The 46,610-nt window shown below is 40.3% G+C and carries 43 protein-coding genes, 1 pseudogene and 1 riboswitch (1 of these 45 cut by a window edge); of the genes and pseudogenes, 36 read left to right on the top strand and 8 right to left on the bottom strand.

The genetic code is table 11. From position 1 onward, the window contains the following. Window positions 1–55, top strand: a riboswitch (cyclic di-AMP (ydaO/yuaA leader) (it extends 91 nt beyond the left edge of the window). Between the two features lie 354 nt (window positions 56–409). From V7161_RS09440 to V7161_RS09450, 3 genes are all read left to right on the top strand, one after another. Continuing rightward, window positions 410–802, top strand: coding sequence for a hypothetical protein (locus tag V7161_RS09440; RefSeq protein ID WP_335444445.1), 393 nt, complete (start codon window positions 410–412; stop codon window positions 800–802). 197 nt (window positions 803–999) lie between these two features. Beyond that, a complete protein-coding gene (locus V7161_RS09445; protein WP_335444447.1) occupies window positions 1,000–1,656 on the top strand; it encodes a potassium channel family protein in 657 nt (218 codons plus the stop codon). A 74-nt stretch (window positions 1,657–1,730) separates the two neighbouring features. Continuing rightward, the gene (locus V7161_RS09450) at window positions 1,731–3,077 is read left to right on the top strand and encodes a TrkH family potassium uptake protein (RefSeq protein ID WP_335444450.1); all 1,347 of its coding nucleotides are present in this window, start codon (window positions 1,731–1,733) and stop codon (window positions 3,075–3,077) included. 69 nt (window positions 3,078–3,146) lie between these two features. Here V7161_RS09450 and V7161_RS09455 read toward each other — a convergent pair whose 3' ends face one another. Beyond that, window positions 3,147–4,394, bottom strand: a complete 1,248-nt coding sequence (locus V7161_RS09455) for a cation:proton antiporter (RefSeq protein WP_335444452.1) — start codon at window positions 4,392–4,394, stop codon at window positions 3,147–3,149. 231 nt (window positions 4,395–4,625) lie between these two features. Between V7161_RS09455 and V7161_RS09460 the strand changes: the two genes are divergently transcribed. Further along, window positions 4,626–5,219, top strand: a complete 594-nt coding sequence (locus tag V7161_RS09460; RefSeq protein ID WP_335444455.1) for an NADPH-dependent FMN reductase — start codon at window positions 4,626–4,628, stop codon at window positions 5,217–5,219. Window positions 5,220–5,261: 42 nt separating this feature from the next. Here V7161_RS09460 and V7161_RS09465 read toward each other — a convergent pair whose 3' ends face one another. The 3 genes from V7161_RS09465 to V7161_RS09475 form a co-directional block, all read right to left on the bottom strand. After that, window positions 5,262–6,317 (bottom strand): ABC transporter permease, encoded by a 1,056-nt coding sequence (locus V7161_RS09465; RefSeq protein ID WP_335444458.1) that lies wholly within the window; start codon window positions 6,315–6,317, stop codon window positions 5,262–5,264. Next, entirely contained in the window at window positions 6,314–7,039 is a 726-nt protein-coding gene (locus V7161_RS09470) for an ABC transporter ATP-binding protein (RefSeq protein ID WP_335444460.1), read from the bottom strand. Before V7161_RS09470 ends, V7161_RS09465 begins: the two co-directional genes overlap by 4 nt. A gap of 294 nt (window positions 7,040–7,333) precedes the next feature. Then, on the bottom strand, window positions 7,334–7,939 hold the full coding sequence (locus V7161_RS09475) for a TetR/AcrR family transcriptional regulator (RefSeq protein WP_335444463.1): 606 nt from the start codon (window positions 7,937–7,939) through the stop codon (window positions 7,334–7,336). 177 nt (window positions 7,940–8,116) lie between these two features. Here V7161_RS09475 and V7161_RS09480 point away from each other — a divergent pair, with 177 nt between their 5' ends. The 18 genes from V7161_RS09480 (at window position 8,117) to V7161_RS09560 (ending at window position 25,516) form a co-directional block, all read left to right on the top strand. Beyond that, window positions 8,117–9,295: a YhgE/Pip domain-containing protein gene (locus V7161_RS09480; protein ID WP_335444565.1), complete on the top strand. Its 1,179-nt coding sequence runs from the start codon at window positions 8,117–8,119 to the stop codon at window positions 9,293–9,295. 183 nt (window positions 9,296–9,478) lie between these two features. After that, window positions 9,479–10,129 carry a GntR family transcriptional regulator gene (locus V7161_RS09485; RefSeq protein WP_335444466.1) on the top strand — a complete coding sequence of 217 codons (651 nt, stop codon included), beginning with the start codon at window positions 9,479–9,481 and terminating at the stop codon, window positions 10,127–10,129. Window positions 10,130–10,142: 13 nt separating this feature from the next. Continuing rightward, window positions 10,143–11,447 carry an MFS transporter gene (locus tag V7161_RS09490; protein ID WP_335444468.1) on the top strand — a complete coding sequence of 435 codons (1,305 nt, stop codon included), beginning with the start codon at window positions 10,143–10,145 and terminating at the stop codon, window positions 11,445–11,447. Between the two features lie 102 nt (window positions 11,448–11,549). Then, a complete protein-coding gene (locus V7161_RS09495; RefSeq protein WP_335444471.1) occupies window positions 11,550–12,749 on the top strand; it encodes a CaiB/BaiF CoA transferase family protein in 1,200 nt (399 codons plus the stop codon). 30 nt (window positions 12,750–12,779) lie between these two features. Continuing rightward, entirely contained in the window at window positions 12,780–14,042 is a 1,263-nt protein-coding gene (locus V7161_RS09500; protein WP_335444474.1) for a 3-isopropylmalate dehydratase large subunit, read from the top strand. Next, window positions 14,043–14,540: a 3-isopropylmalate dehydratase gene (locus tag V7161_RS09505; RefSeq protein ID WP_335444477.1), complete on the top strand. Its 498-nt coding sequence runs from the start codon at window positions 14,043–14,045 to the stop codon at window positions 14,538–14,540. A 20-nt stretch (window positions 14,541–14,560) separates the two neighbouring features. Beyond that, window positions 14,561–15,466 (top strand): hydroxymethylglutaryl-CoA lyase, encoded by a 906-nt coding sequence (locus V7161_RS09510; RefSeq protein ID WP_335444480.1) that lies wholly within the window; start codon window positions 14,561–14,563, stop codon window positions 15,464–15,466. Between the two features lie 12 nt (window positions 15,467–15,478). Continuing rightward, window positions 15,479–16,234: a maleate cis-trans isomerase family protein gene (locus tag V7161_RS09515; RefSeq protein WP_335444482.1), complete on the top strand. Its 756-nt coding sequence runs from the start codon at window positions 15,479–15,481 to the stop codon at window positions 16,232–16,234. Window positions 16,235–16,323: 89 nt separating this feature from the next. Beyond that, the gene (locus tag V7161_RS09520; protein ID WP_335444484.1) at window positions 16,324–16,935 is read left to right on the top strand and encodes a flavin reductase family protein; all 612 of its coding nucleotides are present in this window, start codon (window positions 16,324–16,326) and stop codon (window positions 16,933–16,935) included. A gap of 105 nt (window positions 16,936–17,040) precedes the next feature. Beyond that, the gene (locus V7161_RS09525) at window positions 17,041–17,640 is read left to right on the top strand and encodes a putative ABC transporter permease (protein WP_335444486.1); all 600 of its coding nucleotides are present in this window, start codon (window positions 17,041–17,043) and stop codon (window positions 17,638–17,640) included. Between the two features lie 116 nt (window positions 17,641–17,756). Continuing rightward, window positions 17,757–18,455: a response regulator transcription factor gene (locus tag V7161_RS09530; RefSeq protein WP_335444488.1), complete on the top strand. Its 699-nt coding sequence runs from the start codon at window positions 17,757–17,759 to the stop codon at window positions 18,453–18,455. A 4-nt stretch (window positions 18,456–18,459) separates the two neighbouring features. Further along, entirely contained in the window at window positions 18,460–19,812 is a 1,353-nt protein-coding gene (locus V7161_RS09535; RefSeq protein ID WP_335444490.1) for a sensor histidine kinase, read from the top strand. Window positions 19,813–19,894: 82 nt separating this feature from the next. Further along, on the top strand, window positions 19,895–20,491 hold the full coding sequence (locus V7161_RS09540; RefSeq protein ID WP_335444492.1) for an undecaprenyl-diphosphatase: 597 nt from the start codon (window positions 19,895–19,897) through the stop codon (window positions 20,489–20,491). Between the two features lie 184 nt (window positions 20,492–20,675). Further along, the gene (locus V7161_RS09545; protein ID WP_335444495.1) at window positions 20,676–22,028 is read left to right on the top strand and encodes a cytochrome ubiquinol oxidase subunit I; all 1,353 of its coding nucleotides are present in this window, start codon (window positions 20,676–20,678) and stop codon (window positions 22,026–22,028) included. Beyond that, on the top strand, window positions 22,018–23,043 hold the full coding sequence (locus V7161_RS09550; protein ID WP_335444497.1) for a cytochrome d ubiquinol oxidase subunit II: 1,026 nt from the start codon (window positions 22,018–22,020) through the stop codon (window positions 23,041–23,043). Before V7161_RS09545 ends, V7161_RS09550 begins: the two co-directional genes overlap by 11 nt. Before the next feature lie 15 nt (window positions 23,044–23,058). Further along, a complete protein-coding gene (gene cydS, locus V7161_RS30395) occupies window positions 23,059–23,160 on the top strand; it encodes a cytochrome bd oxidase small subunit CydS (protein WP_420491600.1) in 102 nt (33 codons plus the stop codon). A 254-nt stretch (window positions 23,161–23,414) separates the two neighbouring features. After that, a complete protein-coding gene (locus V7161_RS09555) occupies window positions 23,415–24,614 on the top strand; it encodes a chromate transporter (protein ID WP_420491601.1) in 1,200 nt (399 codons plus the stop codon). 71 nt (window positions 24,615–24,685) lie between these two features. Next, window positions 24,686–25,516, top strand: coding sequence for a hypothetical protein (locus V7161_RS09560; RefSeq protein ID WP_335444502.1), 831 nt, complete (start codon window positions 24,686–24,688; stop codon window positions 25,514–25,516). 80 nt (window positions 25,517–25,596) lie between these two features. Here the strand turns inward: V7161_RS09560 and V7161_RS09565 are convergent, their stop codons facing one another. Further along, entirely contained in the window at window positions 25,597–26,208 is a 612-nt protein-coding gene (locus V7161_RS09565; protein WP_335444506.1) for a YdhK family protein, read from the bottom strand. A 268-nt stretch (window positions 26,209–26,476) separates the two neighbouring features. Between V7161_RS09565 and V7161_RS09570 the strand changes: the two are divergent. Then, a pseudogene (locus V7161_RS09570) lies at window positions 26,477–27,204 on the top strand (urease accessory protein UreH domain-containing protein). Between the two features lie 207 nt (window positions 27,205–27,411). On the opposite strand, the gene V7161_RS09575 reads toward V7161_RS09570, so the two are convergent. Continuing rightward, window positions 27,412–27,669 carry a hypothetical protein gene (locus V7161_RS09575; RefSeq protein WP_335444509.1) on the bottom strand — a complete coding sequence of 86 codons (258 nt, stop codon included), beginning with the start codon at window positions 27,667–27,669 and terminating at the stop codon, window positions 27,412–27,414. A gap of 459 nt (window positions 27,670–28,128) precedes the next feature. Here V7161_RS09575 and V7161_RS09580 point away from each other — a divergent pair, with 459 nt between their 5' ends. The 8 genes from V7161_RS09580 (at window position 28,129) to V7161_RS09615 (ending at window position 38,113) form a co-directional block, all read left to right on the top strand. After that, window positions 28,129–29,061: a cation diffusion facilitator family transporter gene (locus V7161_RS09580; RefSeq protein WP_335444511.1), complete on the top strand. Its 933-nt coding sequence runs from the start codon at window positions 28,129–28,131 to the stop codon at window positions 29,059–29,061. A gap of 215 nt (window positions 29,062–29,276) precedes the next feature. Continuing rightward, window positions 29,277–30,785 carry a polysaccharide deacetylase family protein gene (locus V7161_RS09585; protein WP_335444514.1) on the top strand — a complete coding sequence of 503 codons (1,509 nt, stop codon included), beginning with the start codon at window positions 29,277–29,279 and terminating at the stop codon, window positions 30,783–30,785. A 191-nt stretch (window positions 30,786–30,976) separates the two neighbouring features. Further along, entirely contained in the window at window positions 30,977–33,877 is a 2,901-nt protein-coding gene (locus V7161_RS09590; RefSeq protein WP_335444517.1) for a hypothetical protein, read from the top strand. A gap of 126 nt (window positions 33,878–34,003) precedes the next feature. After that, a complete protein-coding gene (locus tag V7161_RS09595) occupies window positions 34,004–34,525 on the top strand; it encodes a sigma-70 family RNA polymerase sigma factor (RefSeq protein WP_335444519.1) in 522 nt (173 codons plus the stop codon). After that, window positions 34,522–35,883 carry a DUF4179 domain-containing protein gene (locus V7161_RS09600; RefSeq protein ID WP_335444521.1) on the top strand — a complete coding sequence of 454 codons (1,362 nt, stop codon included), beginning with the start codon at window positions 34,522–34,524 and terminating at the stop codon, window positions 35,881–35,883. The genes V7161_RS09595 and V7161_RS09600 overlap by 4 nt, the downstream gene beginning before the upstream one ends. A 208-nt stretch (window positions 35,884–36,091) precedes the next feature. After that, on the top strand, window positions 36,092–36,355 hold the full coding sequence (locus V7161_RS09605) for a YhdT family protein (RefSeq protein ID WP_335444523.1): 264 nt from the start codon (window positions 36,092–36,094) through the stop codon (window positions 36,353–36,355). Continuing rightward, on the top strand, window positions 36,352–37,794 hold the full coding sequence (gene panF / locus V7161_RS09610; RefSeq protein ID WP_335444525.1) for a sodium/pantothenate symporter: 1,443 nt from the start codon (window positions 36,352–36,354) through the stop codon (window positions 37,792–37,794). The genes V7161_RS09605 and panF overlap by 4 nt, the downstream gene beginning before the upstream one ends. Before the next feature lie 79 nt (window positions 37,795–37,873). Then, on the top strand, window positions 37,874–38,113 hold the full coding sequence (locus V7161_RS09615) for a CsbA family protein (RefSeq protein ID WP_335444528.1): 240 nt from the start codon (window positions 37,874–37,876) through the stop codon (window positions 38,111–38,113). Between the two features lie 65 nt (window positions 38,114–38,178). Here V7161_RS09615 and V7161_RS09620 read toward each other — a convergent pair whose 3' ends face one another. After that, a complete protein-coding gene (locus V7161_RS09620; protein ID WP_335444531.1) occupies window positions 38,179–38,643 on the bottom strand; it encodes a DinB family protein in 465 nt (154 codons plus the stop codon). A gap of 146 nt (window positions 38,644–38,789) precedes the next feature. On the opposite strand from V7161_RS09620, the gene V7161_RS09625 reads away from it, so the two are divergent. Further along, window positions 38,790–38,984: a DUF1272 domain-containing protein gene (locus V7161_RS09625; protein ID WP_335444533.1), complete on the top strand. Its 195-nt coding sequence runs from the start codon at window positions 38,790–38,792 to the stop codon at window positions 38,982–38,984. A 46-nt stretch (window positions 38,985–39,030) separates the two neighbouring features. On the opposite strand, the gene V7161_RS09630 is transcribed toward V7161_RS09625, so the two are convergent. Next, window positions 39,031–39,573 (bottom strand): pyridoxamine 5'-phosphate oxidase family protein, encoded by a 543-nt coding sequence (locus V7161_RS09630; protein ID WP_335444536.1) that lies wholly within the window; start codon window positions 39,571–39,573, stop codon window positions 39,031–39,033. A gap of 100 nt (window positions 39,574–39,673) precedes the next feature. Here V7161_RS09630 and V7161_RS09635 point away from each other — a divergent pair, with 100 nt between their 5' ends. The 4 genes from V7161_RS09635 to V7161_RS09650 all read left to right on the top strand — a co-directional run bounded on the left by V7161_RS09635 (window position 39,674) and on the right by V7161_RS09650 (window position 46,555). Further along, window positions 39,674–41,110, top strand: coding sequence for a PLP-dependent aminotransferase family protein (locus tag V7161_RS09635; RefSeq protein ID WP_335444538.1), 1,437 nt, complete (start codon window positions 39,674–39,676; stop codon window positions 41,108–41,110). Between the two features lie 374 nt (window positions 41,111–41,484). Then, entirely contained in the window at window positions 41,485–43,170 is a 1,686-nt protein-coding gene (locus V7161_RS09640) for a serine hydrolase domain-containing protein (protein ID WP_335444541.1), read from the top strand. Window positions 43,171–43,186: 16 nt separating this feature from the next. After that, the gene (locus V7161_RS09645) at window positions 43,187–45,271 is read left to right on the top strand and encodes a glycoside hydrolase family 3 protein (protein ID WP_335444543.1); all 2,085 of its coding nucleotides are present in this window, start codon (window positions 43,187–43,189) and stop codon (window positions 45,269–45,271) included. A gap of 30 nt (window positions 45,272–45,301) precedes the next feature. Continuing rightward, window positions 45,302–46,555, top strand: coding sequence for an exo-beta-N-acetylmuramidase NamZ family protein (locus tag V7161_RS09650; RefSeq protein WP_335444546.1), 1,254 nt, complete (start codon window positions 45,302–45,304; stop codon window positions 46,553–46,555). The last annotated feature ends 55 nt before the right edge of the window (window positions 46,556–46,610 follow it).

Here is a 46,610-nt window from a genome sequence, read left to right on the forward strand (position 1 = left end):
ACTCTTTCGCCATCCTACCCGTCAGCTAACTTCGTCGGCTAAAGCGAAGGAGGTCTAAGACCACCTGTTTCAGGGGGCTTTTTTGTCACATAGCACAGTATGCAGCAAGAAAGCAGCCTGAATAATAAAGTAGGTCTTTTATTGTGCCTATTTTTTGAAGAAGCTGCTTGGAAGACAGAACACAAAGAGGGCTATAAAGCTTAGCTGGGTGTTAGGTAGACCATGTTTACTTTTTCTCTTATTACATTGATTATCAAAGGATTTTTTGCTGTCTAATTTATGGTTATTGCCGTAAACAGCTCTTTGTTTTCAATTATGGGAAAAGTAAACATAGGTCTATTTTTGTTTCAGATTCCATTCTGACGAGTTGCCTGCCTCATAAAAATAACTAAAATAGGGGAAAAAAGTAATGTTAAATGATTATATGATGAAAATGAATATTGTTTTACCCAAAACAACTATACATTTAGATAAAGAAGTTTATAAGGCTGGAAGCAATATTAACGGGACTATAGAGGTGAAGGGTAGTTTTTTTAAAAATAAAATAAAGAGATATGATATTGATTTAATCGGTAAGGATACAAAATCTAATCGAGAGGAAACGTTAAATAGTCATACGGTTTTATGCTCCCATGACTGTGTCCCTAATAAGACACAGACTATTCCTTTTTTATTTTATGTCCCGGAGGAAATTAGAAATAATCCAGACTCTTTTCGATATAGTCTTATAATTAGGATTGTTCTAGTAAGCTCTAAAAGTATTAAACTGAGTCATCCTGTACAAATTCAAAATGCGAATTAACCAAAAAGCTTAATTTAAGGAGTCATAAAACCACCTAAATTTTGGTGGTTTTTTTTGAGGAGATAATCAAAAAATTTTTCCAGAGGTTAATTTACTAACTTAAGTAAAACCTAATAAAAATATTATTTACATTAGGGAAGGAAAAAAGAGCATTGGATTTATAGCTTTCTAGCGAAGCTCTGTAGGAGGAATGAAAGATGCATAAACAATATGCTGTTATTGGGATGGGGAGATTTGGCTCTAGTGTTGCTGCCTCTCTTTTTAAAGAAGGTAATGAAGTGCTGGCTATTGATAAAAAAGAAGAGAACATCGAAAATATTCAAGATTCAGTGACACATGCAGTAATTGGTGATACTACTGATGAACAAACGCTAAAGGTGATTGGGATCAGAAATTTCGATACGGTGATTGTAGCAATTGGGGATGATATCCAAGCAAGTATATTAACTGTTCTTATACTGAAAGAATTGGGAGTAAAGTATGTAGTTGCTAAAGCAATCAATAAAAGTCATGGACAAGTTTTACATAAGGTTGGAGCCGACCGAGTCATTTATCCTGAAAAAGATATGGGTGAAAGGGTTGCGAACCAGTTAATGGCCTCCCCTAATGTACTGAATTTAATTGAACTTGCTGAAGATTACAGCATGGAAGAAATCAAAGTGCCTGCAAGCATGAAAGGACAAAATCTCCGTGATTTGAATTTGAGAGCCAATTATAATGTTACGGTAATAGCCATTAAAAATAACGATAAAATGGAAATTTTACCACACCCGGAACAGGCATTAAAATCTGATGATATCTTGATTGTTATTGGGGAAAATGAAGATTTACAAAAATTCTCCCAAATCGATTAACGCTGCTGCCCATTAACCTTATCTATTAAAGATTAGGGGCTGAACCTTTGGTCCTAGTAAGGGGAGAATATCTAGTGAGTGCAATAAGAAGAAAAGGTAATCTAATAAAATTGCATCCTGCGCAAATCCTTGTGATCGGATTTGCCAGTCTAATATTAATTGGCACACTTTTGATAATGCTGCCTATTTCAACAGTTGAAGAAGGACGCGGGCTCAATTTCATTGATGCCTTATTTGAGGCGACATCTGCGGTTTGCGTAACAGGACTTGCTGTTGTGGATACGGGGTCAACCTTTACCTTATTTGGGCAAATAGTCCTTTTGTTTTTAATTCAATTTGGCGGTTGGGGAATTATGACCCTAGCGATATTTATGTTTATAATTCTGGGTAAGAAAATTGGATTAAAGGAAAGACTGCTGCTGCAAGATTCGTTAAATGTTAATAATTTATCTGGAGTCGTTCACCTTGTATTACGCATCATCCGAATAACCTTGATTGTTGAAAGTGTTTGTGCAATCATTTTAGCGGTACGCTGGTCCTTTGATATGCCATTTGGGAAAGCCATCTATTACGGTATCTTTCATTCCATTTCTTCTTTTAATAATGCTGGTTTTGGACTAGAATCTGACAGCCTGAGTAAGTGGGTGGGTGATCCGATTATTAACATAGTGATTACATTTCTATTTATCACTGGCGGAATCGGATTTACCGTTATATTGGATATTTGGCAAAAAAAGTCCATAAGTAAGCTTTCACTTCATTCGAAAATAGCTTTGCTGGTAACCCTCATACTTAATATTGTCGGTACATTGATTATTTTGTTATCAGAATTTCATAATCCAGCTACGATTGGGAAGTTTGAGTTAGACGATAAATTATGGGCCTCTTATTTTCAAGGTGTTGTTCCTCGCACTGCCGGTTTTAATACGATTGATATTGGACATATGACACTATCTTCAAAGGTTTTTACAATGGTGTTAATGTTTATTGGCGCCTCGTCAGGCTCCACCGGGGGAGGAATAAAAGTAACGACCTTCGCTATTATCATCTTTGCATTTTGGACGGTCCTTACAAATAGAGATGATGTCAATATTTTTAGAAGAAGGATTTCATGGCATTTGGTGAATAAATCCTTATCCATAGGCGTTACTGCTATTATTTTTATCTTTACGATTTTCTTTTTGCTTACCTATACGGAAAAAGCTGAAATGAGTGCAATCCTTTTTGAAACGATTTCTGCATTCGGAACAGTGGGTCTATCAACAGGATTAACCGGAGATTTAACACCATTAGGGAGGGTTTTAATCACAATCATGATGTTTATTGGAAGGCTTGGACCGTTAACAATGGCATTTGCCCTTATGGTGAAAAAGAATGAGGCAAAAGTAAGATATGCAGAAGAAAAGATATTAATTGGATAGTTAATTTAAAAAAGGAATGACTCAAAAATATAAGGCAGAATTCACGATCAGTGATTCTGCCTTATATTTTTAAACACCCTTAACAGAATCTAACGTAATTCCTAACTTTTTCGCCACATATCCAGTCGTACTTGCTTGAATCAATATAGTAACCAATATCGCTATAAATGTTACAGCTGCAATTTGATTTGCATAATCCACTTTTGCTGCCATAATCATCCCAGATAGGGCTGCAGGAATTACACCCGTTTCCCGTACCCAGAACATAAACACAATTTCATTCCATTTCCATTTCGCTTTACGATCAGGCAATGTACAAACTAGGACAGCAAGAGGTCTTGCGATCAACATGAAAACCAAAACAACCAAAATTCCCTGGACCCAATACTGACCTAACGTCCTGAAATCCACCTGTGTCCCCAACAGCATAAAAATAAGCGTTCTCATAATAAGGGTAAGGGTTCCGGAAAATTCAAAAACGGTTGAATGCGTTTCTTCTGCAATGTGTAAACGAAAAATCTTAGAGTTTCCTATTATAAGTCCAGCTGTAAAAGTAGCCATAAAACCACTGGCATGAATAAACCCAGCAGCTAAATAAGAACTAATGGCTGCAAGCAAGCTGACCACTGTGCTATATTTTCTAAAAATGCCCCACCTGTGTTCTGAGGTTAACAGACTTGCGATAAAACCAATCACTGCCCCAGCTAATATCCCGCCGCCAGCTTCACGGATAAAACTCCAAATACTAGCAGATACAGATAGTTTTGTTTCACCCATTAAGACGCTGAGTAAGGTAAAAGTTAAGATGGAACCTGTCGCGTCGTTAAAGGCGGATTCACTTTCTACCGTCCGTCTTACTTTCTCTTGTATTGTAATTTGTTTAAATACTGGCATCAAGGTTGCAGGGTCGGTTGATGCAATAACTGATGCCAAAAGCAAGGCATACATAATAGGTATCTTTAAAAAATAGAAAGCAGTTACTGCCGTAACCGTTGCTGTAATAATGACACCTAATATAGATAAAAGAGAAATCGTAATCCAAACCTTCTTCAGAACAGAAAAGTGAATCGCTATTCCTCCTTCAAACAGAATCAAAATGGATCCTAAGACAATAATGAATTGATATGCTACTGAATCATTAGGTACTGTTATGAGATGGAAGACGGATGGGCCAATTAAAATCCCAACAATCATAAAAAGTGCTACATCGGGAATTTTAATTCGTTCAGCTAATTTCATCGCCAATAAACCGGACAGAAAAACCATGGTAAGCATATATAACTCCCGTTGGACAATATTCATTACGTTGGCTTCCACATGAACTTCTCCTTTTCGTAAATTAATCATTTATAATAGATTGCTCTTGATTGACCTAACATATTTACTGACATTCTTTGGAGCGAATCCCGAGTATTGTTATAAGATAAAAATAGTTGACAAAGTGTGAAATGTATTATATTATTATTTCGAATTAAAGATATTTAAATTTGAGATGAGATAAATTAAAATATCTTAGTTTGAGATTTTCACTTTTAGGTGGTGCTAATAATGGGATTATTAGATAAATTATTTGGAAAAACATCCGAGGAGGAAAAAACTGTGGAAAAATTAAACATTGGTATTATTTTAGGAAGCACTCGTCAAGGACGCGTAAGTCCACAAGTGGGAGAATGGGTTAAAGGAATTGCTGACAAACGCGGCGATGCTAATTACGAAATCGTCGATATCGCAGATTTCAATTTACCATTCTTAGGCACAACAGACGGTTCTGAACCAGGCATTGCTGCATGGAACCAAAAGCTTGCTGAACTTGATGGTTTTGTATTCATCGTTCAAGAATACAACCACAGCATCACAGGTGCATTAAAGAATGCCCTTGATTTTGCTCGTGAAGCTTGGAATAACAAAGCCGCAGGAATCGTCAGCTATGGATCAACTGGAGGAGCGCGTGCGGCTGAACACTTACGCGGCATCCTAGGAGAATTAAAAGTGGCTGATGTTCGTACACATCCAACATTGTCATTATTCACTGATTTCGTAAACGGAAGTGAATTCAAGCCAGCTGAATTACACCTTACAAATGTAACGGCTATGCTTGACGAAGTCGTTTCTTGGAGCGGCGCATTAAAAACAATCCGATAAAAAACTTGAGGGGATGATTATATTAATCATCCCCTCTCTTTATTATAATTTCCGGTATTTTTTCATAGATAAGATATTTAAAATGACAAAAATCAATGCGAAAATGACCAAAGCCAAAAGATCACCGCTGATTTCACTAAAACCCAATCCCTTATACATAACGCCCCTTAAAGCGTCCCCGGCATAAAACATGGGGAACAGCTTCGCAATTACCTGCAGCCAATCGGCCATTCCTTCAAGCGGGAATATCCCGGCAAAAAAGATTTGTGGAACGACCGCGACGGGGATAAACTGCATCATTTGAAATTCAGAAGCAGCAAAAGTTGATAAGAAGGTTCCTAATGAAAGAGCGACCAATGCTAACAGCAGATTAATCAGCAGGACATTCCAAATCGATCCGATCAGCACGATATCCAAAACATTTATCGCATAAAAAACGACGATACATGTTTGAATCACCGCAAACATGCCATAACCGGCTAGGTAGGCTGTAACAATTTCTCCCCTGCGAATTGGAGTCGACAATAGCCGTTCCAAGGTTCCGGTCGTCCGCTCGCGCAATAAACCAATTCCTGAAATGATGAATACAAAGAAGAAGACAAAGAATCCAACTAAAATCGGGCTTAGCACATCAAAAAAGACCGTATCTTTATTTCCATAAACGTAGTTTGTTTCAATCTTTTTGGGCATCATGCCTGCGAGTGCCGGATTTTGCTGTATCAGCTGGGACTCTGCAATGGCCACAACGGTTTGATTAACCTTTGCCTGCAAGCCTCTAGCTGACGTAGGATCATCATTTTGGAGTGTCAATTTTATTTGCCCGTCTTTCTGGACCAGCAGCCCGTTCAGATCATCATCCACCACTGTATTTTTTGTTACATTCTCAAATTCTTTTACCTTTATATCGGCATTCTTTAGAGCTTTTACAAGACTAGTATCCACACCCGATACGCCTAATTTCGGTTCAACTGTATTCCCATTAAATAAAAAGTACATCAAGGTCAAAATTAACAGCGGTGCAACAAACATTAAGGCTAACGTTCGTTTGTCACGAACCATTTGCTTTATAATTCTTTTGATTAGCGCCATCGTTCTCATGACTGCTTCACCCCGGCTTTCCGGAATACCTCATCGAAATCATCTGTACCGTATAATGCTTTTAACTCATTTGGGGTGCCGCTTGTTAAAATGCGGCCGTCGCGTACCATGGCGATATAATCACATTTAACCGCCTCATCCATCACGTGGGTGGTCACAATAATCGTTTTTTCATCTTCATTTTTTAAGCGTAATAGTTCATTCCAAATCGACAGCTTTAATTCGGGATCAATCCCTACAGTTGGTTCATCCAAGATTAAAATTTTCGGATCTTGGATGAGCGCTATCGCCAGGGAAAGCCGACGCTTCATCCCGCCAGAATAAGCCGCCACCCGTTTCTTGAGATCACCAGTCAGGTTGACTAAGTTCGCAGCATATGCAATTCGCTTCTTCTGCTCTTCTTTATTAAGCTTATATAAAGAAGCAAAAAATTTAAGATTTTCCTCCCCAGTAAGCTCTACATACAAGGCATCGGATTGAGCCATATAACCTATTTCCTGCAATAGGGCAAGATTTGGCATCCCTACATCTAATACATGAATCGAACCGGTATCTGCTTTTTCCATGCCAACGATCATTTTAACTAATGTGGTTTTCCCTGCCCCCGATGGACCGATTAGACCGTATAATTGCCCCTTTTCGATCGTCAAATTGACGTCATTTAAAACAGGCTTTTTTCCAAAGCTCTTGCTAACCTGCTCCACTTTAATGGTTGGATTCATCAAAAAACGCCTCCTAATCAAACACTGTAATGAACACCGTGTTGACCATCTATACCTTAATATTAAAATGCCATAGCAAGAATTACAATGAACAATAATGAGGAAAGTGTTCATTGTTACTGGCTTAGACTCCGAAAAATTGCTGTTTTCTTTGATTCGCTGATAAAAGGCATGGATTCGCCGATAAATCCAAATATTCGCCGATAAAACCCGGAAATTCGCTGATAAAACCTAAAAATTCGCCGATAAAATTTATTTTGGGGTTTAAACCCAACAAATCTTAAGAAAATTACCTTATTTTTTTAGCCCTGCCACATGTCCCGGCCCATAAAGGGTCATTTTTGTTAAAATTAAGGTCATTTCCCGCGGTGATTTTTCCATTCCGCTTTGCAGCCAATGCTGAATGACCCCAAGGTGGGCGGAACTGACATAGGAAATCAAATAATCTACTGGAACGAGCATTTCTTCGACTTTTAAATCTTCCGCTATTTTTTGAAAAAAGGTTTTTTTGATTAATTCCTTCATTTTCCCTTGAAAGGAGGCATCCCCCTTAGGGCCTAAAATGACCTTCATGAAACTCGCATTTTCTTGGAAGTATTCAAAAAGCTTCAAAATGATGGGAAATGGTTCGTCTTGACTGGTAAAGCTTACCGCCTCTTTCGGCTTGATATTATTTACTAGCTGCCTAATTCCTGAAATAATCTCTTCTTCACTTTGTTCTAAGAGATCGTACTTATCCCGGTAATGCAAATAAAAGGTGCCACGGTTAATACTCGCTTTTTCCGTTAAATCGCGTACCGTTATTCCTTCAAAGCCCTTTTCCTCCATCAACTCGGTGAGAGCATCCCGGATCATTCGTTTGGTGCGGATGACCCGTCTATCTGCTGCTTTATCGGACATTTTTTAGCCCTCCAAAAGATTTATTTTTGAAAAAATCAACATTCTAGTCATTTCTGTTAATTACTCGACATTGCGTCAAATATTGTTTATTGCTATACCCGATAGACCCATTATAATTAACAGTGTGAACAATAATCAACAGCTTGTTCAATAAAAGGGGAGTGTTCAAATATGAGTTTGTTTAAAAATAAATTGGTCATTTTATCGCCTGTTATTGTTTTAATCGTGGTGCTTATTTTTGGCCTAACACTTGTGCCATCGGTCAAGCCCACTCCAAAAAACGTACCAATTGCCTTTGTCAACGAGGATCAAGGCGTGGAAATTCCGAATCAGGGCCATTTGAATATGGGACAAACGATTACTGAAATGATTCAGGCAAAAACTGAAAAAGAGTCGCCTATTAAGTTTATTTTTATAAAAAGCAATGATGAGGCAAGGAAGGGATTAAACAACCGTGAGTATTACGGAGCGATCGTCATTCCTAAGGATTTCTCACAAAAACAAGCATCCTTAATGAGCCCTTCACCAACTTCACCGGAAATTAAGCTATTGGTCAATCAAGGGATGAACACGATTGCTTCGACGATGGTAAGCAATGTGTTAAATGGAATGGTCGACAATATCAATAATAATGTCCGGGCCCAGTTACTCGCCGGCTTTGAAAAACAAGGCGGCACTGTGACCACGAAACAAGCCGCAGCGTTAGTATCACCGATTACAAAGAAAGTAACGAATGTCAATGAAGTAGGGACGGCGAGCATGAATGGCAATGCACCGGTCTCTTTATTCCAGCCGCTCTGGATGGCAAGCATCGCAGGGGCTGCTATTCTTTTTCTTATGGTAAGTAAATTACCATTTGCAAATCGGAAGGAAAAACTCGCTGCCCTCGTTGCACAAATACTGATGGGAGCAGTTATTGCCCTTGTTGCCGGTTTTGGATTAACATGGATGGCGGAGACAATCGGTGTTGATATTCCTCAATTCGGTGATATTGCATTATTCTTATCACTCACTTGCTTCAGCTTTTTCCTAATGATTTCGGCAGTCCTGTCATGGACTGGTATTAAAGGTATCCCAATCTTTGTTCTGATTCTATTCTTCGGCGCGCCGCTGCTTGCAATGGCACCAGAATTTATGTCTTCGTTTTATCGTGACTGGATCCATTCGTGGCTCCCAATGCGATTCATGGTCGACGGACTACGTGAATTATTCTTCTTTGGCAAAGGTATAAGCTGGAACCACCCGACTTCAGTTATAGGTTGGATTGGGTTGGTGAGTATGGTTGTTATTTTTGCTTCAATTGCAAAGCCAGGGATTAAAAAGGGAACCGAAACACAAATTGACCTCAATTCCTGATGTCAAAAATCTTAATGATTAGAATAGAAGAGCCCGAGGGCTCTTTTTTTGTCGAAATGAATCAAATTTTCTAAAAAATCTAATTGTTGACTGTTGACTGTCGACAGGAAATAGAATATATTAGAATCACAACATGAAACCGCTTGCTAGATTCTGAATACTAAAAGAAAGGAGTGGTTTTCAGTGTTATCAGTCGTAAAAACCGAGCCATTGCATGCTCAAATGTATCAATTAATAAAAAAGCGTTTAATAGATGGTTACTATAATCCTGGTGAAAGATTAGTAGAAGTAAGGCTTGCCGAAGAATTTGGCGTCAGCCGGGCACCAGTGCGGGAAGCGCTTAGAATGCTTGTTCAAGACGAACTGCTTGTACAAAAAGGAAGCGCGCTGCATGTGTTTGAGCCCACACTAAGAGACATGATTGATATTTATCAATGCAGGCAGCGAATGGAAGCGCTTGCGGCTAAGCTAGCTGCAGTCAATATTAATCCAGCTAAATTAGAATTATTGGAAATGATTATAGAAGAAACAAATGACGTTTGGATTAAAAAAGACATGAAACGAGTGGTGGAATTAAACATTCAATTTCACGAAATTATTCTCGAGGCATCAGGAAATCGCCAGCTTATTTCGTTAACCAATATGATTCGGGATAAGGTTACCTATCTGCGTAATTTCGGTTTTAAAGGAAGCGTTCGTGATGGGAGTTTTATAGGGGAGCATGAGCGCATCGCCGCAGCAATTAAAGAACGGAATGGGGATAAAGCGGAAAAGGAAATGCATGGTCACATCGAGCAAGATTTACTTGCACTCGTATCACTTTACAAAACATAGGGGGTAACACAATATGGCGATGCCACAAAAGGTTCTGATAGCAAATCAACCAGCAATATCACAAAAAGGTGCATATCATACTCTTATTGGTTCTTGGCTTGGATGGCTTTTCGATGCTTTAGATGCGGGGATTTTTGGTTTCGTGATCCTTGCTATTGCAGCGTCTTTTAAAGTAGAAATTAGTGCTGTTGTTTCCACTGTAGCTTGGTTCCTTCTTGCCACTGGTATTGGCGGATATTTCTTAGGGAACATTTCCGACCGTATAGGAAGAAAAAAGACTCTCGTCATTTCGGTCCTAGCCTATGGTATTGGGACATTGTTGTGTGGTTTCGCTAATAGTGTAATAGAATTAAATATTTACCGCTTTGTAGTAGGGGTAGCAGTCGGCGGCCTTTGGTCGGCAGCAGCAGCCTTGATTTCAGAGGTTTGGAAGCCGGAAAAACGGGCAAAAGCAATTTCTTTCATGCAAACAGGCTGGGCAGGCGGTAACCTTTTAGCGGCTATCTTTGCCTGGTCGATTTTAAATCCACAAGATCCGGAATCATGGAGAAATCTATTTATGATTGCTAGTATTCCTGCCTTTGCTACTGTTCTGTACATTGTTTTATTTGTAAAGGAATCACCAGTCTGGCTCGCAAACCGTGACTTCATTAAGAAGAACGCAAAAAAAGCCAGCATCGGCACCATTTTTAAACCTAAATTCTTAAAAGTTACCATTCTAGCACTACTTGTATCCGTTCTTGGAATGTTAGGCTATTGGATTATTTTTACTTTCGTTCCAACCTATCTTCAAAAAGTACTTGGCATCCGAATTGACCAGGCACCTGTATTCCTTATTTGGACAGGCGTTGGAGCAATGGTCGGTTATATCGTATACGGCTATCTTGCTGATAAAATCGGCCGCAGATTTTCGTTCATGGTCTTTTTTCTGGGTATGACAATCATGGTGCCAATATTCACCTATGTTTCAAGTCATATGCCATTGACTGATGGAAAACTTTTATTAAATGGATCCAATGTTTTCACCTTAGGTATTATTTCTTCTTTACTAGGTTTCTTTACCGGCTATTTCAGCGGTTTCGGCGCATGGTATTCGGAATTATTCCCGACAAGTATCCGTGCGACAGCAGCTGGTTTCTGTTTTAACTTTGGACGAGTCGGCGCGATTGCTGGAATTCTGATTGTACCCGTCCTTCTTGCATCAGGTTTTACATACCCAGTCGTTATTACCCTTGCAGCCGTTTCATACTTCATCGCCGCATTCCTTGTTTTGGCGATTCCAGAAACAAAAGGTGTGGAGCTGACAAGCGGCAATTAATTGAAAAAACAATGACAGCATTACTTCTCTTCCCGTTATTTATGGGAAGAGAAGTTTATTCGGTTTAATCAGGAAATGAACTAACTAGGAGATGAACTTAAAATGGGGAAAAAAGCACTCGAAGGATTAAAGGTGTTGGAAATGGGCCAACTGATTGCAGGGCCATTTGCATCAAGATTATTGGCCGAATTTGGCGCTGAGGTCATTAAGGTGGAATCCCCTCTCACAGGCGATGCGATCCGATCATGGCGTGTAGTCGAAAACGGGACCAGCCTTTGGTGGTATGTCCAGTCAAGAAATAAAAAATCGGTGACCATTGATCTAAGACAAGCTGAAGGCCAGGATATCATAAAAAAGCTTGTAAAAGAAATTGATATTTTAATTGAGAATTTTCGTCCGGGCACCATGGAAAAATGGGGGCTTAGTTTTGAGGAATTAAAGATAATTAACCCTCGCTTAATTATGATTCGTGTTTCAGGCTATGGACAGGACGGACCTTACAAGGACAAAGCTGGTTTTGGTTCGATTGGGGAAGCAATGGGGGGGCTCCGCTATATTACGGGATACCCTGACCGTCCGCCAACAAGAGTAGGAATTAGTATCGGAGACTCTTTATCTGCACTTTATTCGGTCATCGGTGCGTTGATGGCTGTCTATCACCGTGATGTGAATGGAACAGGCGAAGGACAGGTCATCGATGTTGCCTTGTATGAATCAGTATTCAGCTTAATGGAGAGCATGGTTCCTGAATTTGATCGTGCCAGATTAATCCGGGAAAGAACAGGCAGCACACTCCCCGGTATTACACCATCTAACACGTATATGTGTTCTGATGGGAAGTATGTTGTTATTGGCGCCAATGGAGATGCCATTTTTAAACGATTAATGTATGCAATGGGACGAGAGGACATAGCAGAGGATCCGCGCTTTGAAAATAACGCGAATCGATCTGAACACGCTGAATATTTAGATGGTCTTATTGAAGGATGGACAAAGAGTCTTCCATTCTTGGAGGTAATGGAATATTTGGATAAAGCGAAGGTTCCTGCAGGGTCCATTTATTCGGTGGAAGATATTATGAATGACCCACATTATCAAGCTCGGCAAATGATTCAAGAAGTAGCGGTGGAAGGCTTAGGAATGCTGAAGATGCCAGGCATCGTTCCAAAAATGAGTGCAACTCCTGGCGGGATTGAATGGGCAGGTCCAAAATTGGGCCAGCATACAGAAGATGTATTGGAGGAGAAGCTCCGCCTAACCGAAGAGCAAATTAGCGATTTGAAAGAAAAAGGAATCATTTAGGAAGGGCGTGTATTTTTCATGGGAATGACTATGTCAGAAAAAATCCTTGCCAAAGCTTCCGGGCAGGCCAGTGTGAAAGCAGGGGATATTGTTTGGGTAAACGTGGATATTGCTCTCATGCATGACCTGCTGGGACCATGGCTGGTAGATGGCGGCTTTAAGCGCCTCGGCGGCAAACTTTTTAATAAAGAAAAAGTAGTGGTCGTTTCAGATCACTGTACACCTCCTGCGACTGTCCAGCAAGCAGATATTTTAAAATTCACGCGTGACTGGGCAAGAGAGCAGGATCTTTCCTATTATTATGAGTTTGAAGGACCATGTCATCAAGTGATCGCTGAACATGGACATGTCCGCCCAGGAAGATTGATTCTCGGTACAGACTCCCACACCTGTATGGCAGGCGGACTTGGTGCCTTTGCTACTGGGATTGGGTCTACAGAAATGATTGGGGTTCTCTTAACCGGTGAAACATGGCTTAAGGTCCCTGAAACAATAAAAGTCATTTGGGATGGCGAGTTGCCGGAGGGTGTGTTTGCCAAGGATATGGTGCTCAAAACAATTAAAGACCTGGGACATGCAGGTGCTACCTATCATGCCTTAGAGTTTTCAGGCAGTGCCATCCGGAATTTATCGATTGATGAACGCCTTGTCCTATCCAATATGGCTGTAGAAGCAGGAGCTAAGACAGGACTGATTGAAACAGACGAAAAAGTCGTGGAATATTTGCGGACCAAGGGCGTGACAGAAGAGATAGAGATGCTGGCAAGTGATGAAGATGCCACATATATCCGAACCCTCCACTATAATGTATCAGAATTACAACCACAGGTAGCCTGCCCGCACGAAGTGGATAATGTACATCCTGTTGGCAGTGTAGAAGGGAAACCGGTTGATCAGGTGTATTTAGGTTCATGTACAAATGGGCGGATCAGCGACCTTAGAATTGCTGCGCAAATTTTAAAGGGAAAAAAAATTGCCAAAAGCATTCGTTGTTTAGTGGTGCCTGCTTCCCAGCATATTTGGATGCAGGCGAATAAAGAGGGTCTTTTGGAAGTCCTCACGGAAGCAGGCTGTATTGTCAATATGCCATCCTGCGGGGCCTGCGGCGGATTTACGAGCGGCGTAATCGGCGCTGGTGAAGTGGTGATGTCGTCCTCCAACCGGAATTTCAGAGGGCGAATGGGAAGTCCAAAGGGTGAGGTTTATCTGGGCTCTCCTGCTACAGTCGCGGCCACGGCGCTGGAAGGGAAAATAACCGATCCCCGAAAATATCTTTTGCAGGGAGTGATGTAAATGTCGTTTATTATCAAGGGACGGGTATGGAAATACGGAAACAACATTAATACAGACATTATCTCTCCCGGCCAATATATGAGCCTGCCAATTGAGCAGCAAGCAAAGCATGCAATGGAAGCGATTGATCCAACCTTCTATCAAAAGGTACAGCCGGGTGATATTATCGTCGCTGGGGATAATTTTGGGTCAGGATCCAGCCGGGAAACGGCGCAAATGGTTCTGAAGCATCATCAGATTGGAGCCATTGTGGCAAACTCCTTTGCGCGCATTTTTTACCGGAACTCCATTAATGTTGGCCTTCCTGTAGTAGAGATGGCAGATATTTCCTTGATTCAGGAAGGCGATGAAATCGAAATTGATCTGTTGGCAGGTAAAATCATTAATCATACACAAGAAAAAGAGTACACTGGAACGAAATTGCCGGAGCATTTAATAGAAATGGTTAAGCTTGGGGGACTAGAGCCCTATTTAGCTAAAAAACTAGGAATTTCCTAAAATGGAAAAGGGGTTATCATATGAACCTTCCGGAAAAAGTTGAAATTATAGAGGTAGGACCACGGGACGGAATACAGAATGAAGCCAATTTTATCCCGACAGAAAAGAAAATCGAGCTCATTAATGCATTGAACAAAACAGGTATTAAACGAATGGAAGCCACTTCCTTTGTCCATCCGAAATATGTACCGCAAATGAGGGATGCCAAAGAAGTTCTTGATGGAATCGAACAAAACCCTTCCATTCAATACATGGCACTTATTCCAAATGAAAAAGGGTATGAACGGGCGCTCGAAAGCGGCATCAAGGCCCTTTCACTTGTTGTAGGTGCAAGCGACAGCTTTAATTTGAAAAATGTCAAAATGACACGTGAACAGTCCATGGAAAGTTTTGAAGCGGTGATTGAAAAAGCAAAGGCCAACGATATTCTTATCCGCTATAATATTGCGACTTCTTTTTGGTGCCCGTTTGATGGAATTGTAGATTCCAAACTAGTTCTGAGCATGGTAGAAAGAATGGAGCAGCTTGGGGTAGACGAAATTGTCCTTTGCGACACTATTGGAAGGGCGAATCCAAAGCAAGTATTGAACTTGTTTAAGGAGGCTGTTTCTTTAAAATCCGAAGCGATGATTACGGCTCATTTCCATGATACATATGGAATGGCGATGTCCAATGTAATGGCCGCCTTGCAGGCAGGTGTGACACGATTTGATGCTTCCATCGGCGGACTTGGCGGATGCCCGTTTGCTCCGGGTGCGGCCGGGAATGCGGCAACGGAGGATATTATTTTCATGATGCACGAAATGGGTATTGATACGGGGATCGACATGGATCAGCTCCTCGCCTGCATCGAAATCGTTAAGCCATTTACAAACCGAAATTTAACCGGCCATCTTCACAAAGTAAAAACCAGTAAATCATATTAAGGGGGAACAATAATGACTAAAAATTATCGTGTGGGATTAATTGTCCCAAGTTCAAATACTACTATGGAAACAGAAATTCCGGCCATGCTGCATGCAAGACAACAGCTATTTAAGGAAGAAACCTTTACTTTTCATTCCTCCAGAATGAGAATGATGCATGTCAATCCGGAGGAGTTAAAAAAGATGGATGTGGAAAGCGACCGTTGTGCTGTGGAATTATCAGACGCCCGTTGTGATGTGTTGACGTATGCTTGTTTAGTCGCTATCATGTGTCAGGGTCCAGGCTACCATCAGATTTCGGAAGAGCGTTTAGGAAATGCCACGGCTGAAAATGGTGCACCAACACCTATTGTGAGCAGCGCAGGAGCTTTAATCGAAGGAATTCGGACGATTGGCGCCAAAAAGGTATCGATTATCACACCATATATGAAGCCATTAACGAATATGGTGATTGAGTATTTAAATACAGCGGGTATTGAAGTCATTGATTCAATTAGTCTTGAAGTGGCAGATAACCTTGAGGTTGGCAGATTAGATCCTATGAATCTAATTGGTCATGCAGACCGTTTGAATATTGAGGGTGCTGATGCTGTCGTATTGTCAGCCTGCGTCCAAATGCCATCCCTTCCTGCTATTCAACAAGTTCAGGACCGTTTAGGTATTCCGGTATTATCTGCAGCCACTTCTACTGTTTATAAAATTTTAAAAGGGCTTGGATTAAAAGCAGAAGTTCCCAATGCTGGACATTTACTATCTGGTAAATTTTAATAAAAAAAGGGCAAGTTAAAAAAGGGATGGCAAAACATAGGCCATCCCTTCTCTTTCATAGAAAAACAAATTGGATAGGAGTAATACCAATGCTTTCAATCGATCCTTCTACTTTGCCAGCAAAGGAAAATTATAAATTTTTAATTGGCAGCATTATTCCGAGGCCCATAGCTTTTGTTACTTCTTTATCAGAAGAAGGCGTTTTAAATGGAGCGCCATTTAGTTACTTTAATATCGTTTCAGCGAACCCGCCGCTTCTTTCGATTTCTATCCAAAGAAACGGTGTGAAGCGAAAGGACACAGCAAGGAACATCTTTCATCATCGAGAATTTGTCGTGCATATTACCGATGAAAAGAATGTGGAAAAAATTAATATCACTTCTGCCACTCTGCCAGCAAATGAAAGTGAAATCGAATTGGCTGGATTATCACCAACATCCAGCGAGAAGATAGCTGTCCCAGGGATAAGGGAAGCTCAGATCCGTTTTGAATGTATCCTTGAACATTCCTTAGAATTAGGAGGAACGAACAGTGAGCCGTCATGCGACTTCATTATTGGCCGAATTGTTCAATACCATATTGAGCCGGAGTTGTATGAAAAGGGAAGAATTAATCAAGAAAAATTGGGTGCAGTCAGCAGGCTTGCAGGCGATAATTATGCCAAAATTGGTGAAGTATTTACCATAAAAAGGCCAAAATAGTAAAATACATTCCAATAAAAAAATTGGAAGTTTTTGTGCATATTTGAAATTTCTACGGTTAATCCTAAAGTGGGAAAATTCTTATCCATGGAAGGTGATTTAGCCATGATAATTAGCTTATTGAATGGTTTCGAGGTTCAAAATCCTGGGATCTTTAATATTGAAGGAGCTGCGGCTATCCTATTTTATTTTACGTTCTACGCACTATTTGGCTGGCTCTTGGAGAACAGTTATAACTTTCTAACCAAAAAACGTTTTTTAAAAGAGAACTTTTTATATGGGCCATTTAAACCAATGTATGGGTTAGCACCTGTACTATTAGTTTATTTAATTAGGCCAGAAACAGATTGGGGAGTTACCCTGCTGCTGTGCTTTGTCATTCCTACCTTAGTAGAGTACTTGACCGGGGCGCTGCTGTTGAAGTTCTTCAAGCGGCAGTGGTGGGATTACTCCGATACCCCGCTCCAGGTCCATGGACATATTTGTCTGCCTTTCTCGGCCTGCTGGGTAGTGCTGTCATTTCTTTGCTTAAAATGGATTCATCCCTTGGTTGCCTCTGTATACGGAGTCTTTGAACCCTATTGGGCTTGGATTTGGGGCGCAGTGGGCCTCTACTTCCTTGCCGATCTCGCTTTATCGATTAGACGGCATTCCTTACAAGAATTTGATAGAGTGCCTGACACCCTGAAAACTCCTTCTGACTAAAGAGGGAGTTTTTTAATGTTTGATTAAAATTCAATGAAAAAATGAAATATAAGAGAAAAAAGTGCTAAATTGTAGGGGAGCAATTTACAGGCCATTTCGAAAAAAGAAGGGATTCTATGAAACAGTGCATTTTGGTAGTAGAGGACGAAAAGCAAATCGCTAAGATCTTAAAGCTCGAACTCGAGTATGAAGGGTATCAGGTCGACGTTGCCTATGATGGAAAGGCAGGCTTGCAGGCAGCCCTGAATGATAAACTAGATTTGATTTTACTGGATGTCATGCTGCCAGAAATGAATGGCATAGAGGTCCTAAGAAGAATTCGGAAAGAAAATACTATGCTTCCGGTCATTTTATTAACGGCCAGAAACATGACGATGGATAAAGTTGCAGGGCTTGATCAAGGAGCGAACGATTATATTACAAAGCCCTTTGAAATCGAGGAATTACTAGCAAGAGTTCGGGCATGCCTAAGGCAGAATTCGCTTGCTGCTAAAGCTGCACAGCCGGAAAATCCCCTTTTATCCTTTAAGGATTTAACTGTCAATCTTGATACAAGAGAGGTAACACGGGGTGAAACTTCTATTACCTTAACACCAAAGGAATTCGATTTACTCGTCTATTTATTGACAAATAAAAATAGAGTCGTCACAAGGGAAAATATCTTAGTTAATGTATGGGAATACGAATACGAAGGAGAAACCAATGTCATTGATGTGTTTATCAGACATTTAAGAAAGAAAATAGAGGAAGGCTTTTCGGATCCAACGATTATTCAGACTGTTAGAGGAATAGGGTACACCGTAAGGGAGAATTAACAAAATGAAGATTACAACGAAAATTAATCTGATGACGACCGCTTGGATCCTCTGTGTCTTACTAGCAGTAAATGCGGTTGTCTTTTTTTCTTTTATGAAAATAACAGTCAATATGGAGAATACTGAACTGCTTCAAAAAGCAAATAATTTGTTAAAGGAAATGGAAATAGGTGATTCTCCTTCCGAGTTGAAGAGTATTTTCACTCCTTATTTAACCAACCATTCTTTTATTAGAACGATAAAGCCCGATTCCCGAATTGCCTATCAGGCAACAAATGATAAGTTCTTGGCCGGAAAAATAAAACCGAAATTCGTCAGCAAAAAAGAGACGGAACGCAGGACGATTATTCGAAACGATAAGGAGGAACAAATCTTAATTGTCAGGGTGCCAATACCATCTGGCGGAGGAACACTTGAAGTCGCGGAAAAGTTATCAGGACTGGAATTAGCGAAAGACGTCCTCCTATCGATTTTAGCCTTTTGCACGTTTTTAGGTGCGCTTTTATCGCTGCTTGGCGGCAGATGGCTTTCGAATCTGATTATGCGACCGATCTCCAATATGATTAATACGATGGAGGATATTGAACAAAGCGGGATTCCCAAAAAAATCGTCATCCAGCATGAAACGAAGGATGAGCTGCAAAAAATGGCCGTCACGTTCAATCGAATGATAGGAAGATTAGAGGACAATCTTGAAAAACAAAGGCAATTCATTTCAGATGCCTCTCATGAACTCAAAACCCCGCTGACCGTGATCAAAAGCTATGCCGATTTATTGCTGAGACGTGGATTGCAAAATGAAGTAGTTGCCCATGATGCCATTGAATCAATCCATTCGGAAGCAACAAGGATTCAAAAAATGACGGAAAGATTCCTTGATTTAGCCGATACTGAATCAGGCAATCTTTTAGAAATGAAAGAAATCAATTTAGTCCATTTTTGCGGGAATATTCTCAAACAAATTGCAAGTGCTTATAAGCGAGAAATTGACCTTCATTACCAGGATGATGCCCTTTCCACCACAGCGGATGAACTCAAGCTGAAACAGGCTGTCATTATTTTAATAGATAATGCCATCAAATACAGTACAGATAAAATAGATGTTTATCTAACAGATACCGATCAATTTACCTTGATTAAGGTGAAGGATTATGGGATTGGGATACCAGAGTATGAAATGGATAATATCTTCGAACGGTTTTACCGGGTGGACAAGGCTCGGAGTCGTGAGACTGGCGGAACAGGACTTGGCCTTGCGATTGCCAAAAATATCATAAAACAACATCACGGGGAAATTAAAGTGAAAAGTTCCGAAGGTATGGGAACGGAAGTTGAATTAATTTTGCCGAAATCTTAATTCATTTTTAATAAAACATTAAGTCAAAATTCAGCTTGTGGCTTTATAGTTAGATTCGTGCCAATTAAAGGAGGTCACGATCATGTTTCATTTTGACTTTGAAGCCTTTCAATTCATAAATCATCTCGCGGTAAGCGAGCGAGTTTTAAATCCATTCATGGTGTTTTTAGCGGAAAAAGCAGAGTATTTATTCTTTGCGGGAATCATTTTTTATTGGCTTTTCCCTCGGAATCAAACACAAAATCGAAGAATGGTGGCAGAAGCCATTATGGCCGCATGTGTTGCCCTTGGGATGAACGTCCTGATTGGTCACTTTTTTTACCGGGACCGTCCTTTTGTCAGTCATCATGTAAACTGGCTGATTCCCCATGTGAAAAATGCCTCTTTTCCTAGCGACCATGCCACGGCGGCTTTCGTGATTACGACTGCTATCTGGATTTGGCGAGAAAGAGATGGCTGGCTGTGGCTGCTTTTATCGGCAGGTATTGCCCTATCACGAGTGTGGACAGGGGTCCATTATCCTTTAGATGTAACGGCTGGGATGATCATTGGGGCCTGCACAGCGTTTGCAGTGCATAACCTACTCCGTATCGAGAAACTAAACAGAGTTGTGAATTTACTAATTGAGTTCTATGAAAAAATAGAAAGCAGACTATGGGTAAAAAAGAAGGCCAATTGATGGTCTTCTTTTTTTGTTAATTACATAAATATTGGAAAAGATAAACAAAGGGCAGCAAAGGAGGGACCTTATATTTACAAAAAACAAGAACAAAGGCTAAGTTTACTTGCTTTTATTGTCGCTGCTATTTTGGGCCTGTCCATAATAGGAAGGATTGTTTCAGGCTAAGAAAGGAAATCGTAAAATGGGAAATCAAGACTCAGTTCTATTAAGCCGAATACTCACAGAATTAACGTTATCCTTTCATATTATCTACGCAACCATTGGAGTCGGAATCCCGCTAATGATAATGATTGCTCAATGGGTTGGGATTAAAAAACAGGATGAACATTACATATTATTAGCAAGACGCTGGACACGCGGCTTTGTCATTTCCGTGGCAGTAGGGGTTGTAACTGGAACCGCGATTGGGCTTCAGCTATCGCTATTGTGGCCGCATTTTATGGAGCTGGCGGGCAACGTTATCGCCCTGCCTTTATTCATGGAAACCTTTGCGTTTTTCTTTGAAGCCATTTTCCTAGGCATCTATATCTATACCTGGGACCGGTTTGAGAATCAGAAAAAGCATCTCTTGCTGTTGATTCCTGTTGCCATCGGGGCTTCTTTTTCCGCCGTTTTTATTACCATTGTCAATGCCTTTATGAATGCACCTCAGGGGTTTGATCTCGTAGGCGGACAGCTTGTGAATGTCAGCCCGATCGTTGCGATGTTTAATCCAGCCATGCCAACTAAGGTTGCGCATGTGCTGGTAACAGCTTATATGACCTCGGCGTTCGTGCTTGCTTCCATTGGAGCCTCCCGTCTGCTGAAAGGTTCCGATCATTTGTACCATAAAAAAGCGTTATTTTTAACCTTAAAACTTGGGTTTGTTTTTTCAGTAGCATCCGCTTTAATTGGCGATTTTTCTGGAAAATATTTAGCGGAGTATCAGCCTGAAAAATTAGCCGCTGCCGAATGGCACTTTGAAACGGAGGAAGGAGCCCCGCTTATTTTGTTTGGGGTTCTTGATAATGGAAAAGTAAAATATGCGATAAAAGTGCCATATGCACTCAGTATTTTAGCTAGAGATCTTCCGAAGGCAGAAGTAATTGGTCTGGATCAGTTTCCTAAAGATGAGGTGCCGCCGCTTTATATCCATTATTTGTTTGATTCTATGGTGACAATTGGAATGGTGCTGACTGGCTTATCATTGATCTATTTACTGGGGACTTGGCTTAGGTGGCAGTTTATTGTTTCGAAATGGTTCCGCAGGCTCCTTGTCCTTGGCGGTCCGCTTTCAGTTCTAGCGATTGAAACGGGCTGGTGGCTTGATGAAGTGGGGCGGCAGCCATGGATTTTACGGGGAATTATGCGGACAAAAGAGGCAGCAACCTCAAGTGGTCAAGTCGATCTCATGCTGCTATTGTTTGCCGGACTATATTTGATTTTGGGAATTGGCAGCGTAGTCGTTCTGCTAAGGATGTTCCGCAAAAATACGGTGGAACAGGAATTGGCCGATCGGGCTTCCTTAAAGGCAGGTGAGCGGTATGACGCTTGAAATCCTTGGAATCACCGTGTTGGGGATGTTTCTCTTTGGCTATATTATCGTGGCCTCGATAGATTTTGGCGCCGGCTTTTTTAACGCCTTTAGTACAGTCACAGGTAAGCAGCATATTTTGACTAAGGTCATCCAGCGCTATTTATCACCTGTTTGGGAAGTGACCAATGTCTTTTTAGTGTTTTTCTTTGTCGGGATTGTGGGTTTTTTTCCAAAAACCGCTTTCTATTACGGTTCAACCTTGCTGGTACCAGCCAGCATTGCGATCGTTCTGCTGGCGATACGCGGCTCGTATTATGCGTTTTCTACTTATGGAGGACTCAAACATAAAAGGTACACCATTTTGTATGGCCTGACCGGATTATTTATTCCCGCCTCTTTATCGATAGTTTTGACCATTTCCGAGGGCAGCTTCGTGAGGATGGAGGGAGCGCGGCCGGTACTAGACTATTGGCGCTTGTTCACGAGTCCTTTATCATGGAGTATTGTAGTGCTCAGCCTGACTGCCGTTTTGTATATTTCAGCGGTATTTTTGACCTGGTATGCTCATAAGGCCAAGGACGAAGAGGCCACAAACCTGCTGCGAAAATATGCGTTAATTTGGGCGGGACCAGCGATTATTACCGCCGCCGGGATTATTGTGGAAATGCGGACTCATAATCCTGAGCATTACAAGGGATTGATCAGCCTATGGTGGCTGTTCGCTTTGTCTGTTATTTTCTTCGCCGGCTCGGTATATTTCATTTGGAAGCGGCAGGCTTATGGATTAGCCTTCTGGTTAATGGTCGGGCAATTTACCTCCGCCTTTTTAGCCTATGGGATTTCCCATTATCCATATTTAATGTATCCGTATTTGACCATTTATGACAGCTTCACAAATGAATCGATGGCGATTGCCTTAGTTATCGCGTTTGTAGCTGGATTGGGCTTGCTATTGCCATCGTTGTATCTCCTTTTGAAGCTGTTTTTGTTTAACAAAGAGTATGTGCAAGGAAAAAGGGATGATCATGCGTGAGGAGAATTTTGAATGCTGACTAACTTTTTCATCTTTTATGCTCCATTTATCATTGTGATAGCGGCAATAACAACAGGTTTTTGGCTTGCAGGGAAAGATGACGCATTGAAAAAATAGTTTGATTTGAAAAAGAAGAGCCTTGGAGGTTCTTCTTTTTCTTTAAAGTAGCTATTTTTCTAAAAAATTTATTAAATTTTTATGATTTCTTACTTTATTCTAATATAATCAAAGTAAATCTTTTACATTAGGCACTCTATTAGAGCTTTATCGGCGAAAAATCGCAACTTATCGGCGAATTTAAATAGTTTATCGGCGAATTTTTCATTTTATCGGCGATTTTGAGCTATTTATCGGCGAATCTAAAAAAGGAGATAAAAATAGTGAACCACAACCAAAATTTTAAATCGCTCCTTGAAATCCTTTTGGTATCAACGAGACTCGGTTTAACCTCTTTTGGCGGTCCCGTCGCGCATTTAGGTTATTTTTATGAAGAATATGTTAAGCGGAAAAAATGGCTCGATGAAAAAAGTTATGCGGATTTAGTGGCTTTGTGTCAATTTCTCCCCGGACCGGCGAGCAGTCAAGTTGGGATTGGAGTCGGGGTTATCCGTGGCGGCCTTCTAGGCGGCATATTCGCATTCATTGGATTTACCGCTCCTTCAATGATCGCCTTAATACTCTTTGCCATCATCCTTCAAGGCTTGCAAATAAATGACACAGGCTGGCTCCATGGTTTAAAAATTGTGGCCGTGGCTGTCGTTGCCCAAGCCATAATTGGGATGGCATCTAAATTAACTCCTGATATTCATAGAAAGACCATTGCCTTATTTGCCCTAGTGAGTACGTTATTATGGCAGACTGCTTACATGCAGGTAGGTATTATTGTATTAGCTGCAATAGCTGGTTTTGTTATCTATAAGCAACACGATGATGATGAGGAGCCAAATACAATTCATTTCCCACTGTCAAACCGTTTTGCCTTAATATGTTTATCACTGTTTTTTTGTTTGCTGATTGTATTACCAATTGTACGCTCGATTACATCATCAAATTGGATTGTTTTATTTGATAGTTTCTATCGATCGGGTTCATTAGTTTTTGGAGGCGGTCATGTCGTACTGCCATTACTGGAAAAAGAATTTGTACCCACCCATTGGTTATCTAAAGAAGAATTCCTTGCTGGATACGGGGCAGCCCAAGCCGTACCGGGACCTCTGTTTACCTTTGCTGCCTACATAGGGACAATAATCAATGGATGGAAAGGTGGAATCCTTGCGACAGCGGCCATTTTCTTACCTGCCTTCCTTCTTATTTTTGGTACCTTGCCTTTTTGGAACACGTTAAGACGTAATCCCAAAATTAAAGGAGCTTTAATGGGTGTAAATGCCGCCGTTGTTGGAATTTTAATTGCCGCCTTCTATAATCCGATTTGGACTAATTCAATCCAAGCACCTAATGATTTTGCTTTTGCTGCCATATTGTTTTTTATGTTGGTTTATTGGAAGCTTCCACCTTGGGTAATTGTAATCGTAGGAGCAGTGGGCGGTTCACTATTGCAGATAATAAGTTAATATGAAGAACTGTGGTATAAAACCAATTTCAGATACTGAAAATATTTCTAAAGGACGACGGGGGAATCTATTTGAGTATCGGAATGTGGTCTTATTTTACTCTTCTTATATTAACTATTTTTGCGGTAGGTTCTGCCTATTGGAAATCCAGAAGTCCTCTCATCTTTATCCTCTTTTTTGCCGTTTCTGGAGTAACGATGTTTTTCGACTACCTGATTTATGTGTGGGGAAAGGCTTATATTTATCACCCTGGAATTGTCAATAATCGGTATGATACACATCTTGGAGCCATAGTTAATGGCTTGATCCTGCCGGCATTTGCCCTTTTGTATTCAGCCCGTAATGGTAAATGGTATTGGAGTATTATTTTGGCAGGCTTTTTTGCAGGGGTTGAATGGTTGTTTACAAAGTGGGGTGTATATAAACCGAACTGGTGGAAGATAGGGTATACATTTAGCATCCTTATTTTTTATTTTCCAGTCATTAAAGTATGGTGGAGGAGGCTAACGAATGCCCCGGGAAAATGGCTAACCTATGGAACTTTGTTTTCATTATGTATTGCCATATATGTTCAATTAAATATCCTTCTTTATGGACTACTTAGAACGAAAACGTTTCATGTTGAATGGATTGAACAGTTAAACCGGGACAGTGCAGCGGTTAATAGTATAAATGCGATAATATTTAGCTCGATACTCGCTTTGATAGGTATGGTGAATGCCCGACAAATATGGAATTTTGTTATGATGGCTGTGTTTATTGTTTATTATTTCGTTTTAAAAAATACTGGTATCATTCAAACTAATCATTTAGTTTTCGATTTTATTCTTAGCTTCCTAGCATTCTTCATACCGCTTGTATTCGTAAGATATGCAAGCCTTAAACTATACTCGCATTCTTGATGAAATAGGTGACTAAATTACATGAAAAAGCTCTGACCATTGAGAAATGATGTCAGAGCAGAGCTTTTTACTGCATTTTATTATTTTTCTAATTTCGCTGAAAGCTCACTTTCTGTAACCCATTTATGATTAGTCACTTTTTCCCCGCCATTGGTTGGCGTGTAATCAACCATATAGACTGTTGTTTGTTCGGCTGAATCGATTACTGCCGTTGCACCCTGCATCCCTTCCATATGATCTGCCTCTACAATAACCTCATCACCTGGATTATACGGTTTTTCACTGGCATCTTTAATTTCTTCATGAATAATCCATTTGTGATTTGTAACTCTTTTCCCACCAGTGGTTGGATTATAAGAAATTGTATACACAGTAGTATCGAATGCACCAACAATTGTTGCTTCAGCTGCGTTCATCCCTTCCATATGATCCGCATTAATAATAGCTTTACTGCCAACTTTAAAGGTTGGGCTTTCGGCCTGTCTTAAACCTTTTGGAACCTCACCTGAACCAGAATGATTCATGCCTTCCATACTTTCATGGTCCATTGTGCTGGAATTTTTTCCTTTTTCAGAGTTACTACCCTGACTCATATTTGCATGTTGGTTTTCCGTATCACCATTGGAACAAGCTGCTAAAAATACGGCAAGGACCAGGGTAAGAAGAAATAGGGTAGTTCGTATTATTTTCACTTTTGCTGCCTCCTTAAGCTTTGTGATTCATTCATAGTACGACATATTTGTGCAGAATCTGTGCAGAAGGCCTTGAGAGTTTTAAGCCTAATCGTGAATGGGAATTTACAAATGTATGAACAAATATGAAATGTGGGAAGCATGCCGTATATTCTCCAATACTTATTTTCACTACCTATGATGCACAGGGTTTAATTATAATTGTATTATAGAAGGCACTGTTACGATGTTTGACGGTGTCTTTTGTAAAAATCAATAGGGTGATTACATGTACGGCATATTAAGTAAAATTAGTGCAGTATTAAGCGAACCATTTTTTAATATGGCAAATAGTCTGGAATCCTGGCCCATTATCTTTGCCTTTATTTTGGGCCTTGTGGGTTCCTTGGCTCCGTGCCAGTTAACTGGAAATATTAGTGCTGTTACGTTATATGGGAACCGCTCCGTTCAAAAGAATATTGTTTGGAAGGATGTTATCTGGTTCACGTTTGGTAAAATTGCTGCCTTTTCTTTATTAGGTATTTTAGTGTGGCAGCTCGGAAAGGGAATAGAACAAAATCTAGTATTCTATTTTCCATGGCTGCGAAAATTGATGGGGCCATTACTGATAGTCGTTGGGTTGTTTATGATTGGGGTTATTAAATTAAAAGGAACGTATTTAAAGGGTTAAAAGAGTACAAACATGAAAATCCGTTTGGATCCTTTATGCTTGGATTTAGTTTTTCCCTTGCTTTTTGCCCAACCATGTTTGTTTTATTTTTTATTACCTTAATGCCTTTGGTGTTGTCCAGTCCCTATAGGTTTATTCTTCCGCCAATATTTGCACTCGGGACAGCCATTCCACTATTAATCGTTATTGCAATCATTTGGTATCTTGGCGGCAGTGGTGTTCTAATGAAGAAAAGCAGAAAGTTCGGCACCGTGGTTGGAAGGCTTGCTGGGATATTGATGTTACTATTAGGAATCTTTGATACGATAGCCTATTGGTCTTTATAAATACAAAAAACAACGAGTTCTCGTTGTTTTTTTGTTAGGAAACGGTTTTTGAAATCGTTCATGAGGACATAAAAATTCTGTAGAAAAACAAAAACTGTCCTCATAGAATGTTCATGGTGCACATTACAAGAAATAAGTGAGTTCATCGGTCACAATAAGAAGAGAATTGTGACCGAACCTGATTAAATAGTTTCTCATATCATAAAATTAAAAGTTGCTCATCATATTTTTACTGCCCATTTCCTTTTGAGTGCTGTCATCCATCATATCGCCTTTACCATGGCATGCTTTGTACATATCCTTTAATTCCTGCTTAGTTGAATCAGGATGCATTTTTTGCATAAAGGGGAGCATTTTTTCAAAGCTAAACCCAGTGGCTGAGTTGTTTGTTCCTGCTGCCAATACAGCCGTTCCTGCTCCAAGAATAAAAGCCGCACTTAAAATTCCCACCGCAAACTTTTTCATTTTTTCTCCAACTCCTTTCTTTTATCAGCCTATCGTAACGCTAAAATTTGCAGAAAAAATGGATTTTAAGTGTTGAAATTGTGAAGATTGCTAAATGAGGCCATTCCCATCAAAAAAAGAAAAATTCATTGACATTCAAACCCCCATTTGAATAAGATATAATCAAACGAACATTTGAATGTGAAAGAATAGCGTATGGATTGAAAAAAAGGAGACAATAACCTTAATCGTAACTCTTTCGTTTTAGAAGTGGCTATTTTCGCAAAGGTTGTTGTTTTTCGTATAGGTTCATCAACCGTATTACATGATTCTTCGTGGCATATTTTCGTAGGAACATTAGCGAAAATTGCCTAGAAACTTTGTAAATGATCCTTAATAAGTTCTAAAATCAATAAAGTTAACGAAAAGAGCATTAGAAATAGAAAGAGCTACTCTACAATGAGAGCTGGGGGGATAAACATGGGACATCATCACCATCATCATAGTCATTCACACGGTCACTCACATGGCCATGCACATACAAGCAACAAAAAAGCTTTATTAAGTTCCTTCCTATTAATAGCGGCCTTTATGATCGTCGAAGTGATCGGAGGCATCGTGACAAACAGCTTGGCGCTATTATCGGACGCTGGTCATATGCTCAGTGATGCGGCTGCACTGGGATTAAGCTTTTACGCCATAAAACTTGGAGAAAAGCAGGGGTCGCAGGAAAAAACCTATGGATATAAACGCTTTGAAATTATCGCCGCAGCCTTAAATGGATTAACCTTAATCATCATTTCGGTGTATATTTTTTATGAAGCAATCGGACGTTTCCTCGCTCCGCCGGAGGTTCAAAGTAAAGGGATGCTGATGATTTCTATTACTGGTTTGGTGGTGAACATTGTCGCTGCTTGGATTTTAATGAAGGGCGACAAGGAAGAAAACCTGAATGTCAGGAGCGCTTTCTTACATGTGCTTGGCGATATGCTTGGTTCGGTCGGGGCCATCGTCGCTGCTCTCCTGATTATGTTTTTTGGCTGGGGCATCGCTGATCCCATCGCGAGTGTCATCGTTGCTGCGTTGATTCTTGTCAGCGGGTACCGCGTGACAAAGGATTCCTTCCATATCTTAATGGAAGGCGCTCCAGAGCAAATTGATATCAAGCAGGTGAAGGAGGCACTAAGGAAGATTCCTCTTGTTAAGGAGGTTCATGATTTGCATATTTGGACGATTACGTCCGGCTATCCTGTTTTGAGCTGTCATATCACCATCTCCGATGATGGAGTTCATGATGATATTCTTTCCCAATCCCAGCGCATCCTTCACGATGAGTTTCACATTGAACACAGCACCATTCAAGTAGAGAAAGCAGCCAATGGCTGCCCCAGCCCGTATGGGACCTGTAATTAAAATAAGAGCTCTTCAAAAACCACGATTGAAATTTGAATCGTGGTTTTTTCTTTTTCTTCATTCCTTTCGCATCAAAAGCAACTCTGCATATTATTCCTTAAGTGAAAATAGATATTAATATAAGAATAGTGTTTTATTAATTTACTATTTTTGGCAGTGGTGATATAGTAATAAAGCACTGTTACTTTATAATTACATAATGAGAGGTTCATATCATGAAATTCGGAAAAACTATTTTACTATTTTTCATTTTGACGAGCGCTATTTTAGTTTCTAATGACATTACGGCCCATGCCTCAAGTGGCGGTACCCCCATTCTTCTTTATCATCATATTTTAAAAAAGAGCGAGAATCATTCCCCTGATAATCCTAGTATTATTAACCTAGAAGCATTTGAAGAACAAATGAAATATTTAAAGGATCAGGGCTATTATACTGCCAGTATGTCGGAATTTGATGCGTACATGAGAGGCACGAAAAAACTTCCGGCAAAAACAGTGGTCATTACCTTTGATGATGGGCATAAAACCAATTATTTATACGCTTATCCCGTCTTAAAAAAATATGGATTTAAAGCCACGGCTTTCTTGATTACAAACCGTGTATCCGATACTCCCGTTAGCTTTGATCCTGATGCTTTACAGTTTTTAAGCTGGCCTGAGGTTAGACAAATGAAGGATGTTTTTCAGTTTGGCAGCCATACGAATGGGCTTCATTACTCAACCAACGGAGTAGCAGCCTTATTAAGCGAGTCTGAACCAGTTATATTAAAAGATTTTCAGACTAGCAGAAGCCTGCTTAATAACACAGAGTATTTTGCCTATCCATTTGGTGCCTATAATCAGCGGACCATCGCGATGTTACAATCGACCGGCTATAAATTAGCCTTTACCACTGTGTTCAAGAATGCCATGATCGGGAGCGATCCGTTCCAAATTGGCAGAAAGGGAATCACTCCTTCAATCACGATCTCCCGATTTAAAGAGTTGTTAGCTGATGCTTCTTCTAAAGCGGGCTGGGTGAATACGAATAATAAATGGACCTTCTTGGATGATAATGGCGTCAAGAAAACAGGTTGGCTTCACTTGGTAAACAACTGGTATTATTTAGATTCTAAAGGTATCATGAGGACGGGATGGTTAAAATCAGGCAATGACTGGTATTATTTCGATGGAAACGGACTCATGAAAACGGGGTGGTTGAAACAAGGTACAGCCTGGTACTATTTGAACACAAATGGTACGATGAAAACCGGTTGGTTAAGTAAGGGTGGCAGCTGGTATTACTTACAGTCTAACGGTGAAATGAAAACCGGCTGGTTATGGAATGAAGGAAACTGGTACTATTTCGACCAGTCTGGCGCCATGAAAATAGGCTGGCAAACAGTTAAAGGGAAAAACTATTACTTTGATAAAAACGGTACGATGAAAACAGGCTGGCTGGCATCCGGCGGAAAATGGCATTACCTCGATGCAAGTGGTGTGATGCGAACTGGCTGGGCTCCTGTTAAAGGAAAATGGTATTACTTTGATACGACTGGCGCAATGCTGACGGGATGGCTGGAGTTAGAAGGGAAAAAGTATTACCTTAACCAGGATGGAGCAATGGCAACCGGCTGGGTAGAAAGCGAGGAAAAATGGTACTACTTCTACAACGACGGGCATATGGCAACGAACACCATGATTGATGGGTACCAAATTGGCGAAGACGGAGCACGGATTTAAGAGGAATAACTCTCTAATAAAAAGAAACACCAGTGAAATGCTGGTGTTTTATTTGTATTAAATTCTCTTTTATTTTGATCCCTATTTGTTTACGGGAATTATTTATTATATCCAATAATTTGGTAATAGTTTAATTAAACTCCAAATGCTAATATAAATGTATTAATTTAGTAGTTTAGGAGGATTAGTTTTTGAAGACTTTTAGCCGGTATGTTTTGATTTTTTTATTGATATTTTCGACTGTAAGCCCTTTCGTGCACGGGAAAACAGTACAGGCAGAGGAAAATAACGGGCCGATTAACCTAGGGTTTAAGCCTTATGACACGGTAGTGGATCCTATCAAACCTGTCATTTATGCGACAGAGCTGGGAAGCAAAACGATTTATGCGATTAATTTTTCCTCGAGTGAGATTAAAAGGCTAGACCTGCCATATCCAGCGGAAAGATTAGACTTTAATGATAATAAGCTTTATGTGACGCAGCAGAAAATGAACCATGATACGTATAATTTTGGTCCTTATTCTGGCACAATTGTCGAGGTGGATCCTGATAGTTTTACCGTCAGCAACACATTAGATATTGACCAGGATCCATATGATATTGCGGTGGATGAAAAGGGGTATATTTATATTTCTGCCGGCTCCGGCCAATGGGATAACGTAAGGGTATTTTCGATGAAGGACAAAAAAGAAATTCCTCAAAAAGGGGATACCCGAATGTATGAAAAAAATAAAATCTTTTATAGTGCTGGGACTTCAAAGATTTACTCAATTGATAACGGTGATAGTCCATCCCTTTCGGCTTATGAAGTGGTTAATGGAGTCATACAAACACAGTATGATGCTCCGTCTGATAGTTCATTAGGCGACAATTTGAAAATCTCTCCTGATGGGGTAAGCATGTACAACACTAATGGGAAGGTTTACGACCTTACCACCTTTAAATCTGGAGATATGGATTTCCGTTTTGCTTTAGGTAAAAAGTATAACGATTTTGAGTTCAGTCTGGAACACGATTTAACCTATGCAGCGAGCACCACGGGTGGAATCGATGTTTACCAATACGACACGAATAGGTATTTTTACTCGCTGAGAAAAGATCTAAATGTTCAAAAGCTTCATTATCAAAACGGGAATCTAGTGACCATCAATTTGGATAACAACGGCAATTATTTCATTGAAACGATTGCTGAAGATACACAGCCGTCATCGGGGACCGTGGTTGCTCCAGCTCCAAAAGGCACCATTAGCAACATTTGGTTTAAGCCTAATGATACGGCAATCGATCCGAATAAACCTGTTGCCTATATGTCGCGCCTTGGCAGTAAGACGATCTATGCGGCCAATCTTTCCACGGGAGAAGTGAAATCACTGACCTTGCCTTACCCTGCAGAGCGGTTGGAGGTATATAAAGACAAGCTGTATGTGACGCAGCAGAAAATGAGTCATACCTCATCTACGTTTGGTACTTTTTCAGGAGCTATTGCCGAAATTGATACACAATCATTTACGGTTGCGAAAATCCTGGACATTAACACGGATCCTTACGATATGGTCATTGATAAAAACGGTTATGCTTATATTGCACCTGGATCTGGCCAGTGGCAGGATTTGAAGGTATACTCCCTAGCCAGAGGAGAAGAAATTCTAAATTCATCTCACAATACCATTCGTGAAAAGTCCTATCTCTATTACAGTCCAGAAACTTCTAGGGTTTATTCGATTTCAACGGATTTGAGCCCAAGAGATATGGTTGCTTACGAAGTGGATAATGGCGTAATAAAAAATCACTATAGCTCTGCTCAGTATGGGAAAGATTATCCGATCTCATCTTTTGGAAAAGTCTCTTCCGATGGTTTAAGTTTATACAATAATAACGGATATGTTTTTCGTTTAGCCAATGATCAATTCCATGATCTGTCCTTTTCCGTTGGTCTAGGTAAAAGTTACAACGATTTCGAGTTTAATTTACAAAACCAATTAACCTTCGCGGCAAAAGCGAGCGGTGGAATTGATGTTTATCAATATAATACAAATCAACTTATTAACACGATAAGAACGGATCTTAAAGTTCAAAAACTTCACTATCAAAATGGGAAATTGGCGGCTATTTGTCTTGATAATAATGGCCGGTATTTTATTGAAAGCATAGAAGCCAATACAACAGGCACACTTAGTGACCCAGGAACGCCTACCGATCCAGGCACACCGAGTGATCCGGGAACGCCAAGTGACCCAGGCACACCAAGCACACCGGTACCGGCGAAAGCGGTGGAATTGCTTCAAGCAGCATCACTCTCATGGAATGAAGAAACTGCGGAATTTGATTACTATGACGACTTCTATGATGGAGTGCAAGATGTAGAGTTAGATAGCTTTTTTGGTTTTCAGTTTGATCAAAGCATTGATCTAATCGATGATACGAAAATTTCTATTACTGGACCTGAGGGAGCAGTTGCAGCTGCCGGCTGGACGGAAGACGATGTATTATATGTCTCTAAGGGCTTTCTAAAAGGCAGCACAACTTACACCCTCACCATAAAAAAGGACGCGATATCTGGCACGGAAGGACAACCTCTGGCACATGATATGGTCATTAAGTTCAAGACAGCCTCTAACTGGGAGAAATATGATGGAAAGTGGTACTATTACGATCCTGAAATCGGTGATTATGTAACAGGCTGGAAAACCATTGCTGGAGTGAAGTACTATTTTGATAACGAAGGCGAAATGCAAACTGGCTGGGAAAAAATTAATAATGTATGGTACTATTTTGAAGGCAGCGGAGCAATGAAAACAGGTTGGTTGAAATTAGGAACGACCTGGTACTACTTTAATGGAAATGGAATGATGAAAACCGGCTGGCTGCAACTAGGAAAGACTTGGTATTATTTCACTAGCAGCGGAGCAATGAAGACGGGATGGCTGCTATCTGGTAAGACTTGGTATTACTTTGATGGCGGCGGCGCGATGAAAACCGGCTGGGTACAAATCGGTAAAGCCTGGTATTACTTCTACAGCAGCGGCGCCATGGCCTACAACACCAAAATCGGCGGCTACAAGCTTGGACCAAGCGGGGCCATGATAAAATAACATGAAAAAACCTTATTGAAATGTGTTTACTAAATGGATACATTTTAATAGGGTTTTTTTTATTTCCAATAAAGGGAACTTAAATGGATTCTTTTTACTCTAAGTAATTGAAAGAGGGTGTTAAGAATGGAAAATGATGTTGTATTAGCTCAACAGGGCGATAAAAAGGCATTCATTCGAATCATTAAATCTGTTGAGAAATCCCTGTATTATGTTGCCAAATCAATGTTAACCGCAGATTCTGACTGTATGGATGCTGCACAGGAGGCTATTTTAAAGGCATATCAGCCAATTGCTGCTTTAAAAGAACCCAAGTATTTTAAAACCTGGATCACCAGAATTCTTATTAATGAGTGTCATAATATCTTAAGAAAAAACAAGAAGATTGTCATGATGGATGATATACGAGAGCAAGCCATCGAACATAAAATGGGTGATTTCGTTGATTTAGAAAATGCCATGGAATTATTAGAAGAAAATTACAAAGTTGTTATTACACTTCATTACATAAATGATCTCTCCATCCAAGAAATTTCCACTATGTTAGGCATACCAGAAGGCACAGTCAAGTCACGCTTAAATCGTGCACGCAAAAAGCTGGGGACACTTTTAGATGTTGATCATGAAGAAGGGAGAGTTCAGCTATGAGTAATGATATCAATGAATTATTGAAGCAATGGGGCAAGAATAAACAACATGAAGAAGTGCCTGAGTTTTTTAGTGAGGGTATTGATGACATATTAAGCTCATTACCAGACAGGCAAACAAGGCACAAGGTAAAACCTTCGATAAAGAAGAGAGTTCTTTTCTCTGTTGGGGCGATTGCAGCAGCATTCTTTTTGGTCATAGGATCAGGATTTGTTTCTCCTACAATGGCAGCCGTCTTAAGTGAAATTCCAGTTGTGGGCTCCTTTTTTGAAAAGTCAGCAGATCCTATTTTAGTAGAAATGAATAAGAAAGGACTTGTTAGTTCTGTACAAAAATCTGCTACTGATAAGGGAATTATGCTAACGTTTACGGATATGTTTTACGATGGTACAAAATTAGCCTTAGCTTATAATCTGGAGATGCCTAGTGACCTTCCGTCGCATGAATCCCCGTTTGAATTTCAGGCATTATTAAATAATAAGGAATTCAATTTTATATCAGAGGCAGAAGAAAAACTAGATAGTGATGGTCAATACAAAGGAATTATTTCTATGGAAGTATTCGATGGAACCAACCTTCAAGAACAGCTTTCTTTAAATTTAAAAGTAACAAAGGTTCATGGTCAGCCTGGCAAATGGAATTTTAATCTCCCTATAAAAATGAAAAATGTTGCAGCTAAATCGGCTAAGTTTTCTCCGATGACGGCCGTTGATTGGCAAGAAGTCAAAGCAGTCGTAGAAGAAGTACGGTTCACACCTGCATCCAGTGTCATTAATATTAAAGTTAAGGCACCTAAAAAAGAAATCAACGATATCGATTTTATGATTTATGATGAAAATAAGACACTCTTGGGAGGAATGAGCGGATTTGGTGGTGCCATTAAAGAGTTGAAGGATGGCAAGGCATCTATGACTAGAAACATCATCTTACCACCAATGAAATCCATCCCGGAAAAACTAAATATTGAGTTGTTTAAAATCAAGGATTTGTCGGAAAAAGATTATACGCCTAAAGAGCACAAGTTCACACTCACCAATGATATTTTTCCAATAACGATACCTTATAATGATCAAAATGAAATTATTATTACAGGAATTGAGTATAGAAAAGACCGAACCCTTTTGAAATTCGACATCAAAGGAGAACCGATTCTCCAGGCCAATTTTGTTCAACTAGCAAATGAAAAAGGAAGCGTCGAAATCATCCACTATAACCCGATAAGATTATCTGATAAATCCATGTCCTTTGCTTGGGAATATGAGCCTGTTAATCCAAATAGTAACCTAATTCTAAAATCCTACGTAGAAGAAGACTGGTCTCGTGAATCCAAATTTTTGGAGGTTAAGTTACAGAAATAACAGGATATTCCTAAGAATTAGAGCGTTAATTAAGAAGGATTAACGCTCTTTTTTGCTAACTTAGGTAACATTATTAAATTTGTACTGTTTCACGAGGATATATCTTGATAGGGTTTTTCGCGCTATTTTCTTTACCGATTCAATATATTTGGTAAAATGTTCAGTATTGGTTAAAAATAACATAACTCTTTGATGAGGGGGAAAAACATTGGACAAGCGCTTTAAAATTGCCCATCGAGAAGCTTGGATAGGTGTAATCCTAGTTGTTATCAATTTCATTTGGTGGTATGGCTTTGGTTACGGTCTTGGCTCTGCAAAAGTCGAACAGTATTCGTATATATTTGGATTGCCTGCCTGGTTCTTTTATAGCTGTATTTTAGGGTCAATCATTATGATTGTCCTTGTCATACTCGCGGTGAAATTTTTATTTAAAGATGTTCCGTTTGAAGACGAAGAGGGGGATGAGAAATGAATTGGGCTGTCATTACACCACTGCTTATTTTTCTGTTTATTATTTTTGCTGTCGGCTTTTGGTCCAATAAATTTGTCCTTAAATCCAATTCATTCCTTGAGGAATATTTTTTAGGAGAACGGCAAATGGGCGGGTTCATCCTGGCGATGACGATGGTAGCCACATACGGCAGTGCCAGCAGTTTTATCGGTGGTCCAGGGGTTGCCTACACGAAGGGGTTAGGCTGGGTGCTTTTGGCGATGGCTCAGTTAGCCACCGGATATTTTGTTCTGATGGTTTTAGGAAAGAAATTTGCTATAGTAGCCCGTCAGTACAAAGCAATCACCTTAATCGACTTTCTGAAAGAGCGTTATAAAAGTAAAGCTGTTGTGCTCATCTCGGCGGCAAGTATTATCATTTTTCTTTTTTCCTCGATGACGGCTCAATGGATTGGCGGGGCCCGCCTTGTTGAGTCACTGACTGGTCTGCCGTATACATATGCGCTGTTGATTTTTGTTGGGTCGGTTCTACTCTTTGTGATTGTCGGCGGCTTCCGGGCGGTGGCGTTAACGGATGCCGTTCAGGGGGTGGTCATGTTTATGGGAACCTTGATTCTGCTTGTTGCGACGATCAAAGCGGGCGGGGGAATCCCAAAGATTATCTCCGATTTAGCGGCTGAAAATCCGAATTTAATCAGTCCATTCGGTGCTGACCGCGAATTAACCCCTGCCTATGTTTCGTCCTTTTGGATTTTGGTTGGCGTTGGCGTTGTAGGACTTCCGCAAATCACCGTCCGTGCGATGTCCTATAAAAATTCCAAGGCCATGCATAGTGCGATTATTATTGGAACGATCGTTGTCGGTTTTATTATGCTTGGCATGCATCTCATCGGCGTTTTTGCGAGACCGGTCATCCCCGGTGTGAAAATTGGCGATACCGTGATGCCGATGTTAACGATGAAAGTTCTGCCGCCATTTGTTGCTGGAATTGTTTTGGCGGCACCGATGGCTGCGATAATGTCGACCGTAGATGCCCTGCTGATTTTAGTAAGTTCTGCTATAGTGAAGGATATTTATTTGAATTATATTAAGCCACATGCAAGTGAAGGACAAATTAAAAAAGTGAGTTTTAGTGTGACCGCCATTATTGGAATATTGGTTGTCTTTTTCGCGTTGACCCCGCCTGATTTAATTGTTTGGCTGAATCTATTTTCCTTTGGCGGCTTGGAGTCTGTGTTTATTTGGCCGGTCATTTTGGGGCTGTATTGGAGGAAGGGCAATAAATATGGAGCAATTACCTCAATGGTTTTAGGAATGGGTTCTTATATTTTATTAGACCGATTATACCCGAATGCCTATGGCCTCCATACCGTGGTCGTGCCAGTTGTGCTCTCCTTAATCAGCTTTGTGGTGGTAAGCTTTGCTACCCAGCAAGGATCAAAAGCTCATTCATCCTTTTAACGATTCATATTTATGTTGCAATTTTACGAATATATTTCTAGAATTAATAAACAGATACGAATAAGGTGGGGGGGCCCCTTTGGTTACGTTTATTGAATACCTTTCGGCTTTCATTTTGCCAGGGTTATTGGTTTTGCTGTTTACACGGGTTACATACAACCGGATTATCGGACTCGTTTTGACTGTTGCATTGATTGCCGGTTCTGTATATAAAGGCTATACTGCCTCATTTGTACTTATCGTAATTGATGCGTTTTCGTTAACAGCCGGTTTCTGGCTGGCAGTAAAAATGAGGCCGAAGCCGATGAAACAAGGCTAACTATCCATACGAAACATAAAACCCAAAATTACACCTTTATCGGTTTTAATTTTGGGTTTTTTGGATTACTTATTTTTAATATGTAATTCTATTTGCTCCTTATGCTTAAGATCATGCTCTATTATTCCTAAAAAATAGTCATTGAGTGTCATATCTTCTTTTCTAGGATATTTCTGATCGAATTTCACACTGGGAATCTTTTTCAACAATGTAACCAGTTCTTTTCTTGTACAGATAAATTCATTAATTAACTCTTCTTGTAATATTCCTGATCGGGCATAATTGGAAGCTTGTTTATTTATTTCATCTGCATCGATTAGAATCTTTGGAAAGTCCTCATTGTTTAATAAGAAATGTATTCTATTTTTGATGACAAATTGATCCCAAAAAATAAAATGTGAAATGACATCTGCAGTTCCCCATGCCCCTTCTCTGAAGGGTTTAAACCATAAACTTTCTGGAATGTTCTTTAATGTGTTTGACCATTCCATTAAACTCATTTTTTCTTTAATTATCATTTCTTTACTCATCTTATATCACCTTTCATATTCATATTATCAAACAGAGTTATCTTAAAAAATCTGACCCTCTTTCCTATTTGATAACTGTCACTTATATAGTCTAATAGAAAATGTTATATTTTCCCTATAATTATATAAGAAAGGGGCAATAAATAATGGCCTTAGAAATGAGAAATACCTGTGAATGTTGTCATTCCTCGATTGAAGACGATACGATAGCTTATATTTGTGTCTATGAATGTACCTTTTGCTCTCCTTGTACGGAGGAAATGAATCATGTCTGCCCGAATTGTGGAGGAGAACTGGTTAGAAGACCTAAGAAACCGCAAAAAATCTCTCCAATTTATTAATCAATGTAAAAAGTGAAAACCGTCGATGGTCTTCACTTTTTTTGTTTTATTCCTCTTTTACTTTTCTCCCTTGATAAAACATTTTTTCCAGTTGAACAGGGTTTTCTTTTGCGGTTAATTCCACCGCTCTTATTTTATAAACAGCTGTCCTGCTTCCTAAAGAAGAGCGGTATTTCTCCACATGTGAACTTGATAAGGCTTTATCATAATAGCCCGGAACATATTTATCCAGCATTTTTTGCATCGCCAAAACGGCTTCATCCAGATTGTTCACTTTCTCTGCTTCACCAAAAATCATCACACTCATATAGGCAGTATCGGTCATAGCGGGAACTGGATCAGAAATCGTGCCGAGGTCAGCGCTGACGGTAAAACAGGCCTTTGGATTTTTTTCAATTATATTCACTTTCCGGCCTTCACTTGCACCATGAAAATAAATCGCACCATCCAGCCACACAAAATTTAGCGGAATAGTATAGGGCGCATCTCCATCGGCCAATCCTAAAAATCCTGTTTTCTCTGTATCCAGAAAACGATTTATTTTATCTTGATCTGTACATTCTAACTTCATTTGTCTCATTGGTATCATAGGGCTGACTTCCTTTCCTGCATCATGTTACACTCATAATAAAAGGAAATTGTACCTGCTAAAAGTGACAGTTTTTAAATATTTTACAGGGTCAGAAGGGATGTTTCATTTGCAGATTACTCCATTTTTAAAAAAGGATACTAATATCCCTATTTATCTACAACTCTATCTGTTTTTTCGCGAGGAAATTGAAAAGGGGTCGATTTTAACAGGGGAAAAACTCCCTTCGATCAGAGAGCTTTCTCAAAGTTTAAATATTAGCCGAAACACCGTTGATACTGCATATCAGCAGCTTATTGCAGAAGGATATGTGGAGAGCAGGGAAAAAAGCGGCTTGTATGTTTTGGAGTTAGATGAGGTGCCCATGTTACAAGAGGTTCAACACGAATTAAAGCTCCACCATGTGGAAAGTAAAACAAATCATTTAATAGATTTTCAATATGGGGATATTGAACTCGAACGGTTTCCATTAAAGGTCTGGAAAAAATGTTTGATGGCCGCCATAGATGCTCCCAGCCATGAAGTATTCTCCTATGGTGATAAAAAAGGTCATTTTGGTTTAAGAAGTGAAATTGCTTCCTATTTATTTCAGGCCAGAGGGGTTCGCTGCTCACCGGATCAGATCATTCTTGCTGCAGGAACCCAATCGGCGGTTAATGTGTTGATTCAGCTGCTCTCGCTGCAAAACTCTAAAGTGGCCCTTGAAAATCCTGGGTATGATGGAGTTCGGTATGTGTTTGAAAGCCAAAACTCTGAAGTCGTTCCGATTTCCTTAGAAGAGGATGGAATCAATATAGCCGAACTGGAGCAAAGCTCAGCCAAATGTGTTTATGTGACTCCTTCTCATCAGTTTCCTATCGGAATGATTTTGCCTATTCAAAAACGAATGAAACTGCTGCAATGGGCTGAGAAGAACCAAACCTATATTATTGAGGACGATTATGACGGTGAATTCCGTTATGCAGGCCAGCCGATTCCTTCTTTAAAATCATTGGATACCAATGAAAAAGTGATCTACTTAGGGACTTTTTCAAAGGCATTCCTCCCTGCTGCCAGGGTTACCTACATCGTTTTACCGGAGCCGCTGGTTGAAATCTATCAATCCAAACTTTTCTTTTTGAGTCAAACCGTGTCGCCGCTCATCCAAGAAGCTCTTTATCGATTCATGAAGGAAGGTCATTTCGGCCGCCATATTCGAAAAATGAGGAAAATTTATCAAGGAAAGCAAGCTGCGCTGTTAAAAGCTATTGATTTATATTTAGGGGACAAAGTCCACGTTATCGGGCAAAAAGCAGGACTTCATTTATTACTTGAGTTAAAAGACCTCGACGCCATACAACTGGTGAAGAAGGCTGAAGAATTTGGGATTAGGATTTATTTAACGGAAAAGTTTTGGCTGAAAAGGCCGTCTCATTTTGATCAGCCGATCATGCTTGGTTTTGGCGGTCTAAGTATGGAAGAAATTAAGTCAGGAGTTCAGAAGCTCGGAAAAGCCATACAAGCAGTAAATTCCAACAGTCAGAGAGTATTGGAATAAAAATTCAAAAAAATCCATTGTTTTTTGAAATTTTAGTTTATATAATAAAATTAAGAATTTTGCTACAACCAAATTCTGGAGGACGAAAATCTCTAATTTAAAAGAATGCGAGATCCTGACTATTTTGGATCAGGGTCTTCGCTAACTTCGCTTCCAGATTCAACTGATTTTAGAGAATACTAGGAAATATGAACTGATGTATAGATAAACGGATCACTTTAAGTGTTTAGAAAAAGGGGTTCATAGGCCTATAGTGGTATAGACAACTATACCTTTTTATCTATTTCTATCATTAATTGTAAGCGTATCCAATGCTAAAGATATAATGGAAGCGCTTATGATAATAAATTAAAGAACATATAAGGGGAGGAAGTATGGCGAAAAAAACTTTTTTCATCACATCGATCTGTACTGTATTTTTGGGGACTACCACTGTTTTTGCGAGTGGGGACACTACCCCTGTTCCAACGATTGAAAAGCAAGAAAAAGAAAGTCTTTCCCCAACTCAGAAACCACATCCTGTTTTTTCGTGGGATTCCAATGTCATCCCCAATTCAAGCGTCTTACATCCTGGATCGGCTAGAGGTGCCGGTATGGTTTCAGCACCACTGGAGGAAATTGATCAAGTGATGAACCAAGCGATTGCATCTAAAGTCATGCCTGGTGCCGTTGCCTTTGTGGCACGCGGCGGAAAAATCGTTAAACAAACTGCCTACGGTTATTCAGCTCAATACACTGATGGCAAGTTTACGGAAATGGAACAACCTATTCCAATGAAAACTGACACCATTTTTGACCTCGCGTCCATTAGTAAAATTTTCACGGCTGTATCCGCCATGATTCTTTATGAAAAGGGAGTATTCCAGCTAGATGATCCGGTTGCCAAGTACATACCAGAATTTGGGCAAAACGGAAAAGAGCAGGTTACAATCCGCCAGCTATTGACGCATACATCAGGATTTACAGCTTGGATTCCTTTATATACTCAAGGACATTCAAGAGAAGAACGGTTGAAGAGCGTTTTTCAGCAGCCGCTAAAGAATCTGCCTGGGACCACTTATGAATACAGTGACCTAAACATGATTACCGTAGGAGCATTAGTAGAGAGGTTGTCAGGAAAGCGCCAAGATGTTTTCGTCAAGGAGAATATTACCGATCCATTAGGCATGAAAGACACGATGTACAATCCGCCTGCCTCTTTGAAAAATCGGATTGCGGCTACAGAATTCCAATCGACTCCTAATCGCGGTCTCGTATGGGGCGAGGTTCATGATGAAAATGCCTGGTCACTTGATGGGGTGGCAGGACATGCTGGGGTATTTTCAACCGCAGAGGACCTTGCAAAACTGGCCCAGCTTTTCTTGAATGATGGAAAATATGGCGGAGTTAGAATCCTGAAGCCTGAAACGGTTAAACTTTTACTTGAAAATCAAAACGAAGCGTTTCCTGGAGATGACCACGGGCTTGGTTGGGAGCTTGGTCAAGGCTGGTACATGGACGCCCTGTCAGAAGGCACCTATTCTTTTGGACACACAGGCTATACCGGTACATCGATTGTCGTAAGTCCGAAAAATAAAACAATTGCAATTTTATTGACCAACCGTGTACATCCATCAAGGAATACGGTGTCAACAAATCAAACGAGAAGATTGTTTGCGAGGCAGGTGGCTGACTCCATTCCTGTTTCAATTCCTGGTAATCAATCAGCTTGGTTTGCGGGATATGGCGATAAACTAAGCAGAGTAATGGAGGCTGATCTCCATCTCAAAGAGGATGCAAAACTGACTTTCTCAACCTGGCACAGGATTGAGGATGGCTGGGATTTCGGAAATGTAGAAGTTTTTAAAGATGGTTCGTGGGAAAAAATAGGGGAATTTACCGGTGCCAGCGACGGCTGGGAGAAAAAAGCCCTAACTGTCCCAAAAGAAGCTGAAAAATTACGTTTTATTTACAAAACCGATTCAACGACAAACGGTCGAGGCTGGTATGTCTTGAATCCTGAACTTAATTCAGCGGCACTGAAACTTACTAACAATGACTGGAATTTAAGAGACTATTAAAAAAGGGGAGAGCTACATGCGTAATGTGCCAAAGATTTTGTTTCACTCGCTTTTGATATTGCTCCTGGTTTTGTCCGGAGCACCGCTTTTAGGAGCAGGCAAAGCGGAGGCTGTTTCAGGCATTCAGGATCTCATCATTGACCTTAATGTTCCACAGGTTTCCAGGGAGGTCAAAGATAACAAACTAGATTTGAATGCGCTCCATTTATATGATGATGGGCATTTCATGCTGGCATCTAACAATCTTCATTGGAAATCATCAAACAAAAACGTAGCAACCGTCAATCAGGAAGGCCAGGTTACATTATCCGGCCACAACGGTAAAACGTTCATTTCTGTCGGGGATGGTCTATTTAGTGACAAGATTTCAATCCAATTCAAAGGAAATCAAAAGGACATCGTTGTTAATAAAGAGGAAGGAAGCCGCTATGACCTTATTGGCAACGCGATTAATCATATGTCACTCGAAGAAAAAGTCGGTCAGATGCTGATGCCGGACTTTCGTACCTGGAAGGGCCAAAACGTAACTGAGATGCAGCCGGAAATTGCCCAGCTGGTAAAAGACTATCATCTTGGCGGTGTAATATTATTCCGTGAAAATACGGTAACTGCTGAACAGACAACGAAACTTGTCAATGCCTATCAGGAAGCTTCCGAGAAATATGGAATGCTGGTTTCCATTGACCAAGAAGGCGGAATAGTGACACGCCTGCAGACGGGGACAGATTTTCCAGGGAACATGGCGCTTGGAGCTGCACGGTCTGAAGAACTGGCTGAGAAAGTAGGAAAGGCCATTGGCGAAGAGTTGAAGGCAGAGGGCATTAACATGAACTTTGGGCCTGTATTGGATGTAAACATTAATCCTGATAACCCGGTTATTGGAGTCCGCTCCTTCGGGGAAAATCCAGAGCTTGTTGCCAAATTAGGAAAAGCCTATCTTAATGGTTTGCACGAAGCTGGTATAGCAGCTACTGCAAAGCATTTTCCTGGTCATGGTGATACAGCCGTAGATTCGCATCTAGGCCTGCCAGAAGTTCCACATGATATGGATCGTTTGAAAAGGGTAGAACTATATCCGTTCCAACAGGCAATGGATGCCGGAATTGATGCGATTATGTCTGCCCATGTAACTTTCCCGAAAATTGACGATACGAAAGCCATTTCGAAAAAAGACGGCACTGAAATTGCAGTCCCAGGAACGCTTTCTCACAAAATATTAACTGGCCTTATGCGTGAAGATATGGGCTATAAAGGTGTCATTGTGACGGATGCGATGAATATGGGAGCAATTGCTGAGCATTTTGGTCCGGTTGATGCAGCCATTCGTGCTGTGAAAGCAGGCGCTGATATTCTGTTAATGCCAGTTGGAATCCAAGAGGTAGCAAGTGGTCTTTACAATTCAGTAAGGTCCGGTGATATTCCGGTGAATAGGATTGAACAATCGGTTGAGCGTATTTTAACGCTGAAATTGAATCGAGGCATTGTTAAGGCTGAGTCTGAAAAAAGCTTGAATGAGAAGGTGGCTAATGCGATCAATGTTGTTGGGTCTGCTGAACATAAACAGGTCGAAAAAGAAGCCGCAGCTAAATCCATTACGTTATTGAAAAATGATGGAGTTCTTCCATTACATGCAGCGGAGGAAGATAAGATTGCTGTAGTCGGCTATTCAGGCTATTTTGTTGATTCCCTTTTTGCCGAGGTGAAAAAGCATCATGAAAATGTTACGTTTATCAATACTTCTACAACACTAACCACCGACCAGCTTAATCAAATAAAAGATGCAAAATATATTATTGTTGGAACCTATACATCCTCCGTTAGTGGCAGGGCACCAGGTGCAGGTCAAATGCTAATGACCAACCAGCTGATCAATGAAACTGATGCACCGGTAATCGCTCTAGGAATCAGAAATCCATATGACGTCATGTCCTATCCAAATGTGGATGCTTCACTTGTTCAATATGGATTCAGACCAGCCAGTTTTGAAGCAGCAGCAGACACTATTTTCGGGGATAATACGCCGACAGGGAAACTTCCAGTTACCATTTACAACCATGATGGAAGTGTATTATACGGATTTGACCATGGGTTAGGGTATTAATTTTTCAAAAAATGAAAGGGAGGGGTTTGGATGAAGAAAAAATGGTTTACCAGTATTCTTGTTCTGATACTGGTCCTTTCGACGGTGACGGCCGCCATTGCTAAAAACGATAAAGAGAAGAAAAATGAAAAGTTTCGTTTGGGTGTGGAAGTGTTATTACAGGATAAAATCGATTTAATAAAAGGTAAACGGGTAGGATTGATTACCAATCCAACCGGGGTCGACCAAAAGCTTAATAGTATCGTAGATTTGCTTTACAACAACCCGAATGTCAATCTGACCGCTTTATATGGCCCGGAGCATGGTGTCCGGGGCAGCGCACAGGCGGGACAGTATGTTGAGTCCTATATTGATGAAAAAACGGGGGTTCCGGTTTACAGCTTGTATGGAAATACGAAAAAGCCCACACCAGAAATGCTGAGCAATGTCGATGTTTTATTATTTGATATCCAGGATGTTGGGACGCGTTATTATACCTATATTTACACAATGGCCTTAGCAATGGAAGCGGCTAAGGAGAACAATATCCCTATTATCGTTTTAGACCGTCCGAATCCACTCAGCGGGGCAAAAATAGAAGGGCCGGTTCTAGAAGATAAATACTCCTCTTTTGTAGGGGAATACGCCATTCCAGTTCGACATGGGATGACGGTAGGGGAATTGGCACAGTTATTTAACAAGGAATTCAGGATTGGCGCCGATTTAACGGTTGTGAAAATGGATGGCTGGAAACGGAACATGTACTATGATGAAACACCATTAGATTTCGTGATGCCTTCACCTAATATGCCAACTTTGGATACGGCATTAGTTTATCCGGGGGCCTGCCTGATTGAAGGAACAAATATTTCCGAGGGCCGCGGTACGACACGGCCATTTGAATTAATTGGCGCACCATTTATTAATAGCGATGACCTGGCAGCAAAGCTAAATTCTTATCATTTGCCAGGGGTCACATTCCGTGCAGCTTCCTTTACGCCTACAACGTCGAAGTTTGTTAATAAACTAAGTAATGGAATTCAGATTCACGTGACCGACCGCAATTCCTATAAGCCGTTTGAAACAGGATTATATATTGTCAAAACCATCCACGATATGTATCCAAACGACTTTCAGTTTAGAACACCAGGAAGCAACGGAATCTCCTTCTTCGATAACCTTACTGGAAATGGTTCCATCCGAGCGGGCATCGAAGCAGGCAAATCAATAGAAGAAATGAAAGCAGAATGGCAGCCAGCCTTGGAAAAATTTATGGATGTACGTGAGAAATATTTGCTGTATTAAATGTTTCTGTTACTGATTTTTAAAACTGTTGATTGGAGCGGAAGGTGCGAAGACT

The organism is Neobacillus drentensis, from assembly GCF_036965425.1.
Classification (GTDB): Bacteria; Bacillota; Bacilli; order Bacillales; family Cytobacillaceae; genus Neobacillus; species Neobacillus drentensis_F.

Excerpts from the sequence above, each read along its gene's own strand:
- V7161_RS09440 (WP_335444445.1), top strand. The coding sequence starts at position 410 with ATGTTAAATGATTATATGATGAAAATGAATATTGTTTTACCCAAAACA.
- V7161_RS09445 (WP_335444447.1), top strand. The coding sequence starts at position 1,000 with ATGCATAAACAATATGCTGTTATTGGGATGGGGAGATTTGGCTCTAGT.
- V7161_RS09460 (WP_335444455.1), top strand. The coding sequence starts at position 4,626 with ATGGGATTATTAGATAAATTATTTGGAAAAACATCCGAGGAGGAAAAA.
- V7161_RS09465 (WP_335444458.1), bottom strand. The coding sequence starts at position 6,317 with ATGAGAACGATGGCGCTAATCAAAAGAATTATAAAGCAAATGGTTCGT.
- V7161_RS09470 (WP_335444460.1), bottom strand. The coding sequence starts at position 7,039 with ATGAATCCAACCATTAAAGTGGAGCAGGTTAGCAAGAGCTTTGGAAAA.
- V7161_RS09475 (WP_335444463.1), bottom strand. The coding sequence starts at position 7,939 with ATGTCCGATAAAGCAGCAGATAGACGGGTCATCCGCACCAAACGAATG.
- V7161_RS09490 (WP_335444468.1), top strand. The coding sequence starts at position 10,143 with ATGGCGATGCCACAAAAGGTTCTGATAGCAAATCAACCAGCAATATCA.
- V7161_RS09495 (WP_335444471.1), top strand. The coding sequence starts at position 11,550 with ATGGGGAAAAAAGCACTCGAAGGATTAAAGGTGTTGGAAATGGGCCAA.
- V7161_RS09500 (WP_335444474.1), top strand. The coding sequence starts at position 12,780 with ATGTCAGAAAAAATCCTTGCCAAAGCTTCCGGGCAGGCCAGTGTGAAA.
- V7161_RS09505 (WP_335444477.1), top strand. The coding sequence starts at position 14,043 with ATGTCGTTTATTATCAAGGGACGGGTATGGAAATACGGAAACAACATT.
- V7161_RS09510 (WP_335444480.1), top strand. The coding sequence starts at position 14,561 with ATGAACCTTCCGGAAAAAGTTGAAATTATAGAGGTAGGACCACGGGAC.
- V7161_RS09515 (WP_335444482.1), top strand. The coding sequence starts at position 15,479 with ATGACTAAAAATTATCGTGTGGGATTAATTGTCCCAAGTTCAAATACT.
- V7161_RS09520 (WP_335444484.1), top strand. The coding sequence starts at position 16,324 with ATGCTTTCAATCGATCCTTCTACTTTGCCAGCAAAGGAAAATTATAAA.
- V7161_RS09525 (WP_335444486.1), top strand. The coding sequence starts at position 17,041 with ATGATAATTAGCTTATTGAATGGTTTCGAGGTTCAAAATCCTGGGATC.
- V7161_RS09530 (WP_335444488.1), top strand. The coding sequence starts at position 17,757 with ATGAAACAGTGCATTTTGGTAGTAGAGGACGAAAAGCAAATCGCTAAG.
- V7161_RS09535 (WP_335444490.1), top strand. The coding sequence starts at position 18,460 with ATGAAGATTACAACGAAAATTAATCTGATGACGACCGCTTGGATCCTC.
- V7161_RS09540 (WP_335444492.1), top strand. The coding sequence starts at position 19,895 with ATGTTTCATTTTGACTTTGAAGCCTTTCAATTCATAAATCATCTCGCG.
- V7161_RS09545 (WP_335444495.1), top strand. The coding sequence starts at position 20,676 with ATGGGAAATCAAGACTCAGTTCTATTAAGCCGAATACTCACAGAATTA.
- V7161_RS09550 (WP_335444497.1), top strand. The coding sequence starts at position 22,018 with ATGACGCTTGAAATCCTTGGAATCACCGTGTTGGGGATGTTTCTCTTT.
- V7161_RS09575 (WP_335444509.1), bottom strand. The coding sequence starts at position 27,669 with ATGAAAAAGTTTGCGGTGGGAATTTTAAGTGCGGCTTTTATTCTTGGA.
- V7161_RS09580 (WP_335444511.1), top strand. The coding sequence starts at position 28,129 with ATGGGACATCATCACCATCATCATAGTCATTCACACGGTCACTCACAT.
- V7161_RS09585 (WP_335444514.1), top strand. The coding sequence starts at position 29,277 with ATGAAATTCGGAAAAACTATTTTACTATTTTTCATTTTGACGAGCGCT.
- V7161_RS09595 (WP_335444519.1), top strand. The coding sequence starts at position 34,004 with ATGGAAAATGATGTTGTATTAGCTCAACAGGGCGATAAAAAGGCATTC.
- V7161_RS09600 (WP_335444521.1), top strand. The coding sequence starts at position 34,522 with ATGAGTAATGATATCAATGAATTATTGAAGCAATGGGGCAAGAATAAA.
- panF (WP_335444525.1), top strand. The coding sequence starts at position 36,352 with ATGAATTGGGCTGTCATTACACCACTGCTTATTTTTCTGTTTATTATT.
- V7161_RS09620 (WP_335444531.1), bottom strand. The coding sequence starts at position 38,643 with ATGAGTAAAGAAATGATAATTAAAGAAAAAATGAGTTTAATGGAATGG.
- V7161_RS09625 (WP_335444533.1), top strand. The coding sequence starts at position 38,790 with ATGGCCTTAGAAATGAGAAATACCTGTGAATGTTGTCATTCCTCGATT.
- V7161_RS09630 (WP_335444536.1), bottom strand. The coding sequence starts at position 39,573 with ATGATACCAATGAGACAAATGAAGTTAGAATGTACAGATCAAGATAAA.
- V7161_RS09635 (WP_335444538.1), top strand. The coding sequence starts at position 39,674 with ATGTTTCATTTGCAGATTACTCCATTTTTAAAAAAGGATACTAATATC.
- V7161_RS09640 (WP_335444541.1), top strand. The coding sequence starts at position 41,485 with ATGGCGAAAAAAACTTTTTTCATCACATCGATCTGTACTGTATTTTTG.
- V7161_RS09645 (WP_335444543.1), top strand. The coding sequence starts at position 43,187 with ATGCGTAATGTGCCAAAGATTTTGTTTCACTCGCTTTTGATATTGCTC.
- V7161_RS09650 (WP_335444546.1), top strand. The coding sequence starts at position 45,302 with ATGAAGAAAAAATGGTTTACCAGTATTCTTGTTCTGATACTGGTCCTT.